The following is a 44,725-nucleotide window of genomic DNA, read 5'->3' as shown; positions in this document are numbered from 1 at the left end:
ACGCCCGGTACGAGGACGACCCTCCGCCTTGCGATCACACGCACCAGGCACCGCGGGGCCCGCCCTTCGGGCGGACGGCGCCACTTTCGAAACACGCCCCAGTCCCGCCCGACCCACCGCACCTCCACCGCTCGGCCCCACCTCCACCGGTGCACCCCGCGCCCTGACCGGTCCGCCCCGACCGATCCGCCCTCCGGCTGTGCGGAACTGACGGGCGACCCTTGACGCAGCCGTGGAAGCGGAGCGGCATTTCCGCCGGACCTGCGAAGGAAATTTCACTGGACGAACCGCGGCGGCACGTCCCGTCCACCCGTCCGGCCCGTCCGCACACGCCGCGCGGCGCGTGGCCGGGCTGGTGCGCGACGCCGTGGCCAGGGGTGCGAAGGTCCTGGTCGGCGGTGGGGAGTTGGAGGGTGCGGTGCACCCGGCCACCGTGCTCACGCGCGTGCCCGAGGACGCCGAGGTGTACCGGACGGAGGTGTTCGGCGGCCCGGTGGGCGTCGTCGGGACGTATGCGGACGACGCCGACGCCGTCGCCCTGGCCAACGACACCGAGAAGGGGCTGACCTGAGGCATCATCACCGAGAACGCCACCCACGGGCTCAACGTCGCCCGCCGGGTCCGTACCGGCATTGTGCACGTCAACGACCAGTCCGTCGCCGACGAACCCCAGGCGCCCTTCGGCGGGGTGAAGGCCTCCGGGTACGGGCGTATCGGCGGCCGGTGGGGCATCGAGGCCTTCTCGAACACCCGCTGGGTGACCCTCGCCACCCAGCAGGCGCACTACCGCTTCTGACGGTCCGGCGTCAGGCGCAGGCCCAGGCCTGCATCCCCTGGAGGGCGGCGAGCCGTCTGGCCACCGCGATCTGTTCCCGGCGGGAGGCCAGGTCGGCCCGGGGCGCGTACTGCAGTCCGCCGGCCGCGATCCAGCTGGACTGGGCGAACTGGAGTCCGCCGTAGTAGCCGTTGCCGGTGTTCGCCTGCCAGTTCCCCCCGGACTCGCACGCGGCGATGGCGTCCCAGTCGGCGGTGAAGGCGCCGGCCGGCGCCGCCGTGGCCGTGGGGCCGCCCGCCAGCGCGGCGGTCGTCGCCGCGACCAGCAGTGCCCCGCGCAGGGTGAGACGACGAGGATGACGAACGGCGGCCCGGTCACATCGGACGGGGGCCCTGTCGATGTTCTGCTGCCAGATCATGTGCAGACTGTTACATCAGATAAGCAGAAAGTATTGCAGCGCCACGCCGGGGCGAGCCGGGGTCCCCTTCACCGCCCCGCGCCCACGGCCCCGATGGAGCACTCCCGCGCCCGCGTTCCGGGTGGACTTCCGTGCCCGCGGTCCGGATGGAGCACACGGCCGGCCGGGGCGGACGAAACGCCGTCACGGTCCTTCCCGGCGGTCGGCGAACCGGACACCATGCCATGTCATGGACATTTTGCTCGTGGCGAGCGCGTTCAACAGCCTGACCCAACGCGTCTACGCCGAACTCACCGACCACGGACACCGCGTGGACGCCGTCCTCGCCTCGCACGGCCCCGACGCGGTCCGCGCCGCGGTGACGCGCGCCCGCCCCGACCTGATCATCGCGCCGATGCTGAAGACGGCGCTGCCCGAAGACCTGTGGCGCGAGCACACCTGCCTCATCGTGCACCCCGGACCCGAGGGGGACCGCGGCCCGTCCTCCCTGGACTGGGCCATCGCCGAACAGGCACCGCACTGGGGCGTCACGGTGCTGCGGGCCGAGGCCGCCATGGACGCCGGCGACATCTGGGCATCGGTGCCGTTCAGGACGGAGCAGGTGGGCAAGAGCGACCTGTACCGCAACGAGGCCTCCGACGCGGCGGCGGCCGCCGTCCTGCTGGCCGTACGCCGCTTCGAGGAGGGCTCCTTCAAACCGCGGCCGCAGAGCGACCCGGAGGTGCGCGTGGTGTGGCGCGACGCCCTGCGCCAGACCCGGCGGCGCATCGACTGGGCCGCGGACAGCACCGCCACCGTGCTGCGCAAGCTCCGCGGCGCCGACTCCCAGCCCGGCGTGCTCGACGAGATCCTCGGCCGTGAGGTCTTCCTGCACGGCGGCCACCCCGAGGACCGGCTGCGCGGACGTCCCGGCGACCTGCTCGCCACCCGCGCCGGGGCGGTGTGTCGGGCCACCTCGGACGGCGCCGTGTGGATCCCGGAACTCAGGCCCCGCAAGAACTCCGGCGACCCCGCCCCCTTCAAACGCCCGGCCGCCTCGGTGCTCGGCCCCGACGCACCGGGGGAGGAACCCGTCCCGCTCGAACTGCCCGCCGGCCGGCGCACCTGGACCGACATCCGCTACCGGCAGCACGGCGACACCGGCTTCCTGGCCTTCTCCTTCCCCGGCGGGGCCATGAGCACCGACCACTGCCGCCGGCTGCTCGCCGCCTACCGGCACGCCCTCACCCGCCCCACGTCCGTGCTGGTCCTCGGCGGGGCCCGCGACTTCTTCTCCAACGGCATCCACCTGAACGTCATCGAGGCGGCCCCCGACCCGGCCGCCGAGTCCTGGACCAACCTCAACGCCATGAACGACCTGGTCGAGGCGGTGCTGCGCACCACCGACCGGCTGGTGGTCGCCGCGCTCGGCGGCAACGCCGCCGCCGGCGGCGTCATGCTCGCGCTCGCCGCCGACGAGGTGTGGTGCCGCACCGGCACCGTCCTGAACCCGCACTACCGGCGGATGGGCCTGTACGGCTCGGAGTACTGGACGTACAGCCTGCCGCGCCGGGCCGGCGAGCGGGCCGCCGAACGGCTCACCACCGAAGCCCTGCCGGTCAGCGCCGCCACCGCGCACCGGCTGGGCCTGGTGGACCGTCTGGTCCCCGCCCCGGCCGCCGAGTTCGCCGCGGAGGTGGACCGCCTCGCGGCCGAACTGTCGCGTGCCCCCGGACTCGGCCGGCGGATCGAGGCCAAGGCGGCCGCGCGCGCACGCGACGAGGCGGCTCGGCCGCTCGCGGACCACCGCAGCGCCGAACTCGCCCGCATGCACGCCATCTTCTTCGACCCCCGGGCCGACTACCACGCGCTGCGCTCGGCGTTCGTCCGCAAGGTGCCCTCCGGCACCGCGCGCCCCCTGGCCCCCGCCGCCGACCCGCTCACCGCGAGCCCCCGGTGACGGCGCCGCCCCCGGTCCGGCTGCTGGTCGCGGGCGTCGGCAACATCTTCCTCGCCGACGACGCCTTCGGCCCCGAGGTGCTGAAGGCCCTGGCGGCCCGACCGCTGCCCGCCGGCGTACGGGCACGGGACTTCGGCATCCGCGGCCTGGACCTCGCCTACGAACTCCTGGACGGCTACGCCACCGCCGTCCTCGTCGACGCCGCCCCGCGCGGGCACCGGCCCGGCACCCTCTCCCTCGTCGAAGCCGACCTGCCCGACCCGGCCGCCGTCCCGCCCGAGGCCCACGGCATGGACCCGGCCAGGGTGCTGGCCCTGGCCGCCCGCCTGGGCGACGGGCCGCTTCCCCGCGTCCTCGTGCTCGCCTGCGAACCCGCGGTCCGGCCCACCGGCGACGAGGACGTCATGCCCGGACTGAGCGACCCGGTGCGCCGGGCGGTCGGCCACGCGGTGGACGCCCTGCACACCCTCGTCCCCGCCCTGCTCGCGGACCCCGCCGCCCCCGCCGGAGCCCTCCCGTTGAGCCGCCCGGACCAATCCGGGGTCCCGCGCACGGCCGCGCTGCCGTACCGCGCGGCCGACGGCGTCCACGATCGGTCAGGCGCCGCTCGTCCCGCACGAGCGGCCCCCTCCTGAACCGACCGCGAGGAGAAGTGTCATGTGCCGGTCCGTCGACGTCGAGCAGGCCGTCCTCGCCAAGAACGACCGTCTGGCCCGGGACCTGCGCGAAGACCTCGCCCGGCGGAGCGTGGGCGTCGTGAACCTGCTGTCCAGTCCCGGCAGCGGCAAGACCGAACTCCTCGGACGGGTGCTGGCCCGCGCCGTCGCCCTGGACATCCCGGTGGCCGCGCTGACCGCGGACCTGGCGACCGAGAACGACGCCCGCCGCCTCGCCCGTTCCGGCGCGCCCGTGCGCCAGGTGCTGACCGACGGCCTGTGCCACCTCGAAGCCCGCCAGCTGCGCACCCGGCTGGCGGGCTGGCTGCCCGCGGACACCGCGCTGCTGTTCGTCGAGAACGTCGGCAACCTCGTCTGCCCGGCCTCCTACGACCTCGGGGAGACCCTGCGGATCGTGCTGATGGCGGTGACCGAGGGCGAGGACAAGCCACTGAAGTACCCCACCGCCTTCGGCTCCGCCCACCTCGTCGTCCTCACCAAGACGGACCTGGCCGAGCCGGCCGGCTTCGACGAGGGGGCCTTCCGCGCCCACGTGCAGCGGGTCAACCCCGGGGTGGAGATCGTCCGCACCTGCGCACGCACCGGCGACGGCGTCGACACCGTCCTGGAACGCGCGCTCGCCGTCCGCCACGAGGCCCCGCCGCACCACCCGCCCCTCGCCCCGCGCCCCCACAGCCACGACCACGGACCGCACGAGCACGCTCCCGCCCCCGCCGCCGGGCACGCCCGCCCCCACCCGGCGACCACCCCCGCCCCGTGACCGCACCCGCCACCGGCGCCGTACGCCGGCGCCTCACCGTGCGCGGCACGGTCCAGGGCGTCGGCTTCCGGCCCTACGTGCACCGCCTCGCCGCCGACCTGGCCCTGACCGGATTCGTGAGCAACACCGCGGACGGCGTGCTGATCGAGGTCGAGGGACCGGCGGACGGCGTCACCCGGTTCTGCGACCGGCTGGCCGCACAGCCGCCGCCGCTGGCCGCCGTGACCGGCATCGGACACGAGGACCTCCCCGCCACCGGCGCCGCCCGCCCCTTCACCATCCGTCCCACCGAGCAGCGCGCGGGCCGCACCCAGCTCCCGCCCGACACCGCGACCTGCGCCGACTGCCTGCGGGAGCTGGCCGACCCGGCCGACCGCCGGCACCGGCACCCGTTCATCACCTGCACCCACTGCGGCCCCCGCTTCACCGTCGCCACCGCGATGCCCTACGACCGCGCGGCCACCACCATGGCCGGCTTCCCGCTGTGCCCGGCCTGCGCGCGGGAGTACGCCGACCCCGCCGACCGGCGCTTCCACGCCCAGCCCGTCGCCTGCCCCGGCTGCGGGCCCCGGCTGACCCTGGTGCCCGCCGACGGCAGCGGCCCGCGCCCGGCCCGGGACGCCGAGGCCCTGGCGGGCGCGCGGGCGCTGCTCGCCGCCGGACGGATCGTCGCCGTCAAGGGCGTCGGCGGCTACCACCTGGCCTGCGACGCCACCGACGCGCACGCCGTCGCCACCCTGCGCGCCCGCAAGGAACGCGGCGGCAAGGCGTTCGCCGTGATGTGCGCGGACCTGGCCACCGCCGAGCGGATCGCCGCCCCCAACGACCGCGAACGAGCGGCCCTGACCGGCCCGCGCCGCCCCATCGTCCTGCTGCGCCGGTGCGCGCGCCCCGGCGGCCCTTGCCTCGCCGAGGCGGTGTGCCCCGGCAGCCCGCACATCGGCGTGATGCTGCCCTACACCCCCGTGCACTCCCTGCTGTTCGGTCTGCCGGGCGACCCGCCCGGCCCCCGCGTGCTGGTCATGACCAGCGGGAACCGCTCCGGCGAACCCATCGTCACGGACGACGGGGAGGCCCTGACACGGCTGGCCGGACTGGCCGACGCCTGGCTCACCCACGACCGGCCCGTCGCCTCCCCGTGCGACGACTCGCTGCTGCGGGTCCGCCCCGACGGCACCGAGCAGGTGCTCCGCCGCTCCCGCGGCTACGTTCCCCGCCCGCTGCGGCTCCCCCTGCCCGTGCGCCCCACGCTCGCGGTCGGCGGCGACCTGAAGAACGCCCTGTGCGTCGGCGACGGCGAGCAGGCCTGGTTCGGCCCGCACATCGGCGACATGGGCGACCTGACCACCCTGCACGCCGCCCGGCGGGCCGAGCGGCACCTGCTGAACCTCACCGGCGTGGCGCCCGCGCTCGTCGCCGCCGACCGGCATCCCGGCTACCACTCGGCCCGCTGGGCCCGGCACCGTGCGGCCCGGCTGCGCGCGGGTGGACCGGTGTTCGTCCAGCACCACCACGCGCACATCGCCTCCGCGATGGCCGAACACGGCCTGGACGGGACGACACCCGTGATCGGCGTGGCCTTCGACGGCACCGGCTACGGCGACGACGGCACCGTCTGGGGCGGCGAGTTCCTGCTCGCCGACTACGCGGGCCACCGCCGCTTCGCCCACCTGGCCCCCGCACCGCTGCCCGGCGGCGACGCGGGCGTGGCCAACCCGTGCCGCCTGGCACTGGCCCGGCTGTGGGCCGCGGGACTGCCCTGGGAGCCCGGCCTGCCCAGCGTCACCGCCTGCACGGACGTGGAACGCGCCGTGCTGCTCAGGCAGTTGGAACGCGGCCTGGCCTGTGTGCCCACCTCCAGCATGGGACGCCTCTTCGACGCCGTCTCGTCCCTGGCGGGCATCTGCCACCGGGCGGCGTACGAGGCGCAGGCCGCCCTGGAACTGGAGGCGGCGGCCACCGAGGCCCGGGAGACGGAGACCGCCGCGTACCCCTTCGGGCTGACCGCGGGAGCGGGCCCCGTGGGCTGCGATCCGGCACCGATGCTGGAGGCCCTCCTCGCCGACCGGCGGCGCGGCACCCCGGCGCCGGTGCTCGCCGCACGTTTCCACCGGGGGGTGGCGCGGGCCGTCGCCCGGATCTGCCGGCGCGCCCGCCGGGCCACCGGCCTGACCACCGTCGTCCTCAGCGGCGGCGTCTTCGCCAACGGGCTGCTGGAGGAGGAGTGCACCGTGCTGCTGGCCGGCGACGGTTTCACCGTCCTGCGGCACGGCGAGGTCCCCCCGAACGACGGCGGCCTGGCGCTCGGCCAGCTCATGGTCGCCGGGCGGCTCACCGACAGCGACGAGACGGAGTGACCCATGTGCTTGGCAGTGCCCGGAAAGGTCGTGTCCATCGACCACCGTGCCGACCCGCTCACCGGACTGGTCGACTTCGGCGGGGTGAGCAAACAGGTGTGTCTGGAGTACCTGCCCGATCTGCGGGTGGGGGAGTACGTGATCGTCCACGTCGGGTTCGCCCTGCAACGGCTGGACGAGGCGTCGGCCCGCGCGTCGCTGGAACTGTTCGAACAACTGGGTCTGCTGGAGGAGGAGTTCGGCGACGCCTGGGAGCAGGCGGCGCAGCAGGCCGGCCGTGCGGCCCCGCCCGCCTGGGCGGCCCCGGCGGCGCGCGACGAGAGCGGGAGCGAGGCCCGATGAAGTACATCGACGAGTTCAACGACCCGGCCCTGGCCCGGCGGCTGCTGGACGAGATCCGGGCGACGGTCACCCGGCCCTGGGCGCTGATGGAGGTATGCGGCGGCCAGACCCACTCCATCATCCGGCACGGCATCGACCAACTGCTGCCCGAGGAGGTGGAGTTGATCCACGGGCCGGGCTGTCCGGTGTGCGTGACCCCGCTGGAGGTCATCGACAAGGCACTGGACATCGCCGCCCGCCCCGAGGTGATCTTCTGCTCCTTCGGGGACATGCTGAGGGTGCCGGGCACCGACCGTGACCTGTTCCGCGTCAAGGGCGAGGGCGGTGACGTCCGGGTGGTGTACTCGCCGCTCGACGCGCTCCGGCTGGCCCGGCGGCACCCGGACCGGCAGGTGGTGTTCTTCGCCATCGGCTTCGAGACGACCGCGCCCGCCAACGCCATGGCGGTGCACCAGGCCCGCCGTCTCGGCCTGGACAACTTCAGCCTGCTCGTCTCCCACGTCCGGGTCCCCCCGGCCATCGACGCGATCATGACGGCCCCGGCCTGCCGGGTGCAGGGCTTCCTCGCCGCCGGGCACGTGTGCAGCGTCATGGGCACCGACGAGTATCCGGAGCTGGCCGAACGGCACCGGGTCCCCATCGTCGTCACCGGCTTCGAACCCCTCGACATCCTGGAGGGCATCCGCCGCACCGTGCGCCAACTGGAGTGCGGCGAGCACCGGGTGGACAATGCCTACCCGCGCGCGGTGCGCGAGAGCGGCAACCCGGCCGCCCTGCGGATGCTCCAGGAGGTCTTCGAGGTCGCCGACCGCTCCTGGCGCGGCATCGGCCGCATCCCCGCCAGCGGCTGGCGGCTGTCCGAGGCCTACCGCGCCTACGACGCCGAGCACCGTTTCGACGTCACCGGCATCCGCACCGAGGAGCCCGCCGTGTGCCGCGCGGGCGAGGTCCTGCAAGGCCTGATCAAGCCGACCGAGTGCGCCGCGTTCGGGACCGCCTGCACCCCGCGCACCCCGCTGGGCGCCACCATGGTCTCCAGCGAGGGCGCCTGCGCGGCCTACTACCTGTACCGCCGGATGAACGGCCCCACCCCCCAGGGATCGTCCGCCCCGCAGGAGGAGTTGAACACCGTTGGCTGACCTCGCGAGCCCGGACGCGGCCGTCGACCCCGCGAACTGGACCTGCCCCGCCCCGCTGCGCGACCAGCCGGTCGTGGTCATGGGCCACGGCGGGGGCGGCGCCCTGTCCGCGGAACTCGTCCAGGACGTCTTCGCCCCGGCGTACGGCAACCCCGTGCTCGCCGCCATGGGGGACTCCGCGGTCCTCCACCTCGGCGGTGCGCGGCTGGCCTTCTCCACCGACTCCTACGTGGTGCGCCCGCTGTTCTTCCCCGGCGGGAGCCTCGGCGACCTGGCCGTCAACGGCACCGTCAACGACCTGGCGATGAGCGGCGCCCGGCCCACCTACCTGTCCGCGGCGTTCGTCCTGGAGGAGGGTGTCGCACTGGGCGTCGTCGACCGGATCGCCCGCGCCATGGGCGCGGCGGCCGAGGCGGCGGGGGTCACCGTGGCCACCGGCGACACCAAGGTGGTGGAGGCCGGGCACGGCGACGGCGTGTACGTCACCACCGCCGGTGTCGGGCTCGTCCCCGAGGGCGTGGACATCCGGCCGCAGCGCGCCAGGCCGGGCGACGCGGTCCTGGTCAGCGGCCCGATCGGCCTGCACGGCGTGGCGATCATGAGCGTCCGGGAGGGCCTGGAGTTCGGCGTCGAGATCGCCAGCGACACCGCGCCCCTGGCGGACCTGGTCTCCACCATGCTCGCCGTCACCCCGGACCTGCACGTACTGCGCGACCCGACCCGCGGCGGCCTCGCCGCCTCCCTCAACGAGATCGCCCGCGCCTCCGGCACCGGGGTGCGGCTCCACGAGCGGTCCCTGCCCGTCCCCGAGGCGGTAGCCAACGCCTGCGGATTCCTGGGCCTGGACCCGCTGTACGTGGCCAACGAGGGCAGGCTCGTCGCCTTCGTGCCGGCCGCCGAGGCCGAGGCCCCCCCGGGGCCCCGCCCCCCGGGCGGCCCCCCGCGCCGTCAGCGACCGGCCGACCCGTCAAGTGGCCGCCCGCGGCGCCGTCTCGATCGCCGTGATGGCCAGTTCCCGTCCGCTGCGCAGGTCCCGCGAGGGCCGATCGCAGCGCGGACACCAGAAGAACGGCGGGACGCCCACCGCGAACTCGGCCGCGCACGGACCGCAGTACGCCCGCGCGGGCACCTGCTCGACGACGAGCCGGGCGCCGGACAGCGCGGTGCCCGCCCGCACCACCTCGAACGCGAAGTCCAGCGCGTCGGGCACGACTCCGGACAGCTCACCCACCCGCACGGTCACCGCCGAGACGGTGTCCGCGCCCTCGGCCAGGGCGAGTTCCCCGGCCCGCTCCACGAGCGCGGCGGCGATCGACACCTCGTGCACCGTCACCTCCGGGAGGCCGGGCGGGCCAGGGCGTCCAGCGGGACGAACGCGGGAGCCGCCCGCCGCCCGGACGGTTCCGGCAGCCGTTCCACCCCCGCCAGTTCCGGGGCGGCGGCCAGCACCGCCTCACGGACCGCCTCCCAGAGACCGGAGGCCGCGGCGCCGCATCCCGCACCGCACCCGCCGCCGCCCTCGCTCACCCGCACCTGGGCCACCCGCCCCTTGAGTCCCGCCCACTCCACGTCACCGCCGCGCTCGCGCGCGGCCGGCCGCAGCCGTTCCACGGCGCGCGCGGCCCGGCGCTCGGCGGGCTCGGGGTGGATGCCGTGCAGCACCAGCAGATGCCCCACCAGCTCGTCCTCGGCCACAGCGGGCCGTCCGTCCGGCTCACCGCCCGCGTGTTCGAGCAGCCGGGCCAGCGCCTCGCCGTAGACCTCGCTCAGCAGCCGCACCGCCTCCAGCGCGCGCCGCACCGTCGGGCCCGGTGCGGCCTCCAGCTCGGCGAGCAGCCCGTCGATGCGGGCCAGCCGTGCCTCGGCGTCGGCGTCCGTGAGCCGGGCCGCGGGGGACTGCCCCGCCGCCTCAGCCATGGGAGGCGCCGTAGGTGGGGCTGTGCAGGGTGGTGAGCGTCCTGCCGTTGCCGGTGTACATGTGGACGCCGCACGGCAGGCAGGGGTCGAAGCTGCGGACGGTGCGCATGATGTCCACGCCCTTGAAGTCGTCGGGGCCGTTCTCCTCGAATACCGGCTGTCCCTGGACGGCGTCCTCGTAGGGGCCCGGTGTGCCGTAGTGGTCGCGGGGGCTGGCGTTCCACGGGGTGGGCGGGTACGGGTGGTAGTTGGCGATCTTCCGGTCCTTGATGACGAGATGGTGGGAGAGGACTCCGCGGACCGCCTCGTGGAAACCGCAGCCGATCGCCTCGTCGGGCACCTCGAAGTTCTCGAAGACCTTCGTCTCACCGGCGCGCACCAGCGCCATCGCCTCGTCGAGGAACTGCAGGGCCATGGCGGCGGCGTAGGCGATGAAGTAAGGACGGGCCCGGTCGCGTTCGAGGGTGTTGGACCACTTGGGGATGTGCCATTCGAGCGTCGACTCCGGCAGGGTGTCGCCCCGGGGCAGGGTGATGCGGACGCTGTGGCCGGTGGCCTTGACGTAGGGGGTGTCGACGAGGCCGTTGAGGGCGGTGGACCACAGCCGGGCCAGCGGGCCGCCACCGGTGTCCAGGGCCAGGTGGTCGCCGCTGCTCCGGTCGTACCAGCGGGGGCTCATGACCCAGCTGTAGTTGCCGTCGAAGTCGCGCTTCTGCGGGACGGGGACGGTGGTCTGGTTCCACGGATGGCGCATGTCGACCGGGTTGCCCAGCGGGTCGTGGGTGACGAAGGGCGCCTCGCCGGTCCAGTCCTCGTAGTAGGAGGAGCCCAGCAGGATCCGCAGGCCGAGGTTGATGTCGACGAGGTCGTTGGTCACCAGCCGGCCGTCGACGATGATGCCGGGGGTGACGTACATCGCCCGGCCCCAGGTGTTCATGTTCTCGTAGCGGTAGTCGCACACGCCGGGGTTCTGGAAGGCGCCCCAGCAGCCGAGCAGGACGCGCCTGCGGCCGACCTCCTCGTAGCCGGGCAGCGCCTCGTAGAAGAAGTCGAAGACGTCGTCGTTCATGGCGACGGCCTGTTTGACGAAGTCGACGACGTGCAGGAGCCGGGAGAGGTAGTCGGTGAAGGCGGTGGGGGAGGGCACGGTGCCGACACCGCCCGGGTAGAGGGTGGAGGGGTGCACGTGCCGGCCCTCCATCAGGCAGAACATCTCCCGCGTCACCCGGGAGACCTTCAGCGCCTGCTTGTACACCTCGCCCTCGAACGGGTTGAAGGCGCGCATGATGTCGGCGATGGTGCGCATGCCGTGGATGTCGCCGCGGGGCGCCTGGGTGCGTTCCGCGCGGGCCAGGACCGACGGGTTGGTGGCCTTGACCATGGCCTCGCAGAAGTCCACGAAGACCAGGTTGTCCTGGAAGATCGTGTGGTCGAACATGTACTCGGCCGCTTCGCCGAGGTTGGTGATGTGCTCGGCCAGCGGCGGCGGTTTGACGCCGTACGCCATCTGCTGGGCGTAGTTGGAGCACGTGGTGTGGTTGTCGCCGCAGATGCCGCAGATGCGGGAGGTGATGAACCCGGCGTCCCGCGGGTCCTTGCCCTTCATGAACACCGAGTACCCGCGGAACAGCGACGAGGTGGAACGGCAGTCCACCACTTCCCTGTTCGCGAAGTCGATCTTGGTGTAGATGCCCAGGTTGCCGATGATCCGGGTGATCGGGTCCCAGGACATGTCCACGATCTGAGCGGGTCTGCGCCCCGCCCCGTGCGCCTCGGTCGCCGTCATGTCAGTGAACCTCGTTCCTCGTCGTCCGCGAGCCGCGGCTCGACCTCGTCGGGGCGGAAGTAGTGGAAGCGGCCGTACCAGGTGTGCAGTTCGGCGGCGGGGTCGTCGTCCACGGTGACGGCGAGGTGCACGCTGCCGTCCACGTCGTGGAAGAGGGCGGCGACGCGGGCGGCGCGTCCCGCGAGGAACATGTCCTGCGCGTCGGCGCCCCGGCGCGGGCGGAGCCGCACCCGGCTGCCGGCGCCCACCCGCACCCCGTCGACCAGCACGGTGTCCGTCGACGGCGACAGACCGTCGTCGCCGCCCTCATGCCACCACACGGGCCGCCCGGCACCGGGCCGCCGGACGCCGTCGGCGGCCTCCGGCCCACCGGGCGTGCCACCCGGTGCGGGCTCCTGCGGTGCGGGCTCCTGCGGTGGTGCGGCCGTGACCGCACGCTCCCCGGCGGGGGCCAGGGAGCGGATGGCGCCATGGAGACGGGAGAAGACCTCCGGGGGCATGGTGTCGACCCGGTCGAGGATGTCCGCCGCACGCGGGTCCGTGGCGCGCGCCTCGGCCTTCTCCGCGTCCGTCAGCAGCATCGTGCGCAGGGTGAGGATCTCGTCGATCTCCGCGGCGTCGTGCAGGTCACCCGGACTCTCGGGCGCCACCCGCGGCCGGTCGGGGAGGATGACGGGGGCGGAGAGCATCATCTCCCCGACGCCCTCGGGGCGGTCGCCGGCCGGCTCGGCGCCGCCGAGGACGGGGAAGGTGAACGCGTTGCGGCAGCCGCCCGCCAGGTCCGCCAGCTCCGCGGGCGGGTCGGTCAGCGACACGAACTCCACCCCCGTACCGCCGATGAGCGTGTGGGTGGCGACGAGCGCGCGGCGCAGCACCTCCTCCCGCGGCGCCTTCGGGTCCGGGTCCGCTCCGGTGTTCTCGGTGCGCACCCGGAGCCGGACCAGACCGGGCCCGGCCCGCCGCGCCGTGACCGTGGTGCGGGCCCGCACCTCCTCGCACCGGCGCACCACCCGGCCGGCCCGCCCGGGCAGCGGCTCGGTCTCCGTACCGGCCGGCGCGCCCACCGGGGCGGTGAACCCGTCGCCGCCGAGCAGGCCGGCCGGCGCGACGGTGAGGTCCCTCTCGCGCGGCACCGCCTCGTCGAAGGTCAGGTGCACCGCGCCGTCGTCCGTGCGCAGCGAGGCGACCGGGCGGTGCCGGCCGTCCGCCCCCGCCGCCTCCACCTGCTTGTGCCGCACCTGGAGGTAGCGCACGCGCACCCGCAGGACGGCGTCCGGCCGCCGGATGCGCACCAGGCACTCCGTCTGCTGGTACCAGGAGTCGGCGGAGCCGGACGGTCCGGCCGTCACGGGCCCGTCGCGTTCCGCCCGGCCGCGGGGCAGCAGCACCCCGAACTGCCAGCGGACCCGGTTCTTGGGGGAGGAGCGGCGGTAGGGGTAGAGCAGGTAGCCCTCGTACAGGACGGCGTCGGCCACCGCGCTCAGCCGCGCGAAACCGCACCCGTCGTCGGGGCCGGAGCCCGGGGCATCACCGGCGGCGCCGGTGCGGGCAGCGCCGTCCTCGGCCACGGCATCGGGCATCCGGCCTCCTGGGGTCGTGTGTGCCGCATCTCTTCCACCGCCCGCGCCCCCTCACCCGGTGTCCGCCCCTGCGGCTCACCGCGTTGCGCCGTCCGGCGGAACCCGCCCGTCGCCGGCCACCGGGACACGGCAGACTGCCGGGGCGACGAGGAGCCCGACGACCACCACCCGCGGACGGTGCCATGCAGACCTTCCTGCCCTACCCCGTCTTCGCCGAGTCGGCGCGGGTGCTCGACCGCCGCAGACTGGGCAAGCAGCGGGTCGAGGCGCTGCAGGTGCTGCGCGGACTGACCGTCCCCGGCTACGGCTGGCGCCGGCATCCGGCGGTGCGCATGTGGGCCGGCTACGAGGAAGCCCTGGTGCGCTACGGACTGGACGTCTGCCGCGTGTGGCGCGAGTACGGCCACCAGGACAGCTGCGCCGCCACCCTCGTCGCCGACCTCGCCGCCCACCGCCCGGGCCTGCCGGTGCGCGAACAGCCGGAGCTGGCCGCGGCCGGTGAGCTGCCGCCCTGGCTGGGCGACGAGGCCCTGCACCGCAGCCACCGCTCGGCCCTGGTGCGCAAGGACCCGGACCACTACGCGGACCTGTTCCCGGGGGTGCCGGACGACCTGCCGTACGTGTGGCCGGCCTCGGACCGGGAGGCCGCCCCGTAGCCCTCCCGCATGGAACGCCCTGGCCAGGGCACTTGGAACGGGCGGCGTACGCGGCAGCGGAGCTGCGGCCGACCGTGTGGGAGAGCGCATGGGAGTGCTGGCCCGGGTGGACTCCTACCAGCGACGGCACCGCTGGGCGGGGCTGCCGCTGGCCGTGGTCTACAAGTTCTACGACGACCAGGCGGCCTACCTGGCCGCCCTGCTGACGTACTACGGCTTCCTCGCGCTCTTCCCGCTGCTGCTCTTCCTCGTCGCGGTGCTCAGCGCCGTCCTCAGCAGCAGCCCCCACCTGCAGCACGCGGTACTGAACTCGGCCCTCAGCGAGTTCCCCGTGATCGGGGACCAGATCGCCCACAACATCCACTCGTTCCAGGGCAACGTGCTCGCCGTCGCGGTGGGCGTCGTCGGCAGCGCCTACGGGGCGCTGAACGTCGCCCAGGCCGCGCAGCACGCGCTGAACAAGATCTTCGCCGTGCCCCGGCACACCCGGCCCGACCCGTTCCGCTCACGTGTGAAGGGCCTGAAGTTCCTGTCGCTGCTCGCGCTCGGCCTGTGTGTCACGACCGCCCTGTCCACCGCCGCGGAGTGGGCGGCGGGCCTGTTCGGCGCCCGGCTGGCCGTCGGGGTCCGGGTGGCCGCCGACGCGCTGTCCGTCCTTGTGTACGCCGCGCTGCTCGTCGCCAGCTACCGGCTGCTGACCCGGCGCAGGCTGCCCGTGCGCGTGCTGAGCGGTCCGGCGCTGGGCGCCGGGTGCGCCTGGCAGGGGCTGCTGTGGGTCGGCACCTACTACGTCGGCCACGTGCTGCGGGGCGCCACGGCGACGTACGGCCTGTTCGGCATCGTGCTCGGCCTGCTCGCCTGGATCTACCTGGGCTCGCTGGTCTACGTCCTGACGGCCGAGGTCGGCGCCGTGCGGTGCATGCGGCTGTGGCCCCGCAGCCTGCTCAGCCCGTTCACCGACCGCGTCCACCTCAGCGCGGGCGACCAGCGGGCCTACCGGTCCTACGCGACGACCGAGTCCTTCAAGGGGTTCGAGAAGATCACCGTCCACTTCGACCCGCCCCCGCACGCCCGCGCCGACGACGACCCGGGGCCGGGCGATCACGACCCGGGCTGCTCCTCCTGAGCCGGGCCGCGGCCCGCTCTCGGCGCCGCGGGCACCCGCACCGCGAGCAGGGCCACGTCGTCGTCGTACGTGTCCTGCCGGGTGATCAGCGCGTCGCACAGCGCGTGCAGCGGGGCGGTGGCGAGGGCGGCCGCCCGTGCGGCCAGCTGCCGCAGACCGGCGTCGATGTCCTGGCCGCGGCGTTCGATCAGACCGTCGGTGAACAGCAGCAGGGTGCTCGCCCAGGGCAGGGCCAGGCTGTGGTCGGGGCGCGGCAGCGCGGGATCGACACCGACCGGGATGCCGTGCTGCTCGGGGGCCAGCACGTCCACGGTGCCGCCGGCGGTGACCAGCAGGGGCGGCGGATGCCCGGCGTTGGTCCAGCGCACCGTGTAGCCGGCGCCCGGCTCGTGCTCGATGCGGGCCGCGACCAGCGTGGCCGCCGTCGGCTCGCCGTACATGGCCAGGGCCCGGTCGAGCCTGTCGACGACCAGGCTGGGCGGTCCGCAGCGGTCGAAGGCCAGGGCACGCAGCATGTTGCGGATCTGCCCCATCAGCGGCGCCGCCTCCACGTCGTGACCGGTGACGTCGCCGATGACGACGAACACCGCGCCGTCCGGCAGCAGCGTGGCGTCGTACCAGTCCCCGCCGAGCCGGGGCAGTTCGGAGGCCGGTTCGTAGCGCGCCTCGACACGCAGCGGCGCGAGATCGGGCAGGACGGGCAGCATCCGGCGCTGGAACTGTTCGGTGGCCCCCTTGAGGCGTTCGTACAGCCGGGCGTTCTCGATGCTGACGCCCGCGGCGCTGGCCAGCGCGGTCAGCAGCGCCTCGTCGTCGTCGCGGAACGGCGTCCCGTCCTCCTTGTCGGCGAGGTACAGGTTGCCGTACACCGTGCCGCGCACCGTCAGGGGCACGCCCAGGAGGGTGCGCATCACCGGGTGGCCCTCGGGGAAACCGACCGAGCGGGGGTCGGCCGCCACGTCGTCCACGCGCAGCGGCCTGCGGTCCGCGATCAGGCTGCCCAGCAGCCCGTGGCTCTGCGGGAGCCCGGACTCGGCCTTGAGCCGCTCGGCGTCCACGCCCGCGGTGATCAGGTCGACGAAGTCGCCGTCTTCGCCGAGCACCCCGAGGGCCCCGTAGCGGGCGGCGACGAGGTCCGTGCCCGCGTCCACGATGTGCTGGAGCAGGGCCCTGGTGTCCATGTCCGCGCTCATGGCCACCACCGCGTCCAGCAGCCGGCGCAGCCTGCGCTGTCCGAGGGCCAGCCGGCGCACCTGCGCGCTCAGCTCCTCGAAGGACCCCGGGCCGGCCCGGCGGCCGATCTCCTCCAGCGCGGCGGCCACCTGCCCGGCGGCCTCGTCCGCGGGGTCCGGCAGCCATGGATCGTCGGACATGCCAGGCACCTCCCGCCAAGGACCGGAGCCCCTTTCGTCCCCCCTCGGCGCCCCGCACGATCACCTTACGCCGCCGCCCGGAAGGCGGCTTTTCCTATGATTCGCGCGATTGGCCGCTTGTCGCCGCGCCGGTCACGATCAAGACTGGCGAGGGCCGGATCCCGACCCGCGCGGGCCGCGTCCGGCCGGGTCCCGACGGGAGAGAGGCGAGAGTGTGAGCACCGACCGCCCGGGGGAGGCCCTCGAACGTCTGATGCGCTCGGCGCAGTACTTCTTCCCCGGCGAGCAGTCGCCCGACCGGCGGGTCCTCTACCGCGACGGGGGCCGCGCGGCCGACGAGTTCTACCGGGAGCGGTGGCGGCACGACCGGGAGGTGCGCTCCACCCACGGCGTGAACTGCACGGGTTCCTGCTCGTGGCGGGTGTTCGTCAAGGACGGCATCATCACCTGGGAGACACAGGCCACCGACTACCCCTCGGTGGGCCCCGACTCGCCCGAGTACGAGCCGCGCGGCTGCCCGCGCGGCGCCTCCTTCTCCTGGTACACCTACTCGCCCACCCGCATCCGCTACCCGTACGTGCGCGGCCCGCTCCTGGACCTGTGGCGGCAGGCCCGCGCCCGCACCGCCGACCCGGTCGCCGCCTGGGAGTGGCTCACCTCCGATCCCGGGCGCTGCGCGGCGTACAAACGGGCCCGCGGCAAGGGCGGCTTCGTGCGCTGCACCTGGCAGGAGGCCGTCGAACTGGTCGCGGCGGCGCAGGTGCACACCGTCAAGCGGTACGGCCCGGACCGCATCGTGGGCTTCTCGCCGATCCCGGCCATGTCGATGGCCTCCTACGCGGCGGGCAGCCGCTACCTGTCGATGATCGGCGGGACCATCTCCTCCTTCTACGACTGGTACGCCGACCTGCCCATGGCCTCGCCGCAGGTGTTCGGCGACCAGACCGACGTACCGGAGTCCGGCGACTGGTGGAACGCCGGGTACCTGATCGTGTGGGGCACCAACCTGCCGATCACCCGCACACCGGACGCGCACTTCATGACCGAGGCGCGCTACCGGGGACAGAAGGTCGTCGTGGTCTCGCCCGACTACGGCGACCACACCAAGTTCGCCGACGACTGGCTCGCCGCCGCCCCCGGCACCGACGGCGCGCTCGCCATGGCCATGGGCCACGTCGTCCTCACCGAGTTCTACCGCGACCGGCAGGTGCCCCGCTTCACCGAGTACGCCAAGACCTACACCGACCTGCCGTTCCTGGTCCGGCTGCGGGAGCGCGACGGGGCGCCCGGCGCCCACGTCCCCGACAAGTTCCTCACCGCCGCGGACCTGCCCGGGGCGGGCGGGGAGGAGGCGGCCGCGTTCAAGACCGTCCTCCTGGACGCCCGCACCGGCGAGCCGGTCGTGCCGAACGGGTCACTGGGCTTCCGCTGGACCGACCCCGAGGACGGCCCCCGCTGGAACCTGCGGCTCGACGGCACCGACCCGCTGCTGTCCCTGCACGGCAGGCCCGGCGGCGAGGCGGTGGCGGTGGACCTGCCGCGCTTCGACGCCGGGCCGGGCGAGTCCGGGGGAGTGCTGCGGCGCGGCGTGCCCGCGACCCGGATCGGCGGCCACCTGGTCACCACCGTCTTCGACCTCGTCATGGCGCAGTACGCGGTGGCCCGCGAGGGCCTGCCCGGCCAGTGGCCCACCGGGTACGACGACGCGAGCGTGCCCTGCACCCCCGCCTGGCAGGAGGCCGTCACCTCGGTGCCCGCGGCGGCGGCGGCGCGGGTCGCCCGGGAGTTCGCCCGCAACGCCGAGCGCACCGGCGGCCGGTCCATGATCGCGATGGGCGCGGGCGCCAACCACTGGTTCCACTCCGACCAGATCTACCGGTCCTTCCTCTCCCTGGTGATGCTGACCGGCTGCCAGGGCGTCAACGGCGGCGGCTGGGCGCACTACGTCGGCCAGGAGAAGGTCCGCCCGCTCACCGGCTGGTTCCACCTCGCCTTCGGGCTGGACTGGCAGCGGCCCACCCGGCACATGGTGGGCACCCCGCTGTTCTGGCTGGCCACCGACCAGTGGCGCTACGAGGCCTTCTCCGCGGACGTGCTCACCAGCCCGCTCGGGCCGGGCCGGCTCGCGGGCCGGACGCTGCCGGACTGCAACGCGCTCGCCGCCCGGCTGGGCTGGATGCCCTCCCACCCGGCGTTCGACCGCAACCCGCTCGACCTGTGCGACGAGGCCGAGCGGGCCGGCAAGGAGGTCGCCGACCACATCGTCGACGAACTGACGGCAGGCCGGCTGCGGTTCGCCGCCGAGGACCCGGACGACCCGGCCAACTTCCCCCGGGTCCTGCTCATCTGGCGCGCGAACCTGTTCGCGTCGTCGATGAAGGGCCACGAGTACATGCTGCGCCACCTGCTCGGCACCGACGACGCGGTGACCGCCCCCGAGACGCCGCCCCGTCTGCGCCCCAAGGACGTCACCTGGCGCGAACAGGCGCCGGTCGGCAAGCTCGACCTGTCCGTGGCCGTCGACTTCCGGATGACCAGCACCTGCCTGTTCTCCGACGTCGTCCTGCCCGCGGCCACCTGGTACGAGAAGTACGACCTGTCCTCCACCGACATGCACCCCTTCGTGCACGCCTTCAACCCGGCGATCGCACCGCCCTGGCAGACCCGCAGCGACTTCGACGTCTTCCACACCCTCGCCGCCGAGTTCTCCCGCCTGGCCGCCACCCACCTCGGCGTGCGCCGGGACGTCATCGCGGCCCCGCTCGCCCACGACACCCCGGACGAACTGGCCCAGCCGCACGGCCGGGTGCGCGACTGGAGGGCCGGCGAGTGCGCGCCCGTGCCCGGCCGCACCATGCCCAAGCTGACCGTCGTCGAACGCGACTACACCAAGGTCGCCGAGAAGATGGCCGCCGTGGGGCCGCTCATCGACACCCTCGGCACCTCCACCAAGGGCCTCACCTGGAGACCCGAGCAGGAGATCGCCTACCTGCGCGCCCGCAACGGCACGGTCCGCGGCGGCGTCGCCGACGGGCGGCCCTCCATCGCCCGCGACGACCAGTTCTGCGAGGCCGTCCTGGCACTGTCCGGCACCACCAACGGACGGGTGGCCGTGCAGTCGCTGCGCGCGCTGGAGGAACGCACCGGCGTCCCCCTCGCCGACCTGGCCGAGGAACGCTCCGGCGACCGCATCACCTTCGAGGACACCCGCGTCCAGCCGCGCGCGGTCATCACCTCCGCGGAGTGGTCGGGCACCGAGTCCGGCGGGCGCCGCTACTCGCCCTTCACCGTCAACGTCGAACGGCTCAAACCCTGGCACACCCTCACCGGCCGCCAGCACTTCTTCCTCGACCACGACTGGATGGCCGAGTTCGGCGAACAACTGCCCGTGTACCGGCCGCCGTTGAACATGCTCGCCCATGTCGGCGACCCCCGCCGGGACGTGCGGGGACACCCCGAACTCGTGGTGCGCTACCTCACCCCGCACTCGAAGTGGTCCATCCACTCCGAGTTCCAGGAGAACCTGCACATGCTCACGCTGTTCCGAGGCGGCCCGGTGATCTGGATGAGCCCGCCGGACGCGGAGCGGATCGGCGCCGCCGACAACGACTGGATCGAGGCGTACAACCGCAACGGCGTGGTCGCCTGCCGCGCCGTGGTCACCCACCGCATGCCCGAGGGCACCGTGTTCATGTACCACACCATGGACCGCCACCTGAACGTGCCGCGCACCGAGACCTCGGGGCTGCACGGCGGCGGCGACAACTCCCTCACCCGCCTGCTGATCAAACCCACCCATCTGATCGGCGGCTACGCCCAGTTCAGCTACGGCTTCAACTACATCGGTCCCACCGGGAACCAGCGGGACGAGATCACCGTGATCCGCCGACGCGCCCAGGAGGTCGACTTCCGATGAAGGTGATGGCCCAGGTGGCGATGGTGATGAACCTCGACAAGTGCATCGGCTGCCACACCTGCTCGGTGACCTGCAAGCAGACCTGGACCAACCGGCCGGGCTCCGAGTACATCTGGTTCAACAACGTCGAGACCAAGCCCGGCGCCGGCTACCCGCGCCGCTACGAGGACCAGGAGAAGTGGAAGGGCGGCTGGACCCTGAACCGCCGTGGCCGGCTGACCCTCAGGTCCGGCGGCCGGGTGCGCAAGCTGCTCAGCCTCTTCTACAACCCCGAACTGCCCTCGCTCGACGACTTCTACGAGCCGTGGACGTACGACTACCGGAGCCTGACCACCGCGCCGCTGTCCGACAGCTTCACCAGCGCCCGTCCCAAGTCCCAGCTCACCGGCCGGGACATGCGGCCCGTGCACGGCCCGAACTGGGACGACGACCTCGCCGGCGCGGGTGAGTACGCCGCCGCCGACCCGAACCTGGAAGGGCTCGCCGAACGGGTGCGGATGGAGTTCGAGCACACGTTCATGTTCTACCTGCCGCGCATCTGCGAACACTGCCTCAACCCGTCCTGCGTCGCCTCCTGCCCGTCGGGCGCGATGTACAAGCGCGAGGAGGACGGCATCGTCCTCGTCGACCAGGACCGCTGCCGCGGCTGGCGGTTCTGCGTCTCCGGCTGCCCCTACAAGAAGGTCTACTTCAACCACCGCACCGGCAAGGCCGAGAAGTGCACCTTCTGCTACCCGCGCATCGAGGCCGGGCAGCCCACCGTGTGCTCCGAGACCTGCGTCGGCCGGCTGCGCCACCTGGGAGTGATGCTCTACGACGCCGACGCCGTCCTCGACGCCGCCTCCGTCAAGGACGACAAGGACCTCTACGAGGCCCAGCTGTCGGTCTTCCTCGACCCGCACGAGCCGTGGGTGCGGGAGGCCGCCGAACGCGACGGCGTCGCCCGCGACTGGATCCAGGCCGCCCGGCGCTCACCGGTGTACGCCCTGATCAAACGGCACCGGGTGGCGCTGCCGCTGCATCCGGAGTACCGCACCCTGCCGATGGTGTGGTACGTCCCCCCGCTCTCCCCGGTCGCCGACGCCGTGCACGCCACCGGCTACCACGACGACGACCCCGACCGGATCTTCGCCGCCATCGAGGCGCTGCGCATCCCCGTCGAGTACCTCGCGAACCTCTTCACCGCCGGGGACACCGCCGTCGTCGAGGAGGTGCTGCGCAGACTCACCACCATGCGCGCCCACATGCGGGCCAGGCAGCTGGGCGACCCCGCCCCGCGCGAACTGCTCGACCGCGTGGGTGCGAGCGCCGACGACATCGAGGACCTGTACCGGCTGCTCGCCGTCGCCAAGTACGAGGAGCGCTACGTCGTCCCCAAGGCGCACGCCGAGGGATCGGGCGCGCTGATGGCCCAGCACTGCTCCCTGGACCGCCCGGGCGGCGGGAGCGACCCGGGGGCGCGCGAGGACGACCCGCTCGGTCCGGTGCCGCCGCCTCCGCTGCCCGGTCTCACGGCACCGGGCGGCGGCAGCCAGTTCCACGACAGCGACGGACAGGTGCGCTTCAACCTCCTCGGCTGGAACGGCGACGGCCCGGCACCAGGACTCTTCGGCGCCCCGGGTGACGCCTCGTGAGCCCGCGCCTCGCCCCGCGCCGCACCCCGCACCGGGCCGCCGACACCCCGGTCGTGCACCGCGTCGCCGCCGTCCTGCTGCGCTACCCGGACCCCGCCGCGCTCGCCTGCCTCGACGACGTCGCCGAGGCCCTGCCCGCCGTCACCGACGCCACCGACCGGGCCCGGCTGGCCGCCGTCGCGGCGCACCTGCGCACCCTGACACCGACCGAGGCCGCCCAGCGCTACGTCGCCACCTTCGACCACAGCCGCCGCCGCTCCCTGCACCTGACCTACCACCGGCACGGCGACACCCGCGCGCGGGGCATGGCGCTGCTCGCCCTCAAGCACACCTACCGGCAGGCCGGCCAGGAGCCCCCCGAGGACGAACTGCCGGACTTCCTGCCGCTCGTGCTGGAGTTCGCCGCGCTCGCCCCCGAGCCGGGACACCGCGTCCTCGTGCAGTGCCGGGCCGGGCTCGAACTGCTCCGCCGGGCGCTCGCCGAACGGCGCGACCCGTACACGCCCGTCCTGGAGACGGTGTGCGGACGACTGCCCCGGCCGGGCCGCCGCGAGCGGGAGACCTGGCAGCGGCTGGCCGCCGACGGGCCGCCCGCGGAACAGGTCGGACTCGATCCCTTCGCCCCGCCCGAGTACATGGCCGGCGCCTCCGCCCCCGCGCCGCACCCGGTGCCCGTGCCCCCGTCCGTCCCCGCCCCGACCGGAGAGAGCCGATGAACTCCTGGGACCTGTGGTGGTGGGTCATCCTTCCCTACCTCGCGCTCGTCACCTTCGTCGTCGGCCACGTGTGGCGCTGGCGCTACGACCAGTTCGGCTGGACCAGCCGCTCCACGCAGCTCCAGGAGCGGCGCCTGCTCAAGTGGGGCGGACCGCTCTTCCACTACGGCACGTTCGCGGCCATCGCCGGACACGTCCTCGGCATCCTCGTGCCGGAGTCCTTCACCCGGTGGCTCGGCATCCCGGAGCACACCTACCGCTGGTTCTCCACCATCGGCGGCACCGTCGCCGCGCTCGCGGTGATCGCCGGGGTCGCGCTCCTGGCCTTCCGCCGCACCACCGTGCCCCGGGTGCGCGCCGCCACCAGCCCGGTCGACTGGCTGGCGCTGGTCCTGCTGGCGATCGTGATCGTGCTGGGCATCATCCCGACGATGGGCGTCAACCTCTTCGGCGCGGGCTACGACTACCGGCAGAGCGTGGCGCTGTGGTTCCGCGGCCTGTTCGCCGGGAACCCCGACGTCGCGGCCATCTCGCACGCGCCGCTGATCTACCAGGTCCACGCGACCGCCGCCTGGGCCATCCTCGCGGTGTGGCCCTTCACCCGGCTCGTGCACGCCTGGAGCGTCCCGCTGTGGTACTTGTGGCGTCCGTACGTCCTCTACCGGCGGCGGGTGCCCGCCCACCCCGCCGAGCCGGGCACCAGCGGCCGCCGCTGGCGCCGTATCGGGGTCCGCTACTGAGGCGCGACTGCCGCGGCCCGGTGCGGCGGCCCCGTCCGCCTTGTCCGCATCCACCGTCCCGCTGAGGAGCGAGCCATGCAGAAGATCTCCCTCGACGCCCGCGCCCGTGAGCACCTGGAACGGGCGGAGGCCTCCTCCAACGGCCGCAGCGCGGAGACCGTCTACGGCGGCCACGAGCACGTGCTGCGCCAGACCCTCATCACCCTGCGCGCCGGAACCGCCCTGACCGAGCACGAGAACCCCGGCGAGGCGACCGTGCTGGTGCTGCGCGGGCGGGTCCGGCTGCGCAGCGGCGACGCCTCCTGGGACGGCATGGCCGGGGACCTGCTCATCGTGCCCGGGGCACGGCACAGTCTGGAGGCCATCGAGGACGCGGCGGCGCTGCTGACGGTCGCCAAACGGCCCTGATACGCACGGCGGCGGCCGGCCGCGGCGGGAGAAGACCCGTGCCGCGGCCGGCCGTGGCCGCTTTCAGGGCGTCAGCAGGCGCCCTCGTCCTGCCACGGTCCCCACTGGGAGGCCCCGGGCGTCTCGTTCTGCGTCCACCACTTGGCCTTCCAGTTGTGCCGGCCGTAGGAGACCTCGCTGCCTCCGGTGTACGCGGTGCCCGCGTCCCAGGCCGTCCGGCAGCCGGTGCCCGGCGGCGGCGTGGTGGGCGGCGGTGTGGTGGGAGGCGTGGTGGGCGGGGTGGCCCCGGCGAACTTCACCGAGTACTTGGCGAAGTCCCAGGAGTTCTGCGGCACGCTGGAACAGGTGCCGGACGTCCGGCCGCCGTTGTCGGGCGGCGAGCACTGCCGGTCGCGGTTGAGCGACCAGAAGGTGAAGCGGTCCATGTTGTGCGCGGTGGCGAAGTCCAGCACGGTCTGGAAGTCGCTCTGCGGGAACATCTCGCCCGTGTCGCTGCGGCCGTTCATGCCGGAGAAGCCCTCGTGGGCGTAGGCGGTCGCCTCGTTCCAGCCGAACGTGGACTGGAGCACCTGGTTGAACTTGGTCAGGGCGGCGGTCTGCGAGGCCGCGCCGTTGAAGCCGCCGTCGAAGGGCATGATGGAGAAGTTGTTCGGGGTGAACCCCTGGGACTTGGCCTCCAGCAGCATCTGCTTGCCGAACCAGCCGGTGCCGTCCGCCGTCCCGGCGGTGGTGACGGAGACGTACAGTCCCGGGTTGTTCTGCTGGAGGATCTTCGCCGCGCCGATCTCGTTCCTGATGGCGGCCGTGTTCTCGTACTCCGGCTCCTCCAGGTCGAAGTCGATGGCGTGCAGCCCGTACTTGGTGACGACCTGCTGGTACGCCGCGGCCGTGGCCGCCGGGTCCGAGCAGGCCTGCCCGAGCTTGGTGCCGCCGTAGCCGCCGATGGAGACGGAGACGTCGCCGCCCTTGGCGCGGATGGAGTCGATCACCGACTTGACGGCGGTGTCCGAGGAGACCGGGGCCTTGCCGTCCCAGGTGGGGGAGCAGCCGCCGCCGTCGGGGGCGAGGACGAAGGCGAGCTGGAACGCCTTCAGGCCGGTGGCGTCCATGATGGCGCCCGCGGCCGGCGGATCGTTGTCCAGCGGCATGAGGTACGGGGCCGCGGCGTACCAGCGGTTGCTCAGCGCGTCCTGCGCGCTCGGTGCGCCCGAGGCGTTGCCCGCGACGAGGGCGGTGGTGCCGAGGGCGGCGAGCCCGACGGCGGCGGTCGCGCCCAGACATGCGCGAAGACGTCTCACTGCGTGCCTCCAGGGGAGGGGAGGTGGTGGGGAAGCGGCCCCAGCTTCCTGACGCTGTTGCGAGCACGTCAATGGATTGGTCTGGACCAGACGATTCTTTGGACTGGACCATAAGATTCCTTTACCCGGGTCCGGCGCTGGCCGGCCGCTCCGGGGGAACCCGCCCGAGCTGTGACAGTGCACCGCATCGGCCTGGTCGTGCACGGCGGACGGCCCGAGGCCGTCGCCGCCCAGCGGACCGTGCACGCCTGGTGCGAGGAGCGCGCCGTACGCTGCACCGACATCGACGTGTGGCACGACGGCGGCCGGCGCAGCGCCGGCGAGGAGGTGGAGGCCGCGGGCGACCCCGACCTCATCGTCACCCTGGGCGGCGACGGCACCTTCCTGCGCGGCGCACGGCTCGCCGCCGAACACGACGCCCTGGTCCTGGGCGTCGACCTCGGCCGGGTCGGCTTCCTCACCGAGGTGCCCGCCGCGTTCGTGCGCTCCGCGCTGGACGCCGTGGTCGACGGCCGGCTGACCGTCGAGAACCGCATGCTGCTCACCCTGCGCGCCTCCCGCCGCCTGGAGGTGCCCGCGGGCATCGAGGAGCTGATGCGCTACGGCCGCCGCCCGCTGCTCCCGCCGCCCCGGGTGCGCACCGACTGCGAGGCCGGCGACGACTGGGGCATCGCCCTGAACGTCACCGCGCTCAACGACATCGTCGTGGAGAAACTCGCCCGGGACCGGCAGGTGTCCGTCGGCGTCTACATCGCCGGCCGGCTCCTGGCGTCGTACTCCGCCGACGCCCTGCTCGTCGCCACCCCGACCGGGTCGACCGCCTACAGCTTCGCCGCCGGCGGTCCCGTCGTCTCACCGCGCGCGGACGCCCTCGTCTTCACCCCGGTCGCCCCGCACATGGTGTTCGACCGCTCGGTCGTGGCCGCGCCGGACGAACCCGTCGCGCTGCGCGTACTGGAGCGGTCCGGCCAGGCCGCCGTCAGCATCGACGGGCAGCTGCGGGGGGTGCTCGACCCGGGGGACTGGATCGGCGTCTACGCCGCGCCGCACCGGCTGCGGGCCGTACGCCTGGGCCCCATGGACTTCTACGGCCGGCTGCGCGAGCGCATGAACCTCACCGACGCCCCGGCGGCCGTGGCCGACGGCACCCCCGCGCCGCTGTGGCCCGTGACGACCCCGCCGCCCGGCGACCTCACCCACCTCGCACTGCCCCCCGCGCCCGGCGCCCCCTGCCCCCCGTCCGGACCCCGCGGGGACGCAGCACCCGCGCGTGAGCGCGACGGGCGCGAGCAGCCGTAGCGGGCCGGCCCCGGGCGCACACGGCCAGGGCTCCGGCCCGGCCCGGGCCGCGGGACGCGCCCCGGCCGGCCCGCGCCGCGAGAGGCACCCGGTTGGCCCGGGCCGCAGGGGGCACTCGGTCGGCCGACCGCAGCACAGCCGATCCCGGAGGCACGCGTGGCCGTACGTCACCGTCTGATCAGGACCAGTCCCCGGACCGTGTGGGCCCTCCTCGCCGACGGCACCCGCTACGCCGAGTGGGTCGTGGGCACCGAGCGCTCGCAGCCGGTGCGCGGACGGTGGCCGCAGCTCGGCTCCGCCCTGGAGTACCAGGTCCGCCTCGGACCGCTGCGCCTGACCAACCAGACCATCGTGCGCAACTGCGAAGAGGGCGCGCTCCTCGAACTCGAGGCCCACGCGGGCTTCCTGGGCACCGCGCGCATCGCCATCGAACTGCGCCCCTGGGGCGAGCACTGTCTGGTGATCGTGGACGAACACCCCCTCCAGGGCGCGGGCGGTCTGGTGCACAACGTGGGCGTCGAGTCGTTGATCCAGATCCGTCACCGCGCCATGCTCGCCCGCCTGGCCAAGGTGTGCGAGGCCGACGGCGCGCACGAGGCGCGGCGGCCGGACGCGCGGCACGCCGCCGGTCCGTCCGGGCCGGTGCCGGGAGGCGGCCATGCCTGACGCCGTGGTGATCGGGGCCGGCCCCAACGGCCTGGTGGCCGCGAACCTGCTGGCCGACGCGGGCTGGAGCGTGGAGGTCCTGGAGGAGCAGCCCGAGCCCGGCGGGGCCGTACGGCACGACCGGGGCGTCGATCCCGACTTCGTCAACGACCTCTTCAGCTCCTTCTACCCGCTGGCCGCCGCCTCGCCCGTGCTGGCCCGGCTCCGGCTCCAGGACCACGGCCTGCGCTGGAGCCACGCCCCGCACGTACTGGCCCACCCCCTCACGGACGGCCGGTGCGCCGTCCTGGACCGGAGCATCGACACCACCGCGGCCTCCCTCGACGCGTTCGCCGACGGCGACGGGGACGCCTGGCGGGGCCTGCACGAGATCTGGCGGCGGCTGGGACCCGACCTGATGGACGCCCTGTTCGCGCCGTTCCCGCCGGTCAGGGCAGGGGCCCGGCTGGCCGCCCGGCTGCGCGGCGCGGGCGGACTGCGACTGGCCCGCACCATGCTGCTGCCGGTACGCCGGATGGGGGAGGAGGAGTTCCGCGGCGAGGGCGGCCGGCTGCTCCTGGCCGGCAACGCGCTGCACGCGGACCTCGCCCCGGAGTCCGCCGGCAGCGGCGGGTTCGGCTGGCTGATGTCCATGCTCGGGCAGAGCAACGGCTTCCCCGTCCCGGTCGGCGGGGCCGGCGCCCTGACACAGGCCCTGACCCGGCGGCTGCGCGCGCACGGCGGCACCCTGCGCTGCGGCGAGCGGGTCGACCACGTCGTGGTGCGCGGCGCACGCGCCGTCGCCGTACGCACCGCGGGCGGTGCCACCGTGCCCGCCCACCGCGCCGTGCTCGCCGACGTGTCCGTGCCCGCCCTGTACGGCGGGCTCGTCGATCCCCGGCACCTGCCCGCGCAGCTCCTCGCCGACCTGCGGCGCTTCCAGTGGGACTTCGCCACCTTCAAGGTGGACTGGGCCCTGGACGGGCCGGTGCCCTGGCGGACCGGGCAGGCCGCGGGGGCGGGCACCGTCCATCTGGCCGACGGACTCGACGAACTCACCCGGTTCGCCGCCCAGATCGCCATGCGCCAGGTCCCCGACCGGCCGTTCGCGCTGTTCGGCCAGATGACGACCGCGGATCCCACCCGCTCACCGCGCGGCACCGAGTCCGCCTGGGCGTACACGCACGTCCCCCGGGAGATCACCGGGGACGCGGCGGACGAGGGCCTGACGGGCACCTGGGACACCCGGGAGCAGGATATCATGGCCGACCGGATGGAACGGCAGGTCGAACGGTTCGCGCCCGGCTTCCGCGCGAAGGTCCGCGCCCGCCGGATCCTCGCCCCGCCCACGCTCCAGGCGCTCGACAGCAACCTCGACACCGGTTCCATCAACGGCGGCACCACCGCCCTCCACCAGCAGCTCGTGTTCCGCCCGGTCCCCGGTACGGGGCGCCCCGAGACACCCGTGGCAGGTCTCTACCTCGCCTCCGCCGGGGCCCATCCCGGCGGCGGCGTCCACGGCGCGCCGGGCGCCAACGCGGCCCGCGCCGCCCTGCGCCGCCGGCTGCCGCCGGGACTGTCCCGGGCCCAGCGGGCGCTTGCGCGCCGGGACCGGGCGGGCCACCGCCCGGCACCGGACGCCGGCTGACCGCCCGGTGGCCACCGGCCTCAGGCTGCGGGGAGGCGGCGGGACCGGGCAGCTCAGGACGGGCGTCCCGCGGCTCGGGTCCGGCCGGGCCGCATGGGCCGCAGCTCAGGAGGGGCGGGCGCCGGACAGGCGTCCCGCGGGCCGGGCGGGTCAGGAACGGGAGTCGCCGGGCAGGCGGTACGCGGCGAGCGCGGCGATGTCGTCGTCGAGGTTTCCTCCGCTGTAGGCGAGCAGGTCCTCGTGCAGGCGGTCGAGGAGTTCCCGGGGCGCGAGGCCCACCCAGGGGCCGACCCGCTCGGCGAGCGGGTAGAAGGCCCCGCCGGGACCGCGGGTCTCGGTGACGCCGTCGGTGTAGAGCAGCAACTGGTCGCCGGGTCCGAACGGCTCCACGTCCTGGTGGTAGCCGTCGCCGGTCAGCACCCCCAGGTTGATGGGCGGGGACGGGTCGGTCGCGTGCAGTTCGGCCACCCCGCCCTCCTTGATGATCAGCGGGGGCGGATGACCGCAGTTGACGATGCGGATGACCGGCTCGTGGTCGGGGATCTCCGCGAACACCGCGGTGACGAAGCGTTCCGCCGCCTCACCGCCGGGCAACTGCGCGGCGTGGCGGCTCATGCTCCGCTCCATGCGGCGGGCGACGCCGGTCAGGTCCGGCTCGTCGTGGGCGGCCTCACGGAAGGCGCCCAGCATGGTCGCCGCCGTCTCGACGGCCACCAGCCCCTTGCCGCGGACGTCGCCCACCAGCAGCCTGACCCCGAACGCCGTCGGCACCACCTCGTACAGGTCGCCGCCGATGCGTGCCTCCGCCGCCGCGGACAGGTAGAGGGTCTCCACGGCGACCTGGCCGAGCCGGCGGGGGACCGGGCGCAATAACACCCGCTGCGCGGTCTCCGCCACCGTGCGCACCGTGGCCAGCGTGCGTTCACGGCGGGTGCGGTGCACCGCGAGGATCGCCCCCAGCACACCGACCAGGGACGTACAGACGTAGTTGGCGACGTAATGGCGGTCCCACAGGTAGCCCACGAACCGGCCGGCGCAGCAGGGGGTGCCCGCCAGCACGCCTTCGAACACGATGGCGAAGACGGTGACGACGGCCACCGCCCAGGGCCCGTAGGCGTAGGCCGCGACGAGCGGCAGCGCGATGAGCAGGAAACTCACCGGCCAGTCCACCGGGGTGACCGGTTCGATGGCCAGGACGACCGCGAGGTACCCGGCCGGCAGCCAGCGCAGCCAGGGCGGCGGCGCGGGCAGGCGGGGCTGCTCGGCCCCCGCGCGGGCCGCGCGGGAGACGCCGTGGCCGCCGCGGAGAAGCCGTCTCACCGTCCGCTCCCGCACGGCCCGGCCGCCGTGCGGCAGCCCGCGCGAGGACGGGACCCGCACACGGAGGCGCGCGCGAGCGTGTGGGCCGCCCGGGGGCGGCGGTCCTCGCGCCATGACTCAGGCGGCCTGTTCACAGGAACTCCCGACGGGCTCGACCGGACCACCAGCGTGCCGGGCGGCCGCGCCCCGTCCGGCCCATTGCTCCGGGCAAGGGCATGTCCGCGGCACGGGCCGGGGTGCGGACGGAGGCTGCGGCACGCGCCGGGGTGCGGACGGCGGCCGCCCGGGCGGGACGGCCGGCCGGGTGCCGCGACCGGCGCCGGGCCACGGGGCGCCCTCACTCTTCCGTGCCGGCCGCGACGGCCGTCGACCGCAGCGCGTGGTCGAGGAAGCGCCGCGACACCGGCGGCAGGGTGCGGCCGGTGAGCCGGGCGATGCCGATGTCACGGGCGCCGTGCACATCGGTGATCTCCAGGTACCGGATGGGGAAGTCCGGTGTCGCCGCCGCGTCCGGCGACGACGGGATCAGGGACACGCCGAGGCCGGCCGCGACCAGCCCGCGCAGGGTGTGCACCTCCTCGCCCTCGAAGCCGACCCGCGGGGCGAAACCCGCCTGACGGCACAGGGACTCGGTGACGCTGCGCAGTCCATAGCCCGGTTTGAGCAGGATGAAGGGCTCCCCGGCGACCTCGGCCAGCCGGACCCGGCCGCGCCGGGCGAGGCGGTGCCCGGTGGGTACGGCGAGCCAGAGCGGCTCGACCAGCAGCCGCCGCCAGGCGATCAGCGGGTGTTCCGGGTCCCCGCTGGTGATCACCAGGTCCGCGGTGCCGGCCAGGAGGTGCTGCACCAGGCCGTTCTCCTCGTGCTGGTGCAGTTCGAAACGGACCTGCGGGAGCGCCTCGCGGAACCCGGTGACGAGCCGGGGCACCAGCCAGGTGCCCAGCGTGTGCAGGAAGGCCAGCGACACCACGCCCGCCTCCGGGTCGACGGCCTCGGCCACCGCCCGCCGTCCGCGGTCGCAGGCGTCCAGGGCGGTGTCGACGTACTCCTTGAACACGCGCCCGGCCGGGGTCGGCCGCAGTACCCGGCCGACCCGCTGGAGCAGTTCCGCGCCCACCTCGTCCTCCAGCCGGTGCAGTGCCCGCGACAGGGCGGGCTGGGTGACACGGGCGTCGGCGGCGGCCTCCGTCACCGTGAGGCCCTCGGCCACCGCCTGGAACGCGCGCAGCACCTGGAGATCCATTGTGCTCATCCTCCCATCGCACCCGCCGCCGTGCAGCGAGGAGCACGCAGCGTGGAGGCGGCCGTCGCCGAGCCGAGGCTGCGCGCGCTGACGGCGTCGCAGAGCCGTTCCGCCTCGGTCACGGCGTCCTCCAGACCGGGAAGGCCGGCCGGGGCGGCCGGCCCGCGGCCGGGCCGTCCCGGCTCGAGCCGGGCGTGGGCGAGCGCCCGCCGGGCCTCGGCGAGTCCGTGGTAGGCGCCGCGGCGCAGGGCGTGCCGCTGGGCGGGCGCGGCGCCGGGGGCCAGATCGGCGTACCGGCGGGCGGCGGCCAGGGCGGCCTCGGTCCGGGCGAGGGCACGGCCCCGCGCGGAGTCCGGCCACAGCGCGAAGTGCGCGACGAGGACGACGGCCGCGGCCAGGGCGGTGTCGAGGATGCGGGCCGAGTACAGCGCCCGGTGGTCGCCGAGCAGGTCGACCAGGACGAAGACCACGGCGGTCAGAGCGGTCGTGGCGAGCGCGTAGTGGTGGCGTACTCCGACGGCCATGAGCGCGCCGAAGGCGGCCACGGCGCCGATGAGGGCGTAGGTGCCGGTCGTCAGCAGCGTGACCGCGCCGATGGCGGCCACCCCGGCGACCGTTCCCGCGCAGCGGTGCAGCGCCCGGCGCAGCACGGGTCCGAAGTCGGGCTTGTACACGAAGGCCACCGTCATCGGCAGCCAGTACCCGCGCGGACCGTGCAGCAGACCCGCGCACAGCTGGGCGACGAGCACGCAGCCGGTGAGCAGCACGGCGTAGCGCACCTGGGCCGCCCGGCCGTGCCAGGGCTGCGCCGGGAGCCGTGCCGCCGTCCCCTCCGCACGGGCAGGCGGCACGGTCTGCGCGCACAGGCCGGCGAGCGCCCGCAGTCCCGGCGAGTGCGGCCCGCCGTCCGGCCCGCACGCCTGGACGGTGACCGGGACCGCGGCGGTGTGCGGGGCGGGTGCGGGGACCGAGTCCGGTTCGCGGGGCGCCGTCCTCCCGGTCGGCGGCAGCAGCCGGGCGGCCGTCGCCGGCGGCACCCGTACGGCCCAGAGCGGCAGCGCACGCCCCTCCCAGACCAGGGCCGAGGCCACCTCGCCGAGCCGCACCGCCGTGTCGAAGGCGGTGCGCAGCGCGCTCAGCTCCGTACCGGGACGGACGCGGCCGGTCAGGTGGCGGCCCATCACGCGGTGGGCGTCGTCGAGGGCCGAGGTCAGCCGCCTGCGCGCGGCTTCGGCCCCGGGGGAGCCCGCCGCCGCCAGTGCCTCGGCGGCGGCCCCGTACACGGCGCGGACGGTCGCCCGCTCGATGGCGTGCCGCCGCCACAGCCAGGGTGCCGTGGACAGGACGACCACGAGGCCGACCCCGGCGAGCAGGGCGAGCGGGGCCTGCCACCAGGGGCCGGGCACCGGGATGCCGCCGCCCACGGTCGCACCGAGCAGGAGGTGCAGCCCGGCCACGGAGGCGAGCGGCCCGCGGAGGCTGACGGAGCCCGCGAGCAGGGCCACGGCGGCCAGGCAGACGGTGACGGCGCCCGGCCGGCCGCTGCGCAGCGCGAGTTCACCGGCGAGCAGGCCGAGGGCGGCGGCAGCGCCCGTGCAGGCCAGCCGCCGGACCCGCAGCCGGTAGGGGTCCGCGCCGTCCTGGCTCACTCCCCACAGCGCACCGATGCCCGCGAGCACCGCGGGCACCACGTGCCCGGTGGTCACTCCGACGAGCAGCGGCAGGGCGAGCGCGACGGCTCCTCGCGCCGCCGCCGCGACGGGCAGCGGGGTGAGCGGGACGCGGCGCGACGCCTTCATGGACCGATCGACTCCTTGTGCGCTGTGGGGATGTCTCGTCCCCCCAGGGTCGATCACGGGGGACACATGCGTCCAATGCCTGAAGATTCTGGAAATCATGCGTCCGGCTCATGAGAGGGAGGTCCTGAAGAGAGCCGGCGCGTGGGGTGGCGCGGGCAGCAATGTCAGGTAACCTGACATTGCTGGCCGAGGGCGGCCGGCCCGTCCGGAAGGCAGGTGCCGCATGACCATCGAGTACGCCACGAAGTACCGGACCCGCTCCCTCATCCCGCCCGAGCCGGGCAAGCCGTATGTCATCGAGAAGGGCATGGGCGACCGGGCCCAGCTGTTCGGGGATCTGGTCACGGTGTACGCGGGCGGCGAGCAGACGGAGAACACGTTCAACTTCTTCACCTGCGAGGGGCCGAAGGGAGACATCATCCCGGCCCACTCGCACCCCGGCACCTACGAGGTCTTCTTCGTCACCCAGGGGGCGGTCCGGCTGTTCGTCGAGGACCTGGAGGGCGAACAGCAGGAGAGGCTGCTCACCTCCGGCGACTTCGGTTTCGTCCCCAAGAACTGCCCGCACGCCTACCGCATGGAGCGGCACCACACCCAGATCGTCGGCGTCGCCGCCGGGCCGGGCGGGACCTTCGAGCGATTCTTCGAGAACCTGGGCACGCCGACCGACGGGCTCACGCTCCCCGCCCGGCCGTTCGTCCCCGCGCCGGAGAAGTTCGCCACCGTGCCCCAGCAGTACGACGTGACCTTCCTGCCCGACCACGAGTGGCGCACCGGGAGCTGACCGCCGTGCCCTACGTCGAGGCCCTGCTGGCCGGGGTCCTGGTCGGGGCGGCGTACACGGCGGTCCGGGTGAAGTCGCCGGCGCCGCCCCCGGCCGCCCTGTGCGGACTGCTCGGCATGCTGGTGGGGCAGGCCCTCCTGGCGGCCCTGTGAACACCCCGGACCGGCCGCCGGCACCGTCCCGCCCGCCCGGATCCGCCGAGTCACCGGCACCACCGCGCCCGCCGGCATCGGCCGGCTCACCCGCACCGGCGTCGGAGCCCGGGCGGCCGGGTGGCCGGGCCCGCGCCTTCCCGCGCGCCGCCGCGCTCTCCTTCGGTGCGGGACTGCTGATGGGCGCCCTCTACTGGGCGCTGGGTGTCACCTCGCCCGCACCGCCCCTGCTCGGCCTGACCGGACTGTCCGGCATCGTCCTGGGCGAGCGGGCCACCTCCGCGGCCCGCACCCGGCTGCGCGACCGGCGCGCCACGCCGCCTCCGGTCTCCAGCGCCCACCGTCCTCCGGCCGCACCGGAACGGCACCCCATGAGAACCGTCCCCGAGGAACACGAGGACCGCATCCGATGAGGAGTGACCTCCTTGCACTCTGACCGCCCCGGCACACCCGCCGAACACCCCCGCACGCCCACGGGCCGCCCCGGCACACCCGCCGAGCATCCCGGCACCCCGCCCCTGAGCCCGCCGGGGGCCGCCGCCGGCCGTCCCGGGCTCGTCGACGTCCACGCCCATTTCGTCACCGACTCCTACATCCGCCGGGCACGGGCGGCCGGTCACGAACGGCCCGACGGGATGCCCGCCTGGCCCCACTGGTCGGCCGCCGCCCACCTGGAGCTGATGGACCGCGCCGGCATCGACACCGCCGTGCTGTCCGTCTCCTCGCCGGGCGTCTTCTTCGGCGACCCTGCGGCCTCCCGCGCACTGGCCCGCGAGGTCAACGAGGACGGAGCCGGGATCGTCCGCGACCACCCGGGCCGCTTCGGCCTGTTCGCCTCCCTGCCGCTGCCCGACACCGACGGCGCCCTCGCCGAGATCGCGTACGCCTTCGACGTACTGGACGCGGACGGAGTGGTCCTGGAGACCAACACCCACGGCGTCTACCTCGGCGATCCGCGCCTGGAGCCGGTCTTCGCGGAACTGGGCCGGCGCCGGGCCGTGGTCTTCCTCCACCCCACCTCGCCGGTCTGCTGGGAACGGTCCGCGCTCGGCCGCCCCCGCCCCATGGTGGAGTTCGTCTTCGACACCGCCCGCACCGTCACCGACCTGCTCTTCGCGGGCACCCTGGAACGCCATCCCGATCTCCGGGTCGTCGTCCCGCACTGCGGCGGCGCGCTGCCCGTCCTGGCCGACCGCATCAACGGGTTCATGCGGCTGTTCACGGCCGGGGACGAAGCACCGCCGGACGCCGTCGCGCAACTGCGCCGCCTCTACTACGACCTGGCGGGCCCCGCCTTCCCCCGGCAGGCGCGGTCCCTGCTGGCCCTCGCCGACCCCGGCCGGCTGCTCTACGGCAGCGACTACTGCTGGACCCCGGCCGCCGCCGCCGAGGCCCACGCCGCGTCCTTCGACACCGAGCCCGGCCCCGTGGACGGCACCACCTGGCGGAGCCTGACCACGTCCAACGCGCGGACCCTGCTGCCGCGCCTGGCCCGCTGACCCAGGAGCACCACGCCCCATGCCCCGTCCCGGACACCCCGCCACGCCCCCGTCCCCCGGCCCGGCCCGCCCGGTCGCGCCCGCCGGCCCGCCGTCCCGGCCGCCCTCCGCCGGCCGGGCCGCCTTCCCGCCGGAACTGCTCGCACCGCCGGACCCGGCCCGCCTGCCGCTGCCCGTGGCCGCCCGCCCCAACCCGGGGGTACGGCTGCTGCGCGGCGCCGTCTACGGCGTGCCCGACGGCAGCCGCCCGCTGGAGGCGGACCTGTGGCTGCCCGAAGCGGCCGCCGATCCCGTACCCGTCGTCGTCTTCGTGCACGGCGGCGCCTGGCGCACGGGTCTGCGCGACGACCTCGGGCCCCGGTTCCGGCACTGGTCGCCCGGCCCGTTCGCCCGGCTCGTCCAGGCCGGGTTCGCCGTGGTCTGCCCCGACTACCGGCTCAGCGGCGAGGCCGTCCACCCCGCACAACGGGACGACCTGCACGCCCTCCTCGGCTGGCTGCACGGCCGGGCCGCCGAACTCGGCGTGGACACCGGCCGCACGGTGCTGTGGGGCGAGTCCGCCGGCGGCCACCTCGCCGCACTGGCCGCCCTCACCGCGCCCCGAAACACCGCTACCGTCCGCGGCTGCGCCGTCTGGTACGCGCCCTCCGACCTCACCCGCATCTTCGAGGACCGGGCACAGGGCCACGGCGGACCGTCCGACCCCACCACCTTCGAGGCCCTGCTGATCGGCGCGGCGCCCGCCGCCGCACCCGCGCGGGCCCGGGACGCCGGCCCCGTCGCCCATGTCACCCCGGGCGCACCGCCGTTCCTCGTGCTGCACGGCACCGACGACACCATCGTGCCCCGGGCCCAGGGCGAACGGCTCACGGCCGCCCTGCGCCAGGCGGGCGTACCGGTGGACTTCCGGCCGGTGCCGGGCGCCGATCACCTGTGGGCGGGCCTCGACGACGCCGGGGTGGAGCGGTGCTTCACCACCACGCTCGACTTCGCCGCGCGGTGCGTACGCTGAACCCATGAGTCATCGCGGTGCCAACCTGCCCCAGCTGTTCTCCGAGGCCAGACGCTGGTTCGAGGACGCGCTCCTGGCGAGCCTGGAGGCCGCGGGGGAGCAGCCGGTCACGACGGCCCAGGCGTCCGTCTTCGCGATGCTCGACGCCGAGGGCACCACGGTGTCCGAACTCGCCCGCCGCATGGGCGTGACCCGGCAGACGGCGCACCAGGCGGCGCACGGACTCATCGGCATGGGACTGCTCGAACAGGTCCCCGACCCGTGGTCCGCGCGCCGCCGGCTGATCCGCAGGACGGCCGAGGGACAGCGCGTGCACGAACGGGCCCAGGCCACCATCGACGTCGTCGAGTCGGTGCTCGCCGAACGCATCGGCGCCGCGGTGGTGCGCTCACTGCGGCAGGGACTGACCGCGGACTGGGGCGAACCCCCGCTGGTGGCGGCACCCTGACCGGCCGTCCTGAGCCCTCCCGGCCGGGCCGCCGGCGGCCGAACTCCCTATTAGCGGCCTGTGAGTCGGCCGTACACCTTCACTCCGCCGACATGCGGGACGAGAGGCACGGGGGGAGCCGGCATGTCCGGGGACGTTCCGGGCGCGGCCGACGCGTTCGTGGTACCACCGCGTTCGTGGTACCACCGATGCCGCCGGGGCCACCGGCCGCACCGCCCGCCGAGCCGCCCGCCGTGCGCGCGCTGGCCGTGGCGCTGCTCAACCTCACCGGCCTCGGCCTGGGCTACGTGCTGCTGCGCCGCCGGATGCCGGCGGTGGTGTGCTGGGCCGCGACCGCGTTCCTGCTCGCGGTGGCGCTCCCGGCCGACCCCGACGGGGTGCCGTCCGCCGTGCTCGTCGGCTACGCCGTGTTCCTCGGGATCGCGGCCGCGCACGGCGCGGCCGCGGGCCTGCGCACACGGCTGTCCCGGCCCGGCCGTCCGCCCCTGGCGGCGGTCCTGGGCCTGGTGCTGCCGGCCGTGCCGGCCGGGGCCGGAATGCTGTACGACAGGGCACGCGACGAGGCCACCGAGCAGCTGCTCCTGGACCGCCTCCAGCGGGCCGACGACCTCGTCCGGGCCCGCGCGGACCAGTCGTTCGGCACCGCGCAGCCCGGCTTCCGCGAGGCGCTGGGCGTCTACGCCGGTCTCGGCCGCGACCACCCCGGTTCGCGCGCGGCCCGTCGCCTGCCGGACCGGATGGCGGCCTACTACCGCACGGTCGGCGCGTCCTACGAGCAGCGCAGGTACTGCGAGGCCGTCGAACCTCTGAAGTACCTGCGGACGGTCCCCGGCCGCATGCCGAAGCAGACCCTGGGCGCCCTCGCCACCTGGCCGGACGCGCGGCTGGCCGACGCGCTGTACGCCTGCGGCTCCAACGAGCTGACGGGCGGCCAGGACGGCTGGACCCGGCATTTCGGTGAACTGCTCACCGCCTTCTCAGGCTCCGAGCCGGCCGCCGAGGCCGAGCCGGCCGTCAGGGCTGTGGCAGCTGCTCCGCGTACAGCTTCGGTGCCACCCTGCCCCTCGGCGGGTTCCACCCGTGCAGCGACAGCGGCAAGGACTACCCGCAGCGCACCGTCTCCCTGCCGCCCGGGACGACGTACTTCCTGCACAAGCCGCGGGGCAGCAGTGCCTCGTCCCCCGGCTCGGACACGGCCGAGCTGCGGTCCGGGTACATCTACACCGAGTGCGCCTGCACCAAGCGGGGGTTCGGCGCGGGGCAGTGACCCTCGGCTCTCGGACACGCGGAGCGGCCGCACGCGGTGGTGCGGACGCCCTGGGGGCGGGTGCGGTGCGGCCGGGTGCGCCGGGACGGCCCGCTGCGGCCGGAGGCGGCCCGGCCGGCGCGGCGCCGGTCCGCCGGTCCGTCACCTTCGTGCCGGGGTGTCCCTCTTCCGTGGGAGCCGGGCGGGACACGCCGGCGCGGCGATCACCGCGTCTGCCAGCCTCCCTGTGCCGGGCGCAACGGCCCGGCCGACAGCAGGAGGTGGCGTTTGTCCGGTCATGTCGGGCGTATCGGCGGGCGGCAGGTGGTGGCCGTACTGGCACTGGGAGGCGGCCTGCTGCTCGGGCCGGTCCTGCCGTCCCAGGCGAGCGGGGGGAGCGCCGCCGGGGCGGGTGACGCGGGGGCCGCGCCCGCTCCCCAGGGAGCCGCGCCCGGCGTCCCGGCCGCCGCCCACGACCTGACGCCGGTACTGCCGCCCGCGCTCGGCAGGCCGGGCGGGCCCGCCGGACGGACCGTCAGGGGCGCAGGATGAGACGCACCGGGTCGCCCTCCTTCTTCTCCAGCATCTCGACCGCGCGCGCGGCCTCGGCCAGCGGGAGCACGCCGCTGACGGACGCGGAGAAGTCCAGCCGGCCGCCCTGGACCAGGCGCAGCAGCTGCGGAAGGGCCACCGGCATGTCGGACCCGTAGTGGCCGAGGATCCGCTGCTGCAGGTAGCTGAAGCGGGTGCCGTCGCCGACGGTGAGCGGCTTGTCGGTCAGGCCGACCAGGACGAGCCGTCCCTGGGGAGCCAGTACGGACAGGGCCTGCTCGCGCACGGCGGGCACACCGGCGAAGTCGAAGGCCGCCGCGACGCCCGCCCCGCCGGTGGCCGTACGGATCCGGGCGCGCAGTTCGGGGTCGGCCGCGTCCAGCGCGAGGTCGGCCCCGGCGGCCAGGGCCCGCTCCCTGGCGACGGGGCTGGGGTCGACCGCGACGACCGGGTACGCGCCCACGGCGCGCAGCAACTGCACCGCGTGCACCCCGAGTCCGCCCACGCCCCACACGCCGACCGCTTCGGCCGGGCGCACCGCACCGGTGGCGGTGATCGCCCCCCACGGCGTGGACACGGCGTCGGGGATGATCGCGCCCTGCTCGAAGGGGATGGTGCCGGGCAGCGGCGTCAGCGCGTCGGCCGAGGACAGCGCGTACTCGGCCCAGCCGCCGTCGTAGTCCACCCCCCGGGTGTAGGTGACGCCGTCGCGCGTCTCCCCGGCGTGGAGCACGACCCGCTCGCCGGTCGTCCACCGGGTCACCCCCGCTCCCGTCCCCGCGATCGTGCCCGCCACCTCGTGGCCCAGGGTCACGGTGTCGCCCCGCAGGAGCAGCGGGCTGAGCGTGCCGTCGATCAGGTGCACGTCGGACAGGCACACCCCGGCCGCCTCCACCTTCACCAGTACCTCGCCCGGACCGGGCTGGGGGCGGGGCACCTCCTCGACCCGCAGGGTGCGGCTCGGCACGTGCAGGCGGGCGGCGAGCATCCGGTCCATGGGCGGTGACCTCCTCGGTACGGGCGACCGGCACTCTTGTCACAGGCCGCCTTGCTTTGCACCGTACGGCGCCGTCACGTCCAACGCAAGACGACTTGCGTTGGGCGTAGCATGGGGGCATGACCTCGCACGCCTCCCCGGAAGGACCCGCCGCCGAGCCCCTGCGGCGCCGCGGCGAACCCATGCGGCAGGCCGTGCTCGCCGCCGCCGTGGACCTGCTGTCGCGCCACGGACTGGCGGGCGCGACCGTCGCCGCCGTCGCCCGCGCGGCAGGGGTGCACGAGACATCGGTCTACCGGCGCTGGAAGACCCGCGAGAACCTGATCCTCGACGCCCTCACCACCGAACTGGACAGCGCGCTGCCGGTCCCCGACACCGGCGGGGTGCGCGCGGACCTGGAGGGCTTCTTCACCGCACTGGCCGGGCTGCTGTCCACCGCGCAGGGGCAGGCACTGCTGCGGCTGAGCGTCGAGCACGACGACACGCTCGACGACCGCCGCGGCCCCTACTGGAGCGAACGCCTGGAACGCGCCGCCGTCATGGTCCGGCGCGGCGTCGAGAGGGGAGAGCTGGCCGCCGGGACCGACCCGGGCCTGCTCGTCGAGGCCGTCAGCGGGCCGCTGTTCACCCGTGTGCTGCTCAGCGGCGCCCCGCTGGACGCCGCGTACGTGGGCCGGCTGGTCGCCCTCGCCCTGGACGGCGCGCGGCCCCGGCCGCGGTCGGCCCCGGGGCGCCGGCCGGCGGCGTCCGCGCGTCCGGGTGAACCGGGGCGAGCCCCGTGAGGCGGCGCGGGCGGACCTCGGCTACGGTTGAGGCGAGCAGGCCGCCGGAACGCGCGACTCCCGGTGCCCGGCCGTGCGTTGGTGGTCCAAGGAAAGACACCCCGCTTCCCGCGGGGAGATGCAGGTGCAAGGCCTGCCCAACGCTCTTGGGCGAAGGCCCCCGTCCCCGTGGACGGGGGCCTTCGCCGTGCTTCAGGAAAGCGTGCCGGTGCGGGCCTCGCGCCACAGGTCCACGCCGCCGTCGGTGGCGTACTCGTCGATCTCCGCCAGCTCCTCGTCGCTGAAGTCCATGTTCTCCAGCGCGGCCACGTTCTGCTCCAGCTGGTCGACCCGCGAGGCGCCGATGACCAGGGAGGTGACACGCTCGTCGCGCAGCGCCCAGGCGAGCGCCATCTGGGCGAGGCTCTGCCCGCGGCGCGCCGCGAGGCCGTTCAGGGCGCGCAGCCGGCGCAGCATGTCCTCCGACAGCCACGCCGCGTCGAAGGACGTGCCCCGCGCGGCCCGCGAGTCCTCGGGCACGCCGTCGAGGTAGCGCCCGGTCAGCAGCCCCTGGGCCAGGGCGGTGAAGCCGATGACCCCGAAGCCCTCCTCCCGGGCGGCGTCCAGCAGGCCCTCCGTCTCGATCCAGCGGTTCACCATGCTGTACGACGGCTGGTGGATGAGGAGCGGGGTGCCCAGCTCGCGCAGGATCGCGGCGGCCTGCCGGGTGCGCTCGGCGTCGTAGGAGGAGATGCCCACGTACAGGGCCTTGCCCTGGCGGACGGCGGTGTCCAGGGCGCCCATCGTCTCCTCCAGCGGCGTGCTCGCGTCCAGCCGGTGGGAGTAGAAGATGTCGACGTACTCCAGGCCCGTCCGCTTCAGCGACTGGTCCAGCGAGGCGAGCAGGTACTTGCGGGAGCCGCCGCCCTGCCCGTAGGGGCCCGGCCACATGTCCCAGCCGGCCTTGGTGGAGACCACCAGCTCGTCCCGGTAGGGCGCGAGGTCCTGCCGCATCAGGCGGCCGAAGTTGGTCTCGGCCGAACCGTAGGGCAGCCCGTAGTTGTTCGCCAGGTCGTGGTGGGTGATGCCGAGGTCGAAGGCGCGCAGGGCGATCTCGCGCTGCGTCTCGAACGGCCGGTCGTCGCCGAAGTTGTGCCAGTAGCCGAGGGACAGGACGGGCAGGTCGAGCCCCGAGCGCCCGGTGCGCCGGTAGCGCATCGTGCCGTTGTAGCGCTCGGGGTCCGCGACATGGGTCATCGGGTGTTTCTCCGGGTGGTGCGGTGACGGACGTCCCGCCGGGACCGGCGGGACGCCCCCACCCTACGAGCCCAGCCGGACCGGCAGCTCGAACAGGTCGTTCTGGGTCACCACCGGCTTGTTGCGCAGCTCGGACGCCGGCACCGCCAGCTCCAGGCGCGGGAAACGGGCGTACAGCGCGGGCAGCGCGACACCGGCCTCCAGGCGGGAGAGCGCCGCGCCCGGGCAGACGTGCGGGCCGTGCCCGAAGGAGATGTGGCGCGCCCCGGACTCGCGGGTGATGTCGAAGTCGCCGGCGCTCGGCCCGTGCGCCCGCTCGTCGCGGCCTATCGCGCCGTAGGAGACGATCAGCGCGTCCCCGGCGGGGATCACCTTGTCGCCGACCGGCACGTCCTCGGTCGCGAACCGGATCAGGACGTGCGAGGTGGGCGTCGAGTAGCGCAGGGTCTCCTCGATCACCGCCGGCCAGTCGGCCCGGCCGGACAGCACGAGCGCCCGCTGCGCGGGATGCGTGGAGAGGTTGACCACCGCGTTGACGATGAGCGAGATGGTCGTCTCGTGACCGGCCGCCACCATCAGCTGGAGGGTGGAGACGATCTCCTCGTCGGTGAGGCGGTCGCCGTCCTCGGACGCCAGGACCAGGGCGCTGGTGAGGTCGTCGCCCGGCGCCGCACGCTTGGCGGCCACCGTCTCGCCCATCAGGCGCGCCAGTTCGGTCAGCGTGGCGACGACCTCCTCGGGCGGGGTCTGCGTGGAGAAGAACTTCTCGAAGAGCACCTTCAGCCGGGGCAGCAGGGCCGTCTCGATGCCCATCAGGTCGGCGACGACGTACATCGGCAGCGGGTAGGCGAAGGCAGCCTTCAGGTCGACCGTCCCGCCGTCCGCGGGCAGTTCGTCGAGCAGGTCCTGCGTGAGCTTCCCGATGCGCTCGCGCATCCGCTCCACCCGGCGCGGGGTGAGCGCCTGCGCCACCAGGGTGCGCAGCCGGCGGTGCTCGGCGCCGTCCACGGTGAGCATCGAACGGCCCGGGTTGGCCAGGCCGATCAGCGGCCAGTCGGCGGGGATTTCCCCCCGCCGCCAGGCGCCCCACACCTCGATGTCCTTCACCAGACGCGGGTCGGTGAGCAGGGCCCTGGCCTCGGCATGGCGGGTGACGGCCCACACCGGGACACCGCCGGGGAGTTCGACGGCGGCCAGCGGACCCGCGGCGCGCAGCCGGGCGCTCTCCCCGTCCAGGTCGGTGACGAAGGGGTCGAGGACGATGCGCGTGCTGTCGGTGCCTGTCGTTTCTTCGGTGCCGGTCGTCATCGTGACGTGCCTCCCAGGGCAGGGGTCGGAGTGAACCGCACGGGCAGCTCGGTCAGCCCCCGCAGCCAGGGCGAGGGACGACGGGTGAGGGATGCGGCGGGCACCGTCAGGTCGATGTCCGGCAGCCGGTCCAGCACCACCTCGATGCCCGTCCGCGCGATCACCTCGGCGACCTCCTGCGCGGGGAACGGGCAGCGGTGCTCGCCGTGGCCGAAGGAGAAGTGGGCGTTGTTGCCGCCGGTGAGCTCCGAACCGTGGGTGCGCACCTGGGGATCGGAGTTGGCGCCCTGCAGGCCGAGCAGCAGCAGGTCGCCGGCGCGGACCCGGCGCCCGCCGAGCTGGGTGTCGCGGGTCGCCCAGCGCCCGGCCACGTTCTGCGTGGGCGTGTCCTCCCACAGCACCTCGTTCATCGCCTCGGCGACGCTGTTGCGCCCGCCGAACAGGGAGGCGGCGAACCGCTCGTCGGTCAGCATCAGACGCAGCGAGTTGCCGATCCAGTCGGCGGTCGGCTGGTGACCGGCCGCCATCATCACCATCAGGTCCTGCGCGACCTCCTCCTCGCTGAACCCGCCGGTGTCGGCGAGCATCCGCGAGGCCACGTCGTCGGCGGGCCGCTGACGACGCTCGGCGAGCAGGGCGGCCATGGAACGGGCCAGGTGCGTCTGGCCCGCGATCGCCCGCTCCCGCCCGTCGATCATGTCGTTCAGCGCGGTGACCAGGGCCGGGCCCTCCTCGTCGGAGAACCCGTAGAGGCGGGCCAGGACCCGCACGGGCAGCAGCATCGCGTAGTCGGCGATCAGGTCGGCGGCGCCCTCGGTGCACACCGCGTCGATCAGCTCGTCGGCGAACCGCTCGCAGTGGCGCCGCAGTTCGGACGGCTCGACGGCCTCCAGCGCGTTGCTGATCATCGCGGCGCGCTCGCGGTGGCGTTCACCGACCGTGTAGAGGATCGAGGGCTGCTTGCGGCCGATCATGGGCAGCAGCGGCCAGTCGGCGGGGATGTTCTCCCACTGGTTCCACAGGCCGGAGTCCCGGCTGAACAGCACCGGATCGCCGGTCACCTGGTGCAGTTCGCGGTAGCCCAGCACCAGCCAGGCCGGGACGTCCCCGTCGAGCAGCACCGGTGTCACCGCGCCGTGGTCGCGCCGCATCTCCCGGTACAGGACGGCGGGTTCGGTCTGGAACCGGGGGCCGCTGA

At 74.6% G+C, this 44,725-nt stretch carries 38 protein-coding genes and 2 pseudogenes (1 of these 40 running past the window's edge); 26 read left to right on the top strand and 14 right to left on the bottom strand.

Going from position 1 to position 44,725, the window contains the following annotated elements; genetic code table 11:
- Window positions 1–274: 274 nt before the first annotated feature.
- Window positions 275–796: pseudogene (locus IG64_RS12965) on the top strand (aldehyde dehydrogenase family protein); the annotation flags it as partial.
- A gap of 10 nt (window positions 797–806) precedes the next feature.
- On the opposite strand, the gene IG64_RS12960 reads toward IG64_RS12965, so the two are convergent.
- Entirely contained in the window at window positions 807–1,193 is a 387-nt protein-coding gene (locus tag IG64_RS12960) for a transglycosylase family protein (RefSeq protein WP_037855173.1), read from the bottom strand.
- Window positions 1,194–1,422: 229 nt separating this feature from the next.
- On the opposite strand from IG64_RS12960, the gene IG64_RS12955 reads away from it, so the two are divergent.
- From IG64_RS12955 to hypE, 7 genes and pseudogenes are all read left to right on the top strand, one after another.
- A complete protein-coding gene (locus tag IG64_RS12955; RefSeq protein WP_037855171.1) occupies window positions 1,423–3,132 on the top strand; it encodes a hydrogenase maturation protein in 1,710 nt (569 codons plus the stop codon).
- Window positions 3,129–3,767, top strand: a complete 639-nt coding sequence (locus tag IG64_RS12950) for a hydrogenase maturation protease (RefSeq protein ID WP_037855170.1) — start codon at window positions 3,129–3,131, stop codon at window positions 3,765–3,767. The genes IG64_RS12955 and IG64_RS12950 overlap by 4 nt, the downstream gene beginning before the upstream one ends.
- A 22-nt stretch (window positions 3,768–3,789) precedes the next feature.
- On the top strand, window positions 3,790–4,569 hold the full coding sequence (hypB, locus tag IG64_RS12945; RefSeq protein WP_051812771.1) for a hydrogenase nickel incorporation protein HypB: 780 nt from the start codon (window positions 3,790–3,792) through the stop codon (window positions 4,567–4,569).
- Complete coding sequence (gene hypF, locus IG64_RS12940) at window positions 4,566–6,926, top strand: carbamoyltransferase HypF (RefSeq protein WP_037855169.1); 2,361 nt, start codon at window positions 4,566–4,568, stop codon at window positions 6,924–6,926. Before hypB ends, hypF begins: the two co-directional genes overlap by 4 nt.
- Window positions 6,927–6,929: 3 nt before the next feature.
- Window positions 6,930–7,268, top strand: coding sequence for a HypC/HybG/HupF family hydrogenase formation chaperone (locus tag IG64_RS12935; RefSeq protein ID WP_051812769.1), 339 nt, complete (start codon window positions 6,930–6,932; stop codon window positions 7,266–7,268).
- Window positions 7,265–8,407, top strand: a complete 1,143-nt coding sequence (gene hypD / locus IG64_RS12930; RefSeq protein WP_037855168.1) for a hydrogenase formation protein HypD — start codon at window positions 7,265–7,267, stop codon at window positions 8,405–8,407. The genes IG64_RS12935 and hypD overlap by 4 nt, the downstream gene beginning before the upstream one ends.
- Window positions 8,400–9,317 (top strand): annotated as a pseudogene (gene hypE / locus IG64_RS12925) (hydrogenase expression/formation protein HypE); the annotation flags it as partial. The gene hypD and the pseudogene hypE, both read left to right, overlap by 8 nt.
- Before the next feature lie 57 nt (window positions 9,318–9,374).
- Here the strand turns inward: hypE and hypA are convergent.
- From hypA to IG64_RS12915, 4 genes are read right to left on the bottom strand one after another with little or no spacing between them, the layout of a single operon-like run.
- Window positions 9,375–9,734: a hydrogenase maturation nickel metallochaperone HypA gene (gene hypA, locus IG64_RS38710; RefSeq protein WP_078883954.1), complete on the bottom strand. Its 360-nt coding sequence runs from the start codon at window positions 9,732–9,734 to the stop codon at window positions 9,375–9,377.
- Between the two features lie 2 nt (window positions 9,735–9,736).
- Window positions 9,737–10,324, bottom strand: coding sequence for a NifU family protein (locus tag IG64_RS38705; RefSeq protein ID WP_078883953.1), 588 nt, complete (start codon window positions 10,322–10,324; stop codon window positions 9,737–9,739).
- Window positions 10,317–12,110, bottom strand: a complete 1,794-nt coding sequence (locus IG64_RS12920; RefSeq protein ID WP_037855167.1) for a nickel-dependent hydrogenase large subunit — start codon at window positions 12,108–12,110, stop codon at window positions 10,317–10,319. The genes IG64_RS38705 and IG64_RS12920 overlap by 8 nt, the downstream gene beginning before the upstream one ends.
- Window positions 12,107–13,690: a hypothetical protein gene (locus tag IG64_RS12915; protein WP_051812767.1), complete on the bottom strand. Its 1,584-nt coding sequence runs from the start codon at window positions 13,688–13,690 to the stop codon at window positions 12,107–12,109. Before IG64_RS12915 ends, IG64_RS12920 begins: the two co-directional genes overlap by 4 nt.
- A gap of 182 nt (window positions 13,691–13,872) precedes the next feature.
- Here IG64_RS12915 and IG64_RS12910 point away from each other — a divergent pair, with 182 nt between their 5' ends.
- Window positions 13,873–14,346, top strand: a complete 474-nt coding sequence (locus IG64_RS12910) for an MSMEG_6728 family protein (RefSeq protein ID WP_037855166.1) — start codon at window positions 13,873–13,875, stop codon at window positions 14,344–14,346.
- Between the two features lie 88 nt (window positions 14,347–14,434).
- Window positions 14,435–15,472, top strand: a complete 1,038-nt coding sequence (locus tag IG64_RS12905) for a YihY/virulence factor BrkB family protein (RefSeq protein WP_037855165.1) — start codon at window positions 14,435–14,437, stop codon at window positions 15,470–15,472.
- Here IG64_RS12905 and IG64_RS12900 read toward each other — a convergent pair.
- Window positions 15,448–16,845 (bottom strand): PP2C family protein-serine/threonine phosphatase, encoded by a 1,398-nt coding sequence (locus tag IG64_RS12900; RefSeq protein WP_078883952.1) that lies wholly within the window; start codon window positions 16,843–16,845, stop codon window positions 15,448–15,450. The genes IG64_RS12905 and IG64_RS12900 overlap by 25 nt on opposite strands.
- A gap of 253 nt (window positions 16,846–17,098) precedes the next feature.
- Here IG64_RS12900 and IG64_RS12895 point away from each other — a divergent pair, with 253 nt between their 5' ends.
- The 5 genes from IG64_RS12895 (at window position 17,099) to IG64_RS12875 (ending at window position 24,259) form a co-directional block, all read left to right on the top strand.
- Complete coding sequence (locus IG64_RS12895; protein WP_051812783.1) at window positions 17,099–20,761, top strand: nitrate reductase subunit alpha; 3,663 nt, start codon at window positions 17,099–17,101, stop codon at window positions 20,759–20,761.
- The gene (gene narH / locus IG64_RS12890; RefSeq protein ID WP_037855163.1) at window positions 20,758–22,395 is read left to right on the top strand and encodes a nitrate reductase subunit beta; all 1,638 of its coding nucleotides are present in this window, start codon (window positions 20,758–20,760) and stop codon (window positions 22,393–22,395) included. Before IG64_RS12895 ends, narH begins: the two co-directional genes overlap by 4 nt.
- Window positions 22,392–23,111 carry a nitrate reductase molybdenum cofactor assembly chaperone gene (gene narJ / locus IG64_RS12885; protein ID WP_037855162.1) on the top strand — a complete coding sequence of 240 codons (720 nt, stop codon included), beginning with the start codon at window positions 22,392–22,394 and terminating at the stop codon, window positions 23,109–23,111. Before narH ends, narJ begins: the two co-directional genes overlap by 4 nt.
- Window positions 23,108–23,851, top strand: a complete 744-nt coding sequence (gene narI, locus IG64_RS12880; RefSeq protein WP_037855161.1) for a respiratory nitrate reductase subunit gamma — start codon at window positions 23,108–23,110, stop codon at window positions 23,849–23,851. Before narJ ends, narI begins: the two co-directional genes overlap by 4 nt.
- A gap of 75 nt (window positions 23,852–23,926) precedes the next feature.
- Window positions 23,927–24,259 (top strand): cupin domain-containing protein, encoded by a 333-nt coding sequence (locus tag IG64_RS12875; RefSeq protein ID WP_037855160.1) that lies wholly within the window; start codon window positions 23,927–23,929, stop codon window positions 24,257–24,259.
- A gap of 71 nt (window positions 24,260–24,330) precedes the next feature.
- Here the strand turns inward: IG64_RS12875 and IG64_RS12870 are convergent, their stop codons facing one another.
- Window positions 24,331–25,557 carry a carbohydrate-binding protein gene (locus IG64_RS12870; RefSeq protein ID WP_037855159.1) on the bottom strand — a complete coding sequence of 409 codons (1,227 nt, stop codon included), beginning with the start codon at window positions 25,555–25,557 and terminating at the stop codon, window positions 24,331–24,333.
- Window positions 25,558–25,728: 171 nt separating this feature from the next.
- Here IG64_RS12870 and IG64_RS12865 point away from each other — a divergent pair, with 171 nt between their 5' ends.
- From IG64_RS12865 to IG64_RS12855, 3 genes are all read left to right on the top strand, one after another.
- On the top strand, window positions 25,729–26,856 hold the full coding sequence (locus IG64_RS12865; protein ID WP_234438492.1) for an NAD(+)/NADH kinase: 1,128 nt from the start codon (window positions 25,729–25,731) through the stop codon (window positions 26,854–26,856).
- 156 nt (window positions 26,857–27,012) lie between these two features.
- The gene (locus IG64_RS12860; protein ID WP_037855157.1) at window positions 27,013–27,522 is read left to right on the top strand and encodes an SRPBCC family protein; all 510 of its coding nucleotides are present in this window, start codon (window positions 27,013–27,015) and stop codon (window positions 27,520–27,522) included.
- Window positions 27,515–29,149 carry a phytoene desaturase family protein gene (locus IG64_RS12855; RefSeq protein WP_037855155.1) on the top strand — a complete coding sequence of 545 codons (1,635 nt, stop codon included), beginning with the start codon at window positions 27,515–27,517 and terminating at the stop codon, window positions 29,147–29,149. Before IG64_RS12860 ends, IG64_RS12855 begins: the two co-directional genes overlap by 8 nt.
- A gap of 150 nt (window positions 29,150–29,299) precedes the next feature.
- Here IG64_RS12855 and IG64_RS12850 read toward each other — a convergent pair whose 3' ends face one another.
- The 3 genes from IG64_RS12850 to IG64_RS12840 form a co-directional block, all read right to left on the bottom strand.
- On the bottom strand, window positions 29,300–30,469 hold the full coding sequence (locus tag IG64_RS12850) for a PP2C family protein-serine/threonine phosphatase (protein WP_234438491.1): 1,170 nt from the start codon (window positions 30,467–30,469) through the stop codon (window positions 29,300–29,302).
- Between the two features lie 337 nt (window positions 30,470–30,806).
- Complete coding sequence (locus IG64_RS12845; RefSeq protein ID WP_234438490.1) at window positions 30,807–31,721, bottom strand: LysR family transcriptional regulator; 915 nt, start codon at window positions 31,719–31,721, stop codon at window positions 30,807–30,809.
- A complete protein-coding gene (locus IG64_RS12840; protein WP_037855152.1) occupies window positions 31,718–33,511 on the bottom strand; it encodes an FUSC family protein in 1,794 nt (597 codons plus the stop codon). The genes IG64_RS12845 and IG64_RS12840 overlap by 4 nt, the downstream gene beginning before the upstream one ends.
- Before the next feature lie 223 nt (window positions 33,512–33,734).
- Here IG64_RS12840 and IG64_RS12835 point away from each other — a divergent pair, with 223 nt between their 5' ends.
- From IG64_RS12835 to IG64_RS12805, 7 genes are all read left to right on the top strand, one after another.
- Window positions 33,735–34,295, top strand: coding sequence for a quercetin 2,3-dioxygenase (locus IG64_RS12835; protein WP_037855150.1), 561 nt, complete (start codon window positions 33,735–33,737; stop codon window positions 34,293–34,295).
- Window positions 34,296–34,300: 5 nt separating this feature from the next.
- Window positions 34,301–34,447 carry a DUF1427 family protein gene (locus IG64_RS38700; RefSeq protein WP_078883959.1) on the top strand — a complete coding sequence of 49 codons (147 nt, stop codon included), beginning with the start codon at window positions 34,301–34,303 and terminating at the stop codon, window positions 34,445–34,447.
- The gene (locus IG64_RS42835; protein WP_324609574.1) at window positions 34,396–34,860 is read left to right on the top strand and encodes a XapX domain-containing protein; all 465 of its coding nucleotides are present in this window, start codon (window positions 34,396–34,398) and stop codon (window positions 34,858–34,860) included. The genes IG64_RS38700 and IG64_RS42835 overlap by 52 nt, the downstream gene beginning before the upstream one ends.
- 105 nt (window positions 34,861–34,965) lie before the next feature.
- Window positions 34,966–35,946 carry an amidohydrolase family protein gene (locus IG64_RS12825; RefSeq protein ID WP_037855202.1) on the top strand — a complete coding sequence of 327 codons (981 nt, stop codon included), beginning with the start codon at window positions 34,966–34,968 and terminating at the stop codon, window positions 35,944–35,946.
- Window positions 35,947–35,965: 19 nt separating this feature from the next.
- Window positions 35,966–36,958, top strand: coding sequence for an alpha/beta hydrolase (locus IG64_RS12820; RefSeq protein WP_078883951.1), 993 nt, complete (start codon window positions 35,966–35,968; stop codon window positions 36,956–36,958).
- A gap of 4 nt (window positions 36,959–36,962) precedes the next feature.
- Window positions 36,963–37,406 (top strand): MarR family winged helix-turn-helix transcriptional regulator, encoded by a 444-nt coding sequence (locus tag IG64_RS12815; protein ID WP_037855147.1) that lies wholly within the window; start codon window positions 36,963–36,965, stop codon window positions 37,404–37,406.
- A 1,534-nt stretch (window positions 37,407–38,940) separates the two neighbouring features.
- On the top strand, window positions 38,941–39,204 hold the full coding sequence (locus tag IG64_RS12805) for a hypothetical protein (protein ID WP_037855144.1): 264 nt from the start codon (window positions 38,941–38,943) through the stop codon (window positions 39,202–39,204).
- Here IG64_RS12805 and IG64_RS12800 read toward each other — a convergent pair.
- A complete protein-coding gene (locus IG64_RS12800) occupies window positions 39,188–40,201 on the bottom strand; it encodes a zinc-binding dehydrogenase (protein WP_037855142.1) in 1,014 nt (337 codons plus the stop codon). The genes IG64_RS12805 and IG64_RS12800 overlap by 17 nt on opposite strands.
- A 182-nt stretch (window positions 40,202–40,383) precedes the next feature.
- Between IG64_RS12800 and IG64_RS12795 the strand changes: the two genes are divergently transcribed.
- Window positions 40,384–40,983, top strand: a complete 600-nt coding sequence (locus IG64_RS12795) for a TetR-like C-terminal domain-containing protein (protein WP_051812781.1) — start codon at window positions 40,384–40,386, stop codon at window positions 40,981–40,983.
- A 192-nt stretch (window positions 40,984–41,175) separates the two neighbouring features.
- Here IG64_RS12795 and mgrA read toward each other — a convergent pair whose 3' ends face one another.
- From mgrA to IG64_RS12780, 3 genes are all read right to left on the bottom strand, one after another.
- Window positions 41,176–42,219 carry an L-glyceraldehyde 3-phosphate reductase gene (gene mgrA, locus IG64_RS12790; RefSeq protein ID WP_037855140.1) on the bottom strand — a complete coding sequence of 348 codons (1,044 nt, stop codon included), beginning with the start codon at window positions 42,217–42,219 and terminating at the stop codon, window positions 41,176–41,178.
- Window positions 42,220–42,282: 63 nt separating this feature from the next.
- Entirely contained in the window at window positions 42,283–43,527 is a 1,245-nt protein-coding gene (locus IG64_RS12785) for a cytochrome P450 family protein (RefSeq protein WP_037855139.1), read from the bottom strand.
- Window positions 43,524–44,725 carry the 3' portion of a cytochrome P450 gene (locus tag IG64_RS12780; protein ID WP_037855138.1) on the bottom strand. It continues 25 nt past the right edge of the window, so 1,202 of the gene's 1,227 nt are visible here — the last part of the coding sequence; its start codon lies off the right edge, out of view — the gene reads right to left on this strand; the stop codon is at window positions 43,524–43,526. The genes IG64_RS12785 and IG64_RS12780 overlap by 4 nt, the downstream gene beginning before the upstream one ends.

Source organism: Streptomyces sp. NRRL S-340, assembly GCF_000720185.1.
Taxonomy (GTDB): Bacteria; Actinomycetota; Actinomycetes; order Streptomycetales; family Streptomycetaceae; genus Streptomyces.
The sequence above is the reverse complement of the archived record's forward strand: the minus strand, read 5'-3'. Positions and strand labels throughout refer to the sequence as shown.

Coding starts and splice junctions, on each gene's coding strand:
- IG64_RS12960 (WP_037855173.1), bottom strand. CDS start 1,193: ATGATCTGGCAGCAGAACATCGACAGGGCCCCCGTCCGATGTGACCGG.
- IG64_RS12955 (WP_037855171.1), top strand. CDS start 1,423: ATGGACATTTTGCTCGTGGCGAGCGCGTTCAACAGCCTGACCCAACGC.
- hypB (WP_051812771.1), top strand. CDS start 3,790: ATGTGCCGGTCCGTCGACGTCGAGCAGGCCGTCCTCGCCAAGAACGAC.
- IG64_RS12935 (WP_051812769.1), top strand. CDS start 6,930: ATGTGCTTGGCAGTGCCCGGAAAGGTCGTGTCCATCGACCACCGTGCC.
- hypD (WP_037855168.1), top strand. CDS start 7,265: ATGAAGTACATCGACGAGTTCAACGACCCGGCCCTGGCCCGGCGGCTG.
- IG64_RS38705 (WP_078883953.1), bottom strand. CDS start 10,324: ATGGCTGAGGCGGCGGGGCAGTCCCCCGCGGCCCGGCTCACGGACGCC.
- IG64_RS12920 (WP_037855167.1), bottom strand. CDS start 12,110: ATGACGGCGACCGAGGCGCACGGGGCGGGGCGCAGACCCGCTCAGATC.
- IG64_RS12915 (WP_051812767.1), bottom strand. CDS start 13,690: ATGCCCGATGCCGTGGCCGAGGACGGCGCTGCCCGCACCGGCGCCGCC.
- IG64_RS12910 (WP_037855166.1), top strand. CDS start 13,873: ATGCAGACCTTCCTGCCCTACCCCGTCTTCGCCGAGTCGGCGCGGGTG.
- IG64_RS12905 (WP_037855165.1), top strand. CDS start 14,435: ATGGGAGTGCTGGCCCGGGTGGACTCCTACCAGCGACGGCACCGCTGG.
- IG64_RS12900 (WP_078883952.1), bottom strand. CDS start 16,845: ATGTCCGACGATCCATGGCTGCCGGACCCCGCGGACGAGGCCGCCGGG.
- IG64_RS12895 (WP_051812783.1), top strand. CDS start 17,099: ATGCGCTCGGCGCAGTACTTCTTCCCCGGCGAGCAGTCGCCCGACCGG.
- narH (WP_037855163.1), top strand. CDS start 20,758: ATGAAGGTGATGGCCCAGGTGGCGATGGTGATGAACCTCGACAAGTGC.
- narI (WP_037855161.1), top strand. CDS start 23,108: ATGAACTCCTGGGACCTGTGGTGGTGGGTCATCCTTCCCTACCTCGCG.
- IG64_RS12875 (WP_037855160.1), top strand. CDS start 23,927: ATGCAGAAGATCTCCCTCGACGCCCGCGCCCGTGAGCACCTGGAACGG.
- IG64_RS12855 (WP_037855155.1), top strand. CDS start 27,515: ATGCCTGACGCCGTGGTGATCGGGGCCGGCCCCAACGGCCTGGTGGCC.
- IG64_RS12845 (WP_234438490.1), bottom strand. CDS start 31,721: ATGAGCACAATGGATCTCCAGGTGCTGCGCGCGTTCCAGGCGGTGGCC.
- IG64_RS12840 (WP_037855152.1), bottom strand. CDS start 33,511: ATGAAGGCGTCGCGCCGCGTCCCGCTCACCCCGCTGCCCGTCGCGGCG.
- IG64_RS12835 (WP_037855150.1), top strand. CDS start 33,735: ATGACCATCGAGTACGCCACGAAGTACCGGACCCGCTCCCTCATCCCG.
- IG64_RS12820 (WP_078883951.1), top strand. CDS start 35,966: ATGCCCCGTCCCGGACACCCCGCCACGCCCCCGTCCCCCGGCCCGGCC.
- IG64_RS12815 (WP_037855147.1), top strand. CDS start 36,963: ATGAGTCATCGCGGTGCCAACCTGCCCCAGCTGTTCTCCGAGGCCAGA.
- IG64_RS12800 (WP_037855142.1), bottom strand. CDS start 40,201: ATGGACCGGATGCTCGCCGCCCGCCTGCACGTGCCGAGCCGCACCCTG.
- IG64_RS12795 (WP_051812781.1), top strand. CDS start 40,384: ATGCGGCAGGCCGTGCTCGCCGCCGCCGTGGACCTGCTGTCGCGCCAC.
- mgrA (WP_037855140.1), bottom strand. CDS start 42,219: ATGACCCATGTCGCGGACCCCGAGCGCTACAACGGCACGATGCGCTAC.
- IG64_RS12785 (WP_037855139.1), bottom strand. CDS start 43,527: ATGACGACCGGCACCGAAGAAACGACAGGCACCGACAGCACGCGCATC.